45 protein-coding genes and 1 pseudogene (1 of these 46 running past the window's edge) are annotated in these 57671 nt (G+C 62.7%); 34 read left to right on the plus strand and 12 right to left on the minus strand.

Annotation, left to right across the window (positions count from 1 at the left end; translation table 11 throughout):
- From INT12_RS15945 to INT12_RS15965, 5 genes and pseudogenes are all read left to right on the plus strand, one after another.
- Positions 1–191 (plus strand): annotated as a pseudogene (locus INT12_RS15945) (4-hydroxy-2-oxovalerate aldolase); the annotation flags it as partial.
- Positions 192–201: 10 nt separating this feature from the next.
- Positions 202–1206 carry a CDP-6-deoxy-delta-3,4-glucoseen reductase gene (locus INT12_RS15950; protein WP_128191493.1) on the plus strand — a complete coding sequence of 335 codons (1005 nt, stop codon included), beginning with the start codon at positions 202–204 and terminating at the stop codon, positions 1204–1206.
- A gap of 114 nt (positions 1207–1320) precedes the next feature.
- A complete protein-coding gene (locus INT12_RS15955; RefSeq protein ID WP_026139849.1) occupies positions 1321–2955 on the plus strand; it encodes a methyl-accepting chemotaxis protein in 1635 nt (544 codons plus the stop codon).
- 77 nt (positions 2956–3032) lie between these two features.
- Positions 3033–3422: a DUF2946 domain-containing protein gene (locus INT12_RS15960; protein ID WP_017845565.1), complete on the plus strand. Its 390-nt coding sequence runs from the start codon at positions 3033–3035 to the stop codon at positions 3420–3422.
- A gap of 209 nt (positions 3423–3631) precedes the next feature.
- Positions 3632–4213: a putative natural product biosynthesis protein gene (locus INT12_RS15965; RefSeq protein ID WP_026139850.1), complete on the plus strand. Its 582-nt coding sequence runs from the start codon at positions 3632–3634 to the stop codon at positions 4211–4213.
- Positions 4214–5120: 907 nt separating this feature from the next.
- On the opposite strand, the gene dctM is transcribed toward INT12_RS15965, so the two are convergent.
- From dctM to INT12_RS15980, 3 genes are all read right to left on the minus strand, one after another.
- Complete coding sequence (dctM, locus tag INT12_RS15970) at positions 5121–6404, minus strand: C4-dicarboxylate TRAP transporter large permease protein DctM (protein WP_017845567.1); 1284 nt, start codon at positions 6402–6404, stop codon at positions 5121–5123.
- A complete protein-coding gene (locus INT12_RS15975; RefSeq protein ID WP_046486948.1) occupies positions 6401–7033 on the minus strand; it encodes a TRAP transporter small permease in 633 nt (210 codons plus the stop codon). Before INT12_RS15975 ends, dctM begins: the two co-directional genes overlap by 4 nt.
- 65 nt (positions 7034–7098) lie before the next feature.
- Complete coding sequence (locus tag INT12_RS15980) at positions 7099–8094, minus strand: TRAP transporter substrate-binding protein (protein WP_026139851.1); 996 nt, start codon at positions 8092–8094, stop codon at positions 7099–7101.
- Positions 8095–8808: 714 nt separating this feature from the next.
- Here INT12_RS15980 and INT12_RS15985 point away from each other — a divergent pair.
- Together INT12_RS15985 and INT12_RS15990 are read left to right on the plus strand one after the other, a co-directional pair.
- Entirely contained in the window at positions 8809–8964 is a 156-nt protein-coding gene (locus tag INT12_RS15985; RefSeq protein ID WP_226926215.1) for a F0F1 ATP synthase subunit gamma, read from the plus strand.
- A gap of 345 nt (positions 8965–9309) precedes the next feature.
- Positions 9310–10764 (plus strand): TrkH family potassium uptake protein, encoded by a 1455-nt coding sequence (locus tag INT12_RS15990; protein ID WP_017845571.1) that lies wholly within the window; start codon positions 9310–9312, stop codon positions 10762–10764.
- Positions 10765–11078: 314 nt separating this feature from the next.
- On the opposite strand, the gene INT12_RS15995 is transcribed toward INT12_RS15990, so the two are convergent.
- From INT12_RS15995 to INT12_RS16005, 3 genes are read right to left on the minus strand one after another with little or no spacing between them, the layout of a single operon-like run.
- The gene (locus INT12_RS15995) at positions 11079–11465 is read right to left on the minus strand and encodes a DUF1850 domain-containing protein (RefSeq protein WP_017845572.1); all 387 of its coding nucleotides are present in this window, start codon (positions 11463–11465) and stop codon (positions 11079–11081) included.
- Entirely contained in the window at positions 11462–13489 is a 2028-nt protein-coding gene (locus INT12_RS16000; protein ID WP_046486953.1) for a TRAP transporter permease, read from the minus strand. The genes INT12_RS15995 and INT12_RS16000 overlap by 4 nt, the downstream gene beginning before the upstream one ends.
- 60 nt (positions 13490–13549) lie before the next feature.
- A complete protein-coding gene (locus INT12_RS16005; protein ID WP_102617500.1) occupies positions 13550–14503 on the minus strand; it encodes a TAXI family TRAP transporter solute-binding subunit in 954 nt (317 codons plus the stop codon).
- A gap of 241 nt (positions 14504–14744) precedes the next feature.
- On the opposite strand from INT12_RS16005, the gene INT12_RS16010 reads away from it, so the two are divergent.
- Positions 14745–16067, plus strand: coding sequence for a chloride channel protein (locus INT12_RS16010; RefSeq protein ID WP_193040697.1), 1323 nt, complete (start codon positions 14745–14747; stop codon positions 16065–16067).
- A 6-nt stretch (positions 16068–16073) separates the two neighbouring features.
- Here INT12_RS16010 and INT12_RS16015 read toward each other — a convergent pair whose 3' ends face one another.
- The 5 genes from INT12_RS16015 to INT12_RS16035 all read right to left on the minus strand — a co-directional run bounded on the left by INT12_RS16015 (position 16074) and on the right by INT12_RS16035 (position 21879).
- Entirely contained in the window at positions 16074–17351 is a 1278-nt protein-coding gene (locus tag INT12_RS16015; RefSeq protein ID WP_193040698.1) for a DUF2254 domain-containing protein, read from the minus strand.
- A 580-nt stretch (positions 17352–17931) separates the two neighbouring features.
- Positions 17932–18807, minus strand: coding sequence for an ABC transporter permease subunit (locus INT12_RS16020; RefSeq protein WP_017845577.1), 876 nt, complete (start codon positions 18805–18807; stop codon positions 17932–17934).
- On the minus strand, positions 18804–19685 hold the full coding sequence (locus tag INT12_RS16025) for an ABC transporter permease subunit (RefSeq protein ID WP_162231507.1): 882 nt from the start codon (positions 19683–19685) through the stop codon (positions 18804–18806). Before INT12_RS16025 ends, INT12_RS16020 begins: the two co-directional genes overlap by 4 nt.
- Positions 19686–19729: 44 nt before the next feature.
- The gene (locus INT12_RS16030) at positions 19730–20872 is read right to left on the minus strand and encodes an ABC transporter ATP-binding protein (RefSeq protein ID WP_126586841.1); all 1143 of its coding nucleotides are present in this window, start codon (positions 20870–20872) and stop codon (positions 19730–19732) included.
- Between the two features lie 245 nt (positions 20873–21117).
- Positions 21118–21879 carry a gamma-glutamyl-gamma-aminobutyrate hydrolase family protein gene (locus INT12_RS16035; protein WP_169886574.1) on the minus strand — a complete coding sequence of 254 codons (762 nt, stop codon included), beginning with the start codon at positions 21877–21879 and terminating at the stop codon, positions 21118–21120.
- A gap of 265 nt (positions 21880–22144) precedes the next feature.
- Between INT12_RS16035 and INT12_RS16040 the strand changes: the two genes are divergently transcribed.
- The 26 genes from INT12_RS16040 (at position 22145) to hypE (ending at position 47645) form a co-directional block, all read left to right on the plus strand.
- Complete coding sequence (locus tag INT12_RS16040) at positions 22145–23521, plus strand: glutamine synthetase family protein (RefSeq protein WP_017845581.1); 1377 nt, start codon at positions 22145–22147, stop codon at positions 23519–23521.
- 33 nt (positions 23522–23554) lie between these two features.
- On the plus strand, positions 23555–25045 hold the full coding sequence (locus INT12_RS16045; protein WP_193039743.1) for an aldehyde dehydrogenase: 1491 nt from the start codon (positions 23555–23557) through the stop codon (positions 25043–25045).
- A gap of 59 nt (positions 25046–25104) precedes the next feature.
- Positions 25105–26385 (plus strand): NAD(P)/FAD-dependent oxidoreductase, encoded by a 1281-nt coding sequence (locus INT12_RS16050; RefSeq protein ID WP_046486971.1) that lies wholly within the window; start codon positions 25105–25107, stop codon positions 26383–26385.
- Positions 26386–26646: 261 nt separating this feature from the next.
- Entirely contained in the window at positions 26647–27195 is a 549-nt protein-coding gene (locus tag INT12_RS16055; RefSeq protein WP_046486974.1) for a cupin domain-containing protein, read from the plus strand.
- 207 nt (positions 27196–27402) lie between these two features.
- Positions 27403–28827, plus strand: a complete 1425-nt coding sequence (locus tag INT12_RS16060; RefSeq protein WP_226926216.1) for a sigma-54-dependent transcriptional regulator — start codon at positions 27403–27405, stop codon at positions 28825–28827.
- Complete coding sequence (locus INT12_RS16065) at positions 28824–29828, plus strand: HupU protein (RefSeq protein ID WP_046484070.1); 1005 nt, start codon at positions 28824–28826, stop codon at positions 29826–29828. Before INT12_RS16060 ends, INT12_RS16065 begins: the two co-directional genes overlap by 4 nt.
- 8 nt (positions 29829–29836) lie before the next feature.
- Positions 29837–31294, plus strand: a complete 1458-nt coding sequence (locus INT12_RS16070) for a nickel-dependent hydrogenase large subunit (protein ID WP_193039745.1) — start codon at positions 29837–29839, stop codon at positions 31292–31294.
- A 12-nt stretch (positions 31295–31306) separates the two neighbouring features.
- The gene (nikR, locus tag INT12_RS16075) at positions 31307–31762 is read left to right on the plus strand and encodes a nickel-responsive transcriptional regulator NikR (RefSeq protein ID WP_017845587.1); all 456 of its coding nucleotides are present in this window, start codon (positions 31307–31309) and stop codon (positions 31760–31762) included.
- Positions 31763–31767: 5 nt separating this feature from the next.
- Positions 31768–33093 carry an ATP-binding protein gene (locus INT12_RS16080; RefSeq protein ID WP_193039746.1) on the plus strand — a complete coding sequence of 442 codons (1326 nt, stop codon included), beginning with the start codon at positions 31768–31770 and terminating at the stop codon, positions 33091–33093.
- A 190-nt stretch (positions 33094–33283) separates the two neighbouring features.
- Complete coding sequence (locus tag INT12_RS16085) at positions 33284–34339, plus strand: HoxN/HupN/NixA family nickel/cobalt transporter (RefSeq protein WP_017845589.1); 1056 nt, start codon at positions 33284–33286, stop codon at positions 34337–34339.
- A 435-nt stretch (positions 34340–34774) separates the two neighbouring features.
- Positions 34775–35875: a hydrogenase small subunit gene (locus INT12_RS16090; RefSeq protein ID WP_193058915.1), complete on the plus strand. Its 1101-nt coding sequence runs from the start codon at positions 34775–34777 to the stop codon at positions 35873–35875.
- A gap of 6 nt (positions 35876–35881) precedes the next feature.
- On the plus strand, positions 35882–37738 hold the full coding sequence (locus tag INT12_RS16095) for a nickel-dependent hydrogenase large subunit (RefSeq protein WP_017845591.1): 1857 nt from the start codon (positions 35882–35884) through the stop codon (positions 37736–37738).
- A 61-nt stretch (positions 37739–37799) separates the two neighbouring features.
- Entirely contained in the window at positions 37800–38483 is a 684-nt protein-coding gene (cybH, locus tag INT12_RS16100; RefSeq protein ID WP_017845592.1) for a Ni/Fe-hydrogenase, b-type cytochrome subunit, read from the plus strand.
- A 20-nt stretch (positions 38484–38503) separates the two neighbouring features.
- A complete protein-coding gene (locus INT12_RS16105; RefSeq protein ID WP_026139853.1) occupies positions 38504–39139 on the plus strand; it encodes a HyaD/HybD family hydrogenase maturation endopeptidase in 636 nt (211 codons plus the stop codon).
- A gap of 1 nt (position 39140) precedes the next feature.
- A complete protein-coding gene (locus tag INT12_RS16110) occupies positions 39141–39515 on the plus strand; it encodes a HypC/HybG/HupF family hydrogenase formation chaperone (RefSeq protein WP_017845594.1) in 375 nt (124 codons plus the stop codon).
- Positions 39512–39994 carry a hydrogenase gene (locus INT12_RS16115; RefSeq protein ID WP_193039748.1) on the plus strand — a complete coding sequence of 161 codons (483 nt, stop codon included), beginning with the start codon at positions 39512–39514 and terminating at the stop codon, positions 39992–39994. The genes INT12_RS16110 and INT12_RS16115 overlap by 4 nt, the downstream gene beginning before the upstream one ends.
- The gene (locus tag INT12_RS16120; protein WP_017845596.1) at positions 39991–40884 is read left to right on the plus strand and encodes a hydrogenase expression/formation protein; all 894 of its coding nucleotides are present in this window, start codon (positions 39991–39993) and stop codon (positions 40882–40884) included. The genes INT12_RS16115 and INT12_RS16120 overlap by 4 nt, the downstream gene beginning before the upstream one ends.
- 7 nt (positions 40885–40891) lie before the next feature.
- On the plus strand, positions 40892–41122 hold the full coding sequence (locus tag INT12_RS16125; RefSeq protein ID WP_017845597.1) for a rubredoxin: 231 nt from the start codon (positions 40892–40894) through the stop codon (positions 41120–41122).
- Positions 41109–41612 (plus strand): [NiFe]-hydrogenase assembly chaperone HybE, encoded by a 504-nt coding sequence (hybE, locus tag INT12_RS16130; protein ID WP_193039749.1) that lies wholly within the window; start codon positions 41109–41111, stop codon positions 41610–41612. The genes INT12_RS16125 and hybE overlap by 14 nt, the downstream gene beginning before the upstream one ends.
- Positions 41609–42691 (plus strand): HoxV, encoded by a 1083-nt coding sequence (locus INT12_RS16135; protein WP_193058916.1) that lies wholly within the window; start codon positions 41609–41611, stop codon positions 42689–42691. The genes hybE and INT12_RS16135 overlap by 4 nt, the downstream gene beginning before the upstream one ends.
- Positions 42684–43031, plus strand: coding sequence for a hydrogenase maturation nickel metallochaperone HypA (locus tag INT12_RS16140; RefSeq protein WP_017845600.1), 348 nt, complete (start codon positions 42684–42686; stop codon positions 43029–43031). Before INT12_RS16135 ends, INT12_RS16140 begins: the two co-directional genes overlap by 8 nt.
- Before the next feature lie 23 nt (positions 43032–43054).
- A complete protein-coding gene (gene hypB / locus INT12_RS16145; RefSeq protein WP_046484087.1) occupies positions 43055–44068 on the plus strand; it encodes a hydrogenase nickel incorporation protein HypB in 1014 nt (337 codons plus the stop codon).
- Positions 44061–45224, plus strand: a complete 1164-nt coding sequence (locus INT12_RS16150) for a carbamoyltransferase HypF (protein ID WP_193058917.1) — start codon at positions 44061–44063, stop codon at positions 45222–45224. The genes hypB and INT12_RS16150 overlap by 8 nt, the downstream gene beginning before the upstream one ends.
- Entirely contained in the window at positions 45215–45448 is a 234-nt protein-coding gene (locus INT12_RS16155) for a HypC/HybG/HupF family hydrogenase formation chaperone (RefSeq protein ID WP_193058918.1), read from the plus strand. Before INT12_RS16150 ends, INT12_RS16155 begins: the two co-directional genes overlap by 10 nt.
- A complete protein-coding gene (gene hypD, locus INT12_RS16160; protein WP_169883511.1) occupies positions 45445–46581 on the plus strand; it encodes a hydrogenase formation protein HypD in 1137 nt (378 codons plus the stop codon). The genes INT12_RS16155 and hypD overlap by 4 nt, the downstream gene beginning before the upstream one ends.
- Positions 46578–47645, plus strand: coding sequence for a hydrogenase expression/formation protein HypE (hypE, locus tag INT12_RS16165; protein WP_108524028.1), 1068 nt, complete (start codon positions 46578–46580; stop codon positions 47643–47645). Before hypD ends, hypE begins: the two co-directional genes overlap by 4 nt.
- 165 nt (positions 47646–47810) lie before the next feature.
- Here the strand turns inward: hypE and INT12_RS16170 are convergent, their stop codons facing one another.
- Positions 47811–57671, minus strand: partial view of a hypothetical protein gene (locus tag INT12_RS16170; protein ID WP_193058919.1) — the 3' portion only. Its footprint extends 1995 nt past the window's final position; the window shows 9861 of its 11856 coding nt (coding positions 1996–11856); the start codon falls outside the window, past its right edge — the gene reads right to left on this strand; it ends in the stop codon at positions 47811–47813.

Below are 57671 nucleotides of genomic sequence, written 5' to 3' on the forward strand. Positions count from 1 at the left end.
CCCTGGCGCTGGGGTATGCCGGGGTCTATTCGAGCTTCCTGCGCCATGCCGAAATCGCTGCGGCCAAGTACGGTTTGAAGACCGTGGACATCCTCGTCGAGCTGGGCAAACGCCGGATGGTCGGTGGCCAGGAAGACATGATCGTCGACGTCGCGCTGGACCTGTTGGCCGCTGGCAAGCACACACACTGAGGAGGCGCGCATGAGCTATCAACTGCAGATTCTTCCGGTCGGCCTGAGTTGTCCGCTACTGCCTGAACAAACCGTGCTGGACGCGGCGCTGGCCGACGGCCTGATGCTCAAGCACAGCTGCCGCACCGGCACGTGCGGCAGTTGCAAGGGCCAGGTGCTCAGCGGTGAAGTGGAGCACGGCGACAGCCCGCTGGAGGTACTCAGCGCGGCCGAGCGGGCGCAGGGGTTGGCGCTGTTTTGCTGCGCCACGGCGCGCTCCGACCTGGTGATCGAGGCGCCGGAAGTGACGGCGTTACGCGGTATCGGCATCCAGCAGATGGGCGTGCGTGTTGCCAGCCTCGACAAGGTCAGCAGTGACGTTGCAGTGCTGCGGCTGACACTCGCCCCGGGCGCCGGGTTTACTTATTTCCCGGGCCAGTACGTGCAGGTGTTGCTCAAGGATGGCAGCCGGCGCAGCTATTCGATGGCGACCCACACCCCACGGGACAACCAGTTGGAGCTGCACATTCGACACATGCCCGGCGGGGTGTTCAGCGGGCATGTGTTCAACGCCTTGCAACCCAAGGCCATCCTGCGCATGGAAGGCCCGTTCGGCTCGTTCTACCTGCGCGACAGCGAGCGGCCGATGATCTTCCTGGCCAGCGGCACCGGTTTTGCGCCGATCCAGGCCTTGCTCGAACAGCTGCGCGAACAGGGGCACAACCGGCGTCCGGTTTACCTGTACTGGGGCGGCCGGCGCCGTGAGGATCTGTATCGGCATGAACAGTTGCTGGCCTGGGAGGCGCAGTTGCCGTGGCTGCGCTACACCCCGGTGCTGTCCGATCCTACCCCGGCCTGTGATTGGCAGGGCGCGACCGGCTTCGTCCACCGCCAGGTGCTGAGCGACTTCCAGAGCCTCAAGGGGTTTGAAGTGTATGCCTGTGGCGCGCCGATCGTGGTTGATTCGGCGCGGCGCGACTACGTCGAGTTGCGGCAACTGGAGGCGGCCGACTTCTATGCCGACGCCTTCGTCTAGAGCCTGACCGTGCGCGTTTTTTGCGTGCGTGCCCCCAGGCCAGGTGAATCAGGCGGCTCCCCGAGGCCGCCGGTTTGCTTGCCTGCCCAACAACAAGAATCCTGAGAGGCTTGCGTGCTGAATCTTAGAAAATGGCGCATCACGACGCGTATTGGCGCGTTGGTGGTTGGCCTGGGCGTGTTGATCATTTGCCTGGCCATCTGGCTGGGCCTGTTGCTGCAGCGCTCGTTGCTCGAAGAAAAAATGGCGGGCGTCGACACCGCGCTGAACACCGCCAATTCGATCCTTGCGTACTACGCCGGGCAAGTGGAAAACGGCCACATGAGCCTGGCGTTGGCCCAGCGCCAGGCCGCCGAGGTGGTCGGAACCCTGCGCTACCTGGGCGATAACTATTTGCTGATCCTCGACCTGGACTATCGGATGATCATGCACCCGACGGCGCCGGCGTTGGTGGGCAAGGCGCTGGGCGACTTCAAGGACCAGAACGGCAAGCCGTTTTCCCGCCAGTTCGTGCAGGGCGCGCGCGAGCAGGGGCGGGTGTTGGTGGATTACTACTTTCCCCGTGCCAATGGCGCGCCGGCCGAATACAAGCTGTCTGAGGCTCGCCTGTTCAAGCCCTGGGGCTGGGTGGTGGCGAGCGGCATCTACCCCAGCGATGTGCAACGGGTCGTCAACCGCGTGTTGGTGGCGCCGGCATGGATCAGCGCCGTGGTGCTGTTCGGGTTGATGCTGTTTGCCTGGATGATCATCCGCAGCATTACCCGGCCGCTGCGTGAGACGGTCGAGGTGCTGGGGGCCGCGGTCAGCGGGCAAACCGACCTGACGATACGGCTGCCCGCCGTTGGCAATGACGAACTCACGCAACTGTCACGCAGTGTCAACTGCTTGATCCATGCCGCCCACGAAGTCAGTCGAGGCACGGCAGTGGCCAGCGGGCAGGTGTTGCGCCTGAGTGACGACCTCGGCGAGGTCACAGCGGCTACCCAGACCAGCCTCGATCACCAACTGTTGGAAACCGACAGCCTGGTCACCGCCATGAATGAAATGGTCGCCACCGTGCAGGATGTCGCACGCAACGCCGCCGTGGCGGCAGATGCCACGCGGCTGGCCGAAGGGCAGGCCAGCGATGGGCAGCACATCGTTCAGTCGACCATCGACGCTATCCAGCAATTGGTCGAGGCGCTGTTCGGCACCCATGCTCTGGTCAAGCAACTGGAGGCTGACTCCAGCCGAGTCGGCAGTGTGCTGGATGTGATCAGCGCGATTGCCGAGCAGACCAACCTGCTGGCGCTCAATGCGGCAATCGAAGCCGCGCGGGCGGGCGAGTATGGGCGGGGGTTTGCGGTGGTCGCCGATGAGGTGCGGACCTTGGCTCAGCGCACGCAGGCCTCCACGGTGGAGATCAAGCAGATCATCGAGCAGGTGCAGTCAGGTGCCCGTGGGGCGCTGGAGCGCATCGTCGCAAACGTCGAAACGGCACGTGTCCCGGTCGAGATCTCGGCGCGGGCGGGCGACGCCTTGAAGCGGATCACCCAGTCGGCCGCGACCGTCAGCGACATGACCTTGCAGATCGCCAGTGCGGCCGAGCAGCAGGCGGTGACGGCGGATGAAATCAGCCGCACCCTGGCGCGCATCCATACGCTGGTGACGGTCAGCGGCGCGTCCAGCGTCAGCACGCGTGATTCCAGCGACGCGTTGCGGCAGTTGGCACGGGTGCTGGAAGGGCAGGTCGAGCAGCTCAGGCTTTGAAGGCTCGCTGTTTGAACCTGTGAGGCGACATTGGTCGCGCTTCAACCGACTGGCTGTTCGGTGTTAGAGTCGCCGCCATGAAACTGACCCGCTCAGACCGCTCGCTCATTGCCTGGACGCTGTATTTCTGCGTCCTGTTCAATGTGTTCGCCTGCGGTTTGGCTCACGGACAGGTGACGGGCCTGACGCTCAATGGCGTCGGCGGGCAGTTCTGCTCCTCCCAGGGCAGTTCCGCGCCGACCTCGAAAACAGACCTCGCCGATCTGTCCGCCAGTGGCTGGGCCGGGAGTTTTGCTTGTCCGATCTGCTCGTCCGTGACCTTGAGCATCGCCTTGCTGTTCTGTCTGGGCTGGTTGCTGCGGATCGCGCAGGTACGCCGGCCTGACCGCGAACAGCGCTGCAAGGCGCCCCCACGTTATTCCTGGCCCTCGGCCAACCCCAGAGCTTCCCCCGCACTTTGCGCATGACCGCGTTTGTCTAAGCCCCCTTGTGCCTGTCGACCCAGGTTCGTCAGGCGTCGCGGGGGGCTCCACGGTTAAAGGTGACACGGGAAGGAGCACAAAATGGCTCATGTATTTGCACGCCTCCATCGCCGGCTACTGTCAGGATTGGCGGCGACCGTTTACGCAAGAAAACACGCAAAATCCGCAACTGCGCCGATCGGCCGGAGGTCGCCATGCGCGCGCTAGCCGTTCCATCGGGGGCTTCGCGATTGGTCAGCAAAACCTCGCGTCTGCGTAATCAAGCGGACTTCCTGCTGCCGTTTCCGGATTACCCAGGTAATGCGCGCAGTTTCGTACACCTGGATGCCCGACTGCTGCCTTACTGGCACACCTTGTTCGATGTGTGCCCCGGCTTGCTCAAACTCGATCCGCCCGATGGCCTGAATATCTTTCGTGGCTTCATGACCTGGGCCTATCGCAATCATCCGCCGTTGAACTGGACCTATTACCTGAGCATATGCCGCTGGCTACTGGGCTCCAAGTATCAGGCGCGGATCAACGAAGAGCACATCGAGTCGTTTATGTGCGCTGCGGCGGCACGCTGGATCAATAGCGATGACAGCCAGGCTCGGGGGCTGGTGTTGGCCTGGCAGGGCGCGCCGCAAATGGTGTTCGATTGGAAGCAGGCACCTCGTCCGGTGCCCGGGCTTGAAGCTGATCTGGAGGAGTTTCCGCCCGTGCCCTGGGACTTTGCCTGGTGCCCGTTGACCGGCAAGGGCGGTGTGGGATTTCGCCGCTGGCTGCCGATTCCTTGACGCACTGTTGACCCAGGAGGGCGCCAGTGGGCTGCGACAAAACACCACGCCTGATCAGCATTGATCACTCGCGCCGCCAGCACCGCGGATCGTGCCGATCAGCGCACGAGGTGTGGCCGATTGTCGCAGTTGTTGCCCTGAGACTGTGCTCATAAAGTGTGCAGGCTTTGAGCGGAGGCAGACACTTCCACGGTAGCTCGAAGCGCGGCATTTGAACCCGTTCATGTGCCGGTTGCCAGGCCCTCTTCCCAGAGGGCTTTTTTTCGCCTGATAAACCCGGTCCTCACTCGCCCGCGTGCCGGTTTGGCGTTCATGAGCCAGGTTCATGGGGCTCGGCACTGCGGTTGTTGGCGTTGAGCGAGGAGGCCGGTGCGACAGCCCGCCACAGTCAGGAGGGCAGAGCGCCAAGGCGTGGTTCTTGATTGTGCAATGAGGCGCTGTCTGTGGTGGTTTGTCGCAGGTCAGGTGGCGCGCACGGGCATGCTAGATTCTGCGTCGACACGACATTTTCCCTTGGCAGGGTTTGGGTCGCGTTACTGAGCGCCGGGAATCGCAAGGTTCCTGGCGCTCCTTCAATGTGCGTTCGAGCCTCAACCAACGGTTGCGGGCTCTGCAGATTAACGGTTGAAGCACGGAATATGTCCTGTCCACGGGCATTGCTGACGACATAACAATTGCAGGGATTCTTGCATGCTTTCCAACAGGCACCCACCGCACGCTCGGCCCACCCTCGGCCTTCTGGTCTGCCTGTTCGCGTGCCTGTTTCAAGCCCTGGCCTGGGCCAGCATGCCCGTGCCAATCGCCGTTTCAACGGGCGAGCGGGTAGTCTTTTGCACTGCCAACGATTGGCGCCTTAACACTACCGGTTTCACCGGCAGCAACCCTCAAGTGTCCGCAAGCGTGGTCATTAATTCATGCCCAGCCAGTTGGGCAGGGCCAGGGATATCCAAGGTACATAGGTAATCAGTATCAGGAACAGCAGCAAGAGCATCAGCCAGGGCATGGCCGCCTTTATGGTGGCCGGCACCGACATCCCCGTCACGGCGGACGTCACGAACAAGTTCAGGCCGACTGGCGGCGTGATCAAGCCGATCTCCAGATTGACCACCATGATGATGCCAAGGTGAATCGGGTCGATACCCAGTTTCATGGCAATCGGAAAAAGGATCGGCGCCAGGATCAGGATAATGGCCGAGGGCTCCATAAAGGCGCCGGCCACCAACAAGACGATGTTCACTACCAGCAGGAAGGTCACTGGTGTCAGTCCTGCCTCGATCACCCAGGCTGTGATCTGCTGGGGTAATTGCTCGGTGGTCAATACGTGAGCAAAGAGCATGGCGTTGGCAATGATGAACATCAGCATGATGCTCAACTTGGCAGAGTCCAGCAGCACTTTGGGTGTCTCGCGAAACGTCAGATCCTTGTAGACGAACAAGGCGATGAACGCCGAATACACGGCGGCAACGGCAGCGGCTTCTGTCGGTGTGAACATCCCGCTGTAAATGCCACCCAGGATGATCAACATCAGCAGCAAGCCCCAGATGGCTTTGCGCGCGGCGCTCAGAAACTCACGCAGGGTTGCGCGCGGCATGGCCGGTAAGTTTTTCTTAACCGCGACGATGTAGATCGCCACCATCAGCGCTATACCCAGCAACAGGCCAGGTATGACGCCGGCCATGAACAGCTTGCCGACGGACGTCTCGGTGGCGGCGGCATAGACCACCATCACGATCGAGGGCGGTATCAGGATGCCCAGAGTGCCCGCGTTACAGACGATTCCCGCGCCGAATGCCTGCGGATACCCGGAGCGCACCATGCCGGCAATGGCGATCGAGCCTACTGCTGCAACCGTTGCAGGGCTGGAGCCGGACAGGGCTGCAAACAGCATGCAGGCCAATACGGCGGCGATGGCAAGCCCCCCACGAATATGGCCGACGCAGGCGTTGGCAAAATCGATCAGCCGGCGTGCGACGCCGCCGGTGGTCATGAAGGCGCCTGCAAGCAAGAAAAACGGAATCGCTAGCAGGGTGTAGTGCTCTGACGTTTCAAACAGCTTTATCGCCAGGGAACGTACCGAGTCGGGGCTGAAAAATACAATGGTCAGCGAACCCGCCAGGCCCAAGGAAATGGCGATGGGCACGCCAATGAACATCAAGGCGAACAGTGTCGCGAACAGGAAGGCAATGGTCATGACTTGTCGTCCTCGTGTTCGGTCAGTTTCATCACGTCCGCAGCCTCATCGGCCAGGCCAAGGCCGGTTTGGCGGTGCAGCAGGATACGCACGAAAATTTCAGCGAAACGGATGAACACCAATGCAAAACCCACAGGGACAATCAGCCCTATGTGCCACTGCATGATCCCGTAGTGCCCCAGATCCTCGGCGCCTATTCCTGCTGACATCAGGGTATGAATCCACTCGAAGCTGGCCACACTGAATAGCCCGGCATAGAGCAGGCAGCAGAGACAGGCCAACATCCCAATGAGCCGCTGGACGGGTTTACTGACCAGCTTCACCAGCGCATCAACGCCGATATGCCCGGCCGTGCGCACGCCGTAGGACAGGCCGAAGAAGATCAGCCAGCCAAACAGCGCCTTGGTCAGTGAGGTGCTCCAGGTCATGGCTTGAGCCATGCTCATGACGCGATCGCCGAGGGCGAACAATAAGTCGCTGGCGCCTTCCCAGTTGTCGGCAAGTTTGTAGAACAGCGTATAGAGGTTGTTGAGAATGACGTAGACGAACGTTACCAATGTCATGGCGGCCAAAAGGAAGACAATGAAGCCTTCCTCGAAGTGTTCCCAGATGCGCCGAAAGGCCTGCATGAATGGCATCTCCCGTATGGTAATGACTGGCAGGTGCTACCACGTCGGCAACACCTGCCTCCCGGTCATTGAGCCTTGTTGGCGGCTTCGGCTGCGGTGATCAGCTCAGGGCCGATATCTGCTTCGAATTTTTTCCAGACGGGTTTCATCGCGACGCGCCATTGTTCGCGCTGTTCAGGTGTCAGGGTGATGATTTCGGTGGTTTTGGCGGCGATGATGCTTTGCTTGGCATCCTGATTGAGCTGCTCGGCATCTTTGTTAACCTGCGCGGTCACCTGCACAATAATCTTGTCCAGTTCACTGCGAATGTCTGGCGGCAGGCCATTCCAAAACTTGGTGTTGGTGATCAGCATGTAATCGAGCACACCATGATTGGATTCGGTGATGTATTTCTGCACCTCATGCATTTTCTGGCTGTAGATGTTCGAGTAAGGGTTTTCTGCACCGTTGACCACACCGGTTTGCAAGCCCTGATACACCTCGGCAAAGCTCATCTTGCGCGGGTTGGCCCGCAAGGCCTTGAACTGCTCCTCAAGCACGGCAGAGGCTTGCACCCGAAATTTCAGGCCCCGGGCGTCACCAGGAACACGCAGCGGTTTGTTGGCAGACAACTGCTTCATCCCATTGTGCCAATAGGCCAGGCCGGTGATGTTTTTACTCTCCATGGACTTGAGCAGCCCTTGGCCCTGTGGGCTCATCTGGAAGCGGTCAACCGCAGCAATGTCATCAAACAGAAAGGGCAGATCGTACAGCTGGACGGTCTTTGTGTACTGTTCGAACTTGGCCAGTGACGGCGCAATTAACTGCACATCCCCCAGCAAAAGGGCTTCCATCTCTTTGCCATCACCAAACAACGATGAGTTGGAATAGACCTCGACCTTGACCTTGCCGGGCAGGCGTTCCTCTACCAGTTTCTTGAACAGCAGTGCGCCTTGCCCCTTTGGCGTGTGGTCGGCGACGACGTGTGAGAACTTGATGATGATTGGATCAGCTGCCATGACTGCACTCATGCTCCCTAGAGCAAACGTGCAGGCAAGTGCCTTGCAGAAGGATTTGAACATTTCGGGGAATTCCTTTTGTTTTTTTAGTTTTGTACAGTCGATGTTCTGACGTGTATTCGTTATGCGGTCAAGCAGTCAGTCTAGGCAAAAATTTACAACTAGATGTTCGGGCATCACTGCAAAGATCCACTAATAAGTAGTTTCCGAACCTTCTGCTCCTGCACGACACCTACGGAGCTCGATCGGGAGCCTTTCCCACCAGCTCCCGGTATGGAATGGCCCCCTGACAACGGCGCTGTAGTACTACTCAAGGGGCTACTCTATAGCCTGTCAGGCCGCTAACTCGGGGCTGTGCAATTGTGGAGCAGAGCAGACGTTTAGGCGTTGCGCGGCCATTGAATTCACGGGCCTCACACCGTGTTCAGATCGCGCCGAAAAAGAAGGTTACTGAATATGTCGGAGCTACCAGGGCCTCAACAAAATCATGTCCTCGCCGAGCTCCCGGGCGAGGTTCGGCATCGTCTGCGCCCCCAACTCGGGGGGGCATCTCCAGACTCAATCAGCCGGCAGCTGTGCCATTGGTTGTTGCTGTCGCTCGCCCGACGGCCCTGAACAGGCCTGGCTACCACGCTGCTCCGGCACACGCTCATTACCATTTTTAATCAGCGCGACAAGAACGTGTTGTGTGTATTGCGCCATTGGCCAGCGAGCGTCGGCAGTGGCCAAGGCGGTGGCCAACCTGCGTGAGAGAGGGGCGCTGGCCGTCTTGCCGCGATGCAGCGCGCAGACCGCAACATCGGTGAACTGTTGCAAGACCTTGACACCACCTATCACTGTTTGCGCCAAGCCGACATCGACGAGGAACTCTTTGACGTGATTTCAGGTTTTGACGCCCTGTCGCCGAACGCCGATGCCGGTCCCCAAGGCTGAGCAGGGCACCACGCTTGAAGCACAGGCCATCGCAAAAAAACTGTAAACCAAGGTCAAGGGGCTGTTCCACCTGAAGGCCTCGGAAGAGGATGTGATTTAAGAAAGGTACCGCCGCTTTCCATGGATCTGAACAACCTATGAAAGCGCCCCCCGCGTCAATGTGGACGCAATGTCTGCAGGTTTGAAAAAAAGTGCTGGGGCAACCCTCCTTAACCGCGCAGTCTTTGGAATAGGCTAAGGTTGGCGAAACGACTGATCGTCCATAGAAACTTTACGCAAAATTTACGGGCTCAAAAATGTTAGCAGTCCGATACTGCGCGGCGCTAATTTGGCAGGTTTTTTCTTATGTCCCTCGCGGCAATACGGCTCATCGGCTTTGTCTTAGGTCTTTTTCTTATTACGCTGGCTATAAGCATGGCCATCCCCATGATCACGCTGGTGGTCTATGAGCGCAGCGACGACCTGTCCGCCTTTCTTTGGTCCAGTTTGATTACGTTCATCTGCGGTCTGTTGCTGATCATGCGAGGGCGCCCAGAGACGGCTCAACTTCGTCCAAGGGATATGTACCTGCTGACCACCGGCAGTTGGGTGGTGGTGTGTACCTTCGCAGCGTTGCCAATGGTGTTTATCCATCACATCAGTTACACCGATGCTTTTTTTGAAACGATGTCTGGCATCACAACCACGGGCTCAACGGTGTTGAGTGGTTTGGACACCGCCTCTCCTGGGCTGTTGATCTGGCGATCAATGCTTCACTGGCTGGGAGGGATCGGCTTTATCGGCATGGCCGTGGCGATTCTTCCGCTACTGCGAGTAGGGGGCATGCGTCTTTTCCAGACTGAGTCTTCAGACTGGTCGGAAAAAGTGACGCCGCGCTCCCATGTAGCAGCCAAATACATCCTTTTTCTTTATCTGGGACTCACTGGCGCCGGAACGCTCGCGCTCTGGATTGCCGGGATGACGCCGTTTGAAGCCGTCAACCACGCCATGTCGTTGATCTCTACCGGCGGCTTCTCGACGTCGGACGCTTCTCTAGGGCATTGGACACAGCCTGCCATTCACTGGGTTGCAGTCGTCATCATGATTCTGGGTAGCCTGCCTTTTACGTTGTATGTCGCGACATTGCGCGGCCATCGTCGTGCGCTGCTGAAGGATCACCAGGTTCGCGGATTTATTGGGTTCTTGGTCTTCACGTGGCTGGTGGTAGGTACTTGGCTGTGTTTTCACAGCGATTACGGATGGTGGGAAGCATTTCGTATCGTGGCAATAAATGTGACTTCGGTTGTCACCACCACTGGCGTCGCCGTGGGCGATTACACCTTGTGGGGCAGTTTCGCCGTTTTGCTCTTTTTCTATTTGACCTTCGTCGGTGGGTGTTCAGGTTCCACGGCGGGTGGTCTTAAAATCTTCCGTTTTCAAGTGGCGGCCGCGCTATTGGTGAGCAGTTTGAAGCAACTGATCCATCCTCGCGCCGTGATTCAGAAAAAGTACAACGGCCACCCTATTGACGAAGAGATCTTGCGTTCGCTTTTGACTTTCTCATTTTTCTTCTCCATCACGATTGCCGCGATTGCCTTGGGCCTGAGTCTCATTGGGCTGGATTGGACAACTGCGTTGAGCGGTGCGGCTACGGCAGTGTGTAACGTCGGGCCTGGGCTTGGCACGATCATTGGGCCGGCCGGTAACTTCTCATCATTACCGGATGCCGCAAAATGGCTCTTGACCGTAGGAATGCTGCTTGGAAGGCTGGAAATCCTGACGGTGTTAGTGCTCGTCACGCCGGTATTTTGGAGATATTGATTATTCACTGTTCACAGGGCTCGAGCCGAGGTAGACGGTCAATACCCAGGGCCGTCGCGACGTGAAGCGCCCATTGCGTCTCCCGCCTGGCCCTTGCCGCTAATCAGCATTTGCTGTGCGGTATCGACAAGTGCCCGCGCGCCTGTACAGGCGGCCCAAGTGCTATTCGATGATTTCATTGAGCGTGCAGTACCAGCGTGTCCACCAATAGCCTTGCTCTGCGTCCACAAGGACGACCAATGGCCGCCCCCCAGTTTATGTTCGGCGTCGAACAGGCTAACGGGTTGACTGAGATGAGGGGGAATAGTGATGACTTATCCGGCCTTGCACGTCCACATTTGAATAAAAGGCTGGCGAGCGGTTGGCGCGCCAATCCAGTGACTCAGGGCGTGACACTGGCCATCAACGCACAGCTGGTAATCGCCAGCCTCCGGTGTGCGCCCCAGGCGCAAGGGTTGCAAAGGCGGCAATTGGCGCCGGTAATGCCAACTGCCATTTTCCAGCCACGCCCCGTCGGGAACTTCCATTCCTGCACCGTTACCGCGTACACGAGCCTCTTCCAGCACCAGCCCTTGCTCGGTCACGCGGTAGTCTTCCTCCCAGCGGATCTTTTCAATGGTGTGATCCCATGCCAGCGTGAAGTGTGAAACCGACAACTGGGCCCACAGCACGCCGGTCAAGCCCAGGCATACGCCGATCATGGATTGGCTAGCGCGGCCCGGCGGGACCGCCAGACGTGCTGGACTATCACACAGAGTCCCAGCGCGAAGCCCAGTTCATCGGTCAGCGGTAACGCCACCACGAGGAGTGCCCCGGCAGCGACACTCAGCAAACGCTCCCATAGAGGCATCTTGCGCTGCCAAAAGCCAGTGGATGCGATGCCCCATAACCCGACCGCGAATAGGGTCTTGAGCAGCATGTAGACGGACATCCACACACTGTCACCTTGCAGCATCAACGCTGGGTTGTAGACCGCCATGAACGGTATGACAAAGCCCGCCAGCGCTATTCGCACCGCCCATAGGCTGATCTTGAACCCGGTCTCTTTAGCGATCGGTGCCGCTGCAAAGCAGGCGAGGGCGACAGGGGGAGTCAGGTCGGCGAGGATGCCGAAGTAAAACACGAACATGTGCGACACAATCAGCGGTACGCCCAATTCGAGGAGGGCAGGGGCTGCGATCGAACTGGTGATGATGTAGTTGGGAATGGTCGGAATCCCCATGCCCAGCACCAGGCACGTGATCATTGTGAGTATCAGTGACAGCAGCAGGTTGTCTCGGCCAATGCCCAAGATATAACCCGCAAACGTAGAGGCAACGCCGGTCAGTGAAACCACACCAATAATGATGCCCACCAGCGCGCACGCGATCCCCACCGGTACAGCATGACGAGCGCCTTCGACCAACGCGTGCAGGCAGATGGTCAGCGTTTCGTGCCCTCCTTTGATGACCCCACAGACCCCCACCAGCACTGCAATGACGGCAAAGATCACGCCGATACCCAGTTGGAAAAAGCCGGTACAGAGGATGCCGAGCGCAATCCAGAAGGCGCAGCGCAAGCCGAAGCTTTGCACTTTCAGGATGATCGCCGAGCCAAGAATCACGATGGCCGTGAGTGCAAGTCCGACCATTCCGGAAAACAGCGGCGTGCGCCCGGAAAACAGCAAGTAGACCAATACCAGCAGCGGAATGAGCAGGTACCACTTCTCCCTCACGGCGCCCAATGCACTGGGGCATTGATCCTTGGGCAGGCCCTTGAGGTTGGATCGCTTGGCTTCCAGATGGACCATCCAGAAGACCGAACCGAAGTAGAGGATGGCGGGAATCAACGCGGCCTTGGCAATCTCCACGAATGGTACGTTGATGGTTTCAGCCATGATGAAGGCGACTGCGCCCATCACCGGCGGCATCAGTTGACTGCCCATGCTGGCGGTTGCTTCCACGCCTCCGGCAAACGCGGCCCGATAACCAAAGCGCTTCATCAGTGGAATAGTGAATTGCCCCGTAGTCACCACGTTGGCGATGCCCGAACCGGTGATGGTGCCCATCAGTGCCGACGACGCAACGGCAACCTTGGCAGGCCCTCCCTGTTTGTGGCCGAACAGGCCCATGGCAAAGTCGGTGAACAGTTTGATCATGCCGGCCTGTTCGAGGAACGCTCCGAACAGGATAAACAGGAAGATGTAGGTCGCTGAAACATAGGTTGGCGTGCCGTACAGCCCTTCGGTGCCAAAAGACAGTTGGTTGATGATTTGGTCGAAACCATAACCTCGATGGGCCAGATCGCCCGGCAAATACTCGCCAAACAGACCATAAGCCAGGAACAGGCCGCAAATGACCGGCAGGGCAATGCCCATCACTCGTCGAGCGGCTTCGAACACGAGCACCACCAGTAGAATGCCGATCACCATGTCCGCCGTTGTCAGATCCCCGGAACGCTGGATCAGGTCAGCCTCATACCTCCATTGATACAGGGCGGTGGCAATGGCGGCGAGGCTGAGTATCCAGGCCAAGGGTTGCCAAGGGCGTTTATTGCCATAGGCCGGATAGCTGAGGTAGACCACCCACAGCAGGAAACCGACGTGTATCGCGCGCAATACCTGGCTCGAAAAGGGCGAAAACGCTGCCGTGACGATCTGAAAAATCGAAAATAACAACGCTACGTAAAACAGCGTTTTTGGCCAGTCTCGCGGGTTCGCAGAGATGTCGTGATGATCTTCACTCATTAGTTACCTGCCTCACTGCATGGAAAAAGGGCGGGCTGTTGGCGCGGCGATACTGCGCCGCTAGAGCGCACCTTTTTCGGTGTAGTAGCGTTCGGCGCCCGGATGAAGCGCAATCGGCAGGTTCCTGGTGGCGTTTTCCAGTGTGATGTCCTTGGCGGCCGAATGAGCGTTACCCAGGCGCGGCAAGTTTTCGAACAGCAGTTTTGTCATCTGGTACGCCAACTCATCGGGTACATCCGAGCGGGTCACCAGAATGTTGACGATAGCAACCGTTGGCACCGCTTCAGGCTGGCCGTCATACGTATTGGCCGGAATCATCGCGCTGTGATAGGCCGGGTTGTCGATTTTTGCCACGACTTCCGGGGGGATGGCGACATAGTTCAGCGGCATCACCGATGACAAGTCGCGAATGGCCGCCATGCCCAGTCCAGACGACTGTAACGTCGCATCCAATTGCCGGTTCTTGATTAACTCGACAGACTCGGCAAAGGGCAGGTATTGCACCTTGCCCATGTCTGCATAGGTCAGGCCTGCCGCCTTTAAAATCGCTCGCGCGTTCAACTCGGTGCCCGATTTCGGTGCGCCGACCGAGAGGGTTTTGCCTTTAAGGTCCGCGAGCGTCTTGATTCCCGACTCTTTGCTGGCGACGATTTGGATGTAGTTGGGATACGCTCCGGCAATCGCGCGCAATTTGGTCAGCGGTGCGTTGAAGCCAGCTTCCTCGACGCCGTTCTTTGCATCCGCCACAGAGTCGCCCAGCGCCAGTGCCAACTCGCCTCGACCGGACTGCAGCAGGTTCAGGTTCTCCACGGACGCTTTAGTGGCCTGCACCGAGGTCTTCACGTCGGGTATGCCTTCACTGTAGATCTGCGACAGGCCAACCCCAATCGGGTAATACACCCCGCTGGTGCCTCCGGTCAGTATGTTGATGAACACAGGTGCCGCCTGGGCCGTGCAGGTGAGTGCCAGGGTTGTGGCGGCGGCCAGCAAGGTGAAGCGGTTCTTTACGCGCATGGGAATCTCTCCGTTTTGTTTGTTTTTATTCAGAGCGATTCAACTGTAGTTGATTGATCAGCACAGTGGCGAGCGGACAGTCCTACCCTGCATCAGATTGCCAAGGTAACTGCACGTGGAGTGGGTCGCAGGAGAAGATGATGGTTATAATCCTTTAGTCTCTGCTGGCTGGACCTGACCGTTTAACCCGGTAGTCTTGTTTTGTGGGGTTTATTAACCTCGACAACGGGAATCCGCTCGGGTGATCAAACCGATATTACTCATACGTCGTCGCTTTGCCTCGATCCGATGGCGTACTCGTGTGACGCTCTGGGCTGCTGCTACCTTCGCCGGGTTACTGGTTGTGCTATTCGCCCGGCTGGCCGACCTGGCGCTGATGCAGTTCGTTCAACAAACCGCCGACCGGCCTTGGCTGCCGTTTATCTACACGCCTTTGATCGGCATGTTCGTCGTATGGATGACCACCCGTTTTTTTGTCGGGGCACAAGGCAGCGGTATTCCTCAGGTCATTGCGGCTACGCGGTTGGCCCACCAAGGTAAGCCCGTGGATAAGTTGGTGTCCTTGCGCCTTGCTGTTGCCAAGATAGGGCTAGGTACCCTGGCGTTGACCGGTGGTTTTTCAGCAGGGCGTGAAGGCCCGTCAGTTCAAGTCGCCGCCTCGATCATGCATTTCTTCCACCGTTATCTGCCTAACGCTCGAATCATCCGCCCCGAAGATCTTATTCTGGCCGGTGGTGCAGCGGGTATTGCCGCCGCGTTCAACACGCCTTTGGCCGGCGTGGCTTTTGCGGTGGAGGAGTTGGGGCGCAAGTTGGAAACCCGTACCAGCGGGGTTTTGCTCAGTACGATCATCTTGTCGGGGATAGTCGCAATTGCTTTGCAGGGCAACTACAACTACTTCGGGCATTTCGACGTGCAAGAGGTCAATCTCGATATCATTGTCCCGGTGCTGGCGATTGGTATTGGCTGCGGCCTTATGGGAGGGTTATTCAGTCGGATGCTCCTGTGGCCGCAGAGGTATCGCCGATTTTTCGTCTGGGAATGGCGCCGCATGCACCCTGTCTGGTTCGCAGGTGGCTGCGGGATGATCGTGGCTATTCTCGGTTGGCTCAGTGGCGGGATGTCCTTTGGCAGCGGTTACGGGATCACATCCCAGATCATCGTGTCCGATATCGGTCTGCCCTGGCACGCGCCGATCACGCGTTTTCTCGCGACGGTAGTGACTTATTTTTCCGGTATCCCGGGCGGCATTTTTGCCCCGTCTCTGGCGGTAGGGGCTGCGGTAGGAGCCAACGTCGCTGAGTTCTTCACTCTGGCGGCACAGCCCATCATTGCCTTGTGCATGGTTGGCTTTCTGGCGGCTGTCACGCAATCGCCGATCACGTCCGCGATCATCGTGATGGAGATGATCGACAGCCATGGCATGGTGATCAGTCTGATGGCCGTTGCGCTGATTGCCAAAGCAGTCAGTGCCAGGATGGGGCCTGAGCTCTATCAACAGTTGGCGCGTGGCTTTTTGCAGTCGGAGGGCAGTGACGCCGCCACGCAAAAAGCCAAACCATAGGCTGGGTCAGCGCAGCAGTGGTCGCGCCACCGCGCTGAGCTTGTGCCGGTCTTCTTCCAGCACAAGCGCATTGTTCGCGTGCTTGAGCAGCAGGCCCGCGTGCCTGGCACAGGCACTGCTGAACATCGCCGGGTTTATCTGTGCGAGGCACACAAGTGCCTTCATCATGCGCAGGTCGACTTCCACCAAACCCGCGCCATCCCTGGCAATCGGTGCGAAGAAGTCATCGAACAGGTCATCTACTGTCAATGCGCGCAGGTAAACCTGCTGGCAATCGGTGTCGATTTTCGCGGCGGGTGCTTTGGGTTTACCCCAGCATGTCAGGCTTCTGATGCCGCGCCCAATGACGTCAATGGCAGTGCCGGGGTCATTGACGGCCGGCGACAAGGCGCGGGAGGCGATCTCTGACAGCACCGACAAGCCGAACCGGGGATCGTGTTCAAACGTGCGACGTACACCGATAGTCAGGGTAGAGATGATTTTTTCGCTACTCGACTGCTGTTCGCCCTCGCGCGGCTTGCTCAGACTGACGATTCGGGCGAGCGGCATGCCGACATGCACGAAGCTACCTGGCAGGACCTCCAAAAAAATGCGTGTCTCGTCTGCTTTGGCGATGGCGCCTAACGCCTGAACGTCGATGTGCTGGACATACCCTGTGTGGAGACTTGTGATGATCAGCGCAGAGTTCGGGACCATCGAGTCGCAAGGGTAGGCGGCTGCACCCAAATGCGGCCATTGGAGTCGATTGGTTATGGCGTCAATGGTCGCCTGCTCGACACGGTCAATGGTTTCTCCCACCCGGCCAAGCTTGGACAAATGATCGATCCAGCGCAAAAGGGTGTAGACAATCAGCATCACCACGGCGAGGGTCACCGCAAATAGCAAAACCCTTCCTTGTGTACCGTAAGCGCCGGTGCTCAGCGCAATAATTCCAACCAGGCTGAACAGGAATGAGCCGATAAAGGTGGCCAGGGCATTTTGTGTCGTGGTGTCTTCCATCACCAGCGTGGTGGCGCGAGGCGTCACGCCGCTGCTAGCCGCACCGTAGGCAGTCACCATCGTGCTTAACGAAAAGGTGGTCACGGCGAGCATGCTTGAGGCAATGATGCCCAAGATCTTGTCGACGGCGTCGGCGCCTATACGGGCGGGCAATGATTCGGGAATGTAGTCCTTGAAGACAACGGCGAGTAACGCGGTTGCAATGCCGAGCAAGGAAAACAGGCTTGCCCTGAACCACAGCCGTTTGGTCAGTTGATGTAACACCCAGCGCCAGCGTGCGAGCATTTTTTATACCTTGTGTGAGTAATACGCAGGGCCCTGGCCCCAGGGTTCAGGGAAACAAAGGCGGTGAGCTGATTATCCCTAAAGGAGTCTTTTGTATGGCCGAAGGTTCATTCAGCGTCTCTGCTTGCGGCACATGGGATCACTCGCTTGACCCATTTACCGATGGACATGCCCTGGATCAGGACAGAAAAAACCACCACCAGATACGTCAGGGAAACCACCACATCGCGGGCCGCCCCAGATGAGCACGCTCCAAGCACCTTCTGGTAGGCGCAAGCGTTGACCCAATACCGCGATTGGAACCCCTACAGTCAGCAATCGCGATAACAACGTCAGCAATATGCCCATCAGGAGGCTATTAATCGTAGGTAGCACGTTTTTATTCGGGGTCCACGAAGTGCCGCGCACTCTTTCGGGACGCAAAAAAGGCGCCCGAAGGCGCCAAGGGGTTCACCCTGACCGAGGGAGCCGGGTGAAGCCGTTCACAGCAATGGTCGCGGTGGTAAGGCGCGACGGGAACGGAAGCGGGGCGCGCCGAGTGAAGGTGCGCAGGGGTTCATTTGGGGTAACACACGACGGCCTAGGCCGTCGCGGGCGTGCGTTGCGGCTGCCAGGTTTCGCTGGTGGTCTGGTCCATGGCTTCCTGGATCGCCCGCTTGCGGTTGGCTTCGGCCTTGCGGCTGAAATACCAGACCATGAACGTCATCAGCGACACCGCCATCAGGATCAGGCTGGCCACGGCGTTGATCTCCGGCTTGACCCCCAGGCGCACGGCAGAGAACACCTCCATCGGCAGGGTGGTGGAGCCGGGCCCGGAGACGAAACTGGCGAGCACCAAGTCATCCAGGGACAAGGCGAACGACATCATGCCGCCCGCTGCCAACGACGGCGCGATCATCGGGATGGTGATCAGGAAAAACACCTTGAGTGGCCGCGCGCCGAGGTCCATGGCGGCTTCTTCGATGGACAGGTCCAGCTCGCGCAGGCGTGCCGAGACGACCACCGCGACATACGCGGCGCAGAACGTGGTGTGGGCGATCCAGATCGTCACCAGGCCGCGTTCCATGGGCCAGCCGATCATCTGCGCCATCGCCACGAACAGCAGCAGCAGCGACAGCCCGGTGATCACTTCCGGCATCACCAGGGGCGCGGTCACCAGGCCACCGAACAGGGTCCGGCCCTTGAAGCGGGTGACCCGGGTCAGCACGAACGCGGCCAGGGTGCCCAGGGCCACGGCGGCGACGGCGGTGTAGCAGGCAATCTCCAGGGAACGGGCCACCGAACCCATCAGTTGGGTGTTGTCCAACAGCCCCAGGTACCACTTGAGCGACCAGCCGCCCCAGACCGTCACCAGCTTGGAGGCGTTGAACGAATAGATCACCAGAATCAGCATCGGCAGGTAGATGAACAACAAGCCGAGCACCAGCATCAGGGTCGAAAAACTGAAACGCTTCATGCCCGTGCCTCCATTTCTTTGGCCTGGCTGCGGTTGAACAGCACGATGGGAATAATCAGGATCGCCAACATCACCACCGCCAGGGCGGACGCCACCGGCCAGTCGCGGTTGTTGAAGAACTCCTGCCACAGCACGCGGCCGATCATCAGGGTCTCCGGGCCGCCCAGCAGTTCCGGGATCACGAACTCGCCGACCACCGGAATGAACACCAGCATGCAGCCGGCGACGATGCCGTTCTTGGCCAGCGGCACGGTGATTTTCCAGAAGTTGTTGAAGTTGCTCGAACCCAGGTCCGAGGCGGCTTCCAGCAGGCTCTGGTCGTGCTTGACCAGGTTGGCGTAGAGCGGCAGCACCATGAACGGCAGGTAGGCGTAGACCACGCCGATGTAGACCGCCGTGTTGGTGTTGAGGATTTCAATCGGGCTCGATATCAGGCCGCACCCCATCAGGAACGCATTGAGCAGGCCGTTATTGCTGAGGATGCCCATCCAGGCATAGACGCGGATCAGGATCGCGGTCCAGGTCGGCATCATGATCAGCAGCAGTAATACGTTTTGCATTTCCTTGCGGGTCTTGGAAATCCCATAGGCCATGGGAAAACCGATCAGCAGGCACATCAGCGTGCTGAGCAGGGCGATCTTCAGCGAGCCCAGGTAGGCCGAGATGTACAACTCGTCGGCACCCAGCAGGCTGTAGTTACCCAGGTTCAGCAGCACCTGGAGTTTCTGGTCGACGAAGCCGTAGATCTGCGAATACGGCGGAATCGAGACGGTCGCTTCGGAGAAGCTGATCTTCATCACCAGGAAAAACGGCAGCATGAAAAACAGGAACAGCCAGAGGAAGGGAATGCCGATCACCAGCTTGCGACCGCTGGGCAGCACACGGATCAACGCTTGATGGAAAGTGCTCATGGTCGATGTACTCATGCCCGCAGTACCACGCCGCTGTCGTCTTCCCACCACACGTACACGGTGTCGCCCCAGGACGGTCGGGAGCCACGGCGTTCGGCGTTGGCCATGAACGACTGGACGATCTTGCCGCTGGGCAGCTCGACGTAAAACACCGAGTGCCCGCCGAGGTAGGCGATGTCGTGGACTTTGCCGCTGGACCAGTTGTGCGCGCAGGTCGGCATTTGGGTGGTGACCAGCAGCTTTTCCGGGCGGATAGCGTAGGTCACCGACTTGTCTTCCACCGAAGTGGCGATGCCGTAGCCGACGTAGATATTGCGGTCCAGGTCCGCGCACTTGAGCACCGCGTGGCCTTCGGCGTCGTCGACCACCTGGGTGTCGAAGATGTTGACGTTGCCGACGAACTCGCAGACCAGGCGGCTCACCGGCGCTTCGTAAATGTCCACCGGGCTGCCGATCTGGGCGATCCAGCCCAAGTGCATGATGGCGATGCGCTGGGCCATGGTCATGGCTTCTTCCTGGTCGTGGGTCACCATCACGCAGGTCACGCCGACGCGTTCGATGATCTCCACCAGTTCCAGTTGCATCTGCGAGCGCAGCTTTTTATCCAGGGCGCCCATGGGTTCGTCGAGCAACAGCAGTTTCGGGCGTTTGGCCAGGGAGCGGGCGAGGGCCACGCGTTGGCGCTGGCCGCCGGAGAGCTGGTGGGGTTTGCGCCGGGCGTATTGGGTCATGTGGACCAGCTTGAGCATTTCCTCGACCCGCGCCTCGATCTCGCTGGCTGGCAGGCGGTCCTGCTTGAGGCCGAAGGCGATGTTCTGGGCCACGGTCATGTGCGGGAACAGGGCATAGGACTGGAACATCATGTTGATCGGCCGCTCATAGGGCGGCATCTCGGTGATGTCCACGCCATCCAGCAGGATGCGGCCTTCGGTGGGCCGTTCGAAACCGGCGAGCATGCGCAGCAGGGTGGATTTGCCCGAACCCGAACCGCCGAGCAGGGCGAAGATCTCGCCCTGGTGGATCTCCAGGGACACATCGTCCACGGCCACGGTTTCGTCGAACTTCTTGGTCACGCGGTCGATCTTCACCAGCACCTTTTGCGGTTGCTGATGACCTTCCAGTGCCTTGCGATAAATGCTGGAGGCGTTTGCCATGTGAAACTCCCAACAGGTCGTCGGGCCAATGCGGCCTGACGTAATAAGGTTGATTGCAAACCTGCACCCTCAGTGCAATGCAGGTTTATTCGGCACCGCCGTCCTGGCTGCCTGGCCTTGCTTGTTGTTGTTCGGGTATTGCCGTTCACGCCGCACGGCAGGCGCACACAGGTGCGCGCGCCGCGTGGGCAGGGCGTGTCAATCGGTAAAGCGAGTGCTGGCGGCCCGGTGCGGGCCGCCTGGTGTCAAAGGCGCTGACGCTGCGCGGCACGTTGCCGGCAGGCATCGCCAAAGGCCTGGAAAATACTCAGGTAGGCCGGGTTCGACAGGACCTGCCATTCCGGGTGCCACTGCACGCCAAAGGCAAACGCCTGGCTGTGCTCCACGGAAACGGCTTCGATCAGGCCATCCGGGGCCAGGGCCTCGACCCGCAGGCCGTCACCCAGGCGGTCGATGCCCTGACTGTGGATCGAGTTGACCTGGATCTCGCCGGCCAGGCCCATGGCCTCGAACACGCCGCCGGGCTGGATCGCCACCGGGTGCGCCGGGGCGTACTGGACGTCGAGGCGCGGGTCGTCGGCTTCGCGGTGGTCCATAAAGCCCGGCAGTTCATGCACCTTCTGGTGCAGGCTGCCGCCAAAGGCCACGTTTATTTCCTGGAAGCCGCGGCAGATGCCGAGGACTGGCACGCCGGCCGCCACCGCAGCCCGCAACAGGGGCAGGGTGGTGGCGTCGCGTTGCGGGTCATGGGCGGTGCCCGGCGCGCTGGGAGCGCCTTGATAGTGGAAGGGTTCGACATTGGACGGCGAGCCGGTGAACAGCAGGCCGTCGACGTAGTGCAGCAGGTCCTTGATCTCGCAGAGGTCCGCCAGGGCAGGAATGATCACCGGCAGCCCGAGGGCCGCGACGCTGACAGCACGCAAATACTTGTCGCCGCTGACATGGTAGGGGTGCAAGCCAATCTCTTTGACGCACGCTGTAACACCGATCAATGGCTTGAGTGCCATTTTTATCACCTCGAAATTCACGCTGGAACGAGTTTTTCCAGAGCTTATCTCCGTTGATTTTAATTAACAACTTCAATGTAAAAAATTCTAAACGCTTGTGAGTGTGTTTGTGTTGATTGGTTGGATTGGCGCCCAATTTTGGTGCTTTATCTATCAATATAATTAACGTGCAGCGTCCGTTCTCGCTATTGACTTCACTTTGGCTTTCGGATTGACTGCTGTCACGAAACAGCTTTGAACATAATAATTAACACATAGGTGCATCATGTCGGTCCCACTGCGTACCGTTCAGCTCAACGAAGCCAACGCCTTTCTGAAAAAACACCCGGAGGTCCTGTACGTCGATCTGCTGATTGCAGACATGAATGGCGTGGTGCGCGGCAAGCGTATCGAACGCACCGCCTTGCATAAGGTGTATGAAAAAGGCATCAACCTCCCCGCGTCGTTGTTTGCCCTGGACATCAATGGCTCCACCGTGGAAAGCACCGGCCTGGGCCTGGATATCGGCGACTCCGACCGCATCTGCTACCCGATCCCCGACACCCTGAGCATCGAGCCCTGGCAGAAGCGTCCCACCGCGCAGCTGTTGATGACCATGCATGAACTCGAGGGCCAGCCGTTCTTCGCCGACCCACGGGAAGTGCTGCGCCAGGTGGTGAGCAAGTTCGACGAACTGGGCCTGACCATTTGCGCCGCGTTCGAGCTGGAGTTCTACCTGATCGACCAGGACAACGTGAACGGCCGTCCGCAAGCGCCGCGCTCGCCAATCTCCGGCAAGCGCCCGCATTCGACCCAGGTCTACCTGATCGATGACCTCGACGAATACGTCGATTGCCTGCAGGACATCCTCGAAGGCGCGAAAGAGCAGGGCATCCCTGCCGACGCCATCGTCAAGGAAAGCGCCCCGGCGCAGTTCGAGGTCAACCTGCACCATGTCAGCGACCCGATCAAAGCCTGCGACTACGCGGTACTGCTCAAGCGCCTGGTGAAAAACATCGCCTACGACCACGAGATGGACACCACCTTTATGGCCAAGCCCTACCCGGGCCAGGCCGGTAATGGCTTGCATGTACACATCTCGATCCTCGACAAACAGGGCAACAACATCTTCGCCAGCGAAGACCCCGAGACCAACGACGCCCTGCGTCACGCCATCGGCGGTGTGCTGGAAACCCTGCCGGCGCAGATGGCGTTCCTCTGCCCGAATGTCAACTCCTACCGCCGCTTCGGTGCGCAGTTCTATGTGCCGAACTCGCCGAGCTGGGGCATCGACAACCGCACCGTGGCCGTGCGCGTGCCGACCGGCGCGGCGGATGCCGTGCGTATCGAACACCGGGTGGCCGGCGCCGACGCCAACCCTTATCTGCTGATGGCCTCGGTACTGGCCGGTATCCACCACGGCTTGACCAACAAGATCGAGCCGGGTGCGCCGGTCGAAGGCAACTCCTACGAGCAGAACGAGCAGAGCCTGCCCAACAACCTGCGCGACGCCCTGCGCGAGCTGGACGACAGCGAGGTCATGGCCCGGTACATCGACCCGCTGTACATCGACGTGTTTGTCGCGTGCAAGGAAAGCGAACTGGCCGAGTTCGAAAACTCGATCTCCGACCTTGAGTACAACTGGTACCTGCACACGGTCTGACGGCCCTCCCACTTTTTGCGTTGAGCACACCCTATGACCAAGCATCGCAACGACTGGGAGCAGTACTTCCAGTCCCTGAACCTTGAAGGCCGGGCCTTTATCGACGGCGAATACCGTTGGGCCGCCAGCGGCGAAACCTTTGACAGCATCAGCCCGGTGGACGGGCGTTTTCTGGCCGCGGTCGCCAGCACCGATGAGGCCGACGCCGACGCCGCGGTGATCGCTGCACGCCGGGCGTTCGAATCCGGGATCTGGCGCTTGCAGGCCCCGGCGGCGCGCAAGCGCGTGCTGATCCGTTTCGCCGATCTGATCCTCGAACACCAGGAAGAACTGGCGCTCCTGGAAACCCTCGACATGGGCAAGCCGATCGGCGACTCCATGGCCATCGACGTACCGGCCACCGCCAACGCGATCCGCTGGAGTGCCGAGGCCATCGACAAGCTCTACGACGAAGTGGCGCCCACGCCCCACGACCAGTTGGGCCTGATCACCCGCGAACCCTGCGGCGTGGTCGCGGCCATCGTGCCGTGGAACTTCCCGATGATCATGGCCAGTTGGAAGTTCGCGCCGGCCCTGGCAGCGGGTAACTCGTTCATCCTCAAACCTTCGGAAAAGTCGCCGCTGACCGCCATTCGCCTGGCCCAGCTGGCCCTCGAAGCCGGCATTCCCGCAGGCGTGTTCAACGTGCTGCCGGGCTACGGTCACACCGTCGGCAAGGCGCTGGCCTTGCATAGGGATGTGGATGTGCTGGCCTTTACCGGCTCCACCGCGGTGGCCAAGCAACTGCTGGTGTATTCCGGCCAGAGCAATATGAAACGGGTGTGGCTGGAAGCCGGTGGCAAGAGCCCCAATGTGGTGTTCGCCGATGCCCCGGACTTGCGCGCTGCCGCCGCCGCTGCGGCTGCAGCGATTGCCTTCAACCAGGGCGAAGTCTGCGTGGCCGGGTCGCGCCTGCTGGTGCAACGGTCGATCCGCGAGCCCTTCATTGCGCTGCTGGTGGAGGCGTTCCAGGCCTGGAAGCCGGGGCATCCACTGGACCCGGCGACCAAGGTCGGTGCAGTGGTCGATCAGCGGCAACTGGACAACGTGTTGCGCTACATCGAGATCGGCAAGGAGCAGGGCGCCCAACTCTTGGTTGGCGGCCAGCGCGCCCTGCAAGACACCGGTGGCCAGTACGTGGAGCCGACGGTTTTCGACGGCGTGACCAATGCCATGACCATCGCCCGCGAAGAAATCTTCGGCCCGGTGTTGTCGCTGATCAGCTTCGACACCGAAGAAGAAGCGCTGTCGATCGCCAACGACAGCATCTTCGGCCTGGCCGCCGCAGTGTGGACCGCCGACCTCAGCCGCGCCCACCGCTTTGCCCGGGGCCTGCGTGCCGGCAGCGTGTGGGTCAACCAGTACGACGGCGGCGACATGACCGCGCCGTTCGGCGGCTTTAAACAGTCGGGCAATGGCCGCGACAAGTCGCTGCACGCCTTTGACAAGTACACCGAGCTCAAAGCCACCTGGATCAAGCTCTAAGCCCAAATAACAACGGCGATTGCCGGCGCGTGCCGGCCAGTCGCCAGGGAGTCCTAACCATGCAACCCCATGTAAACAGCTATTACGCCGCGACCCGCAACCATACCGGCGACTTCCCTGTGCTTGAAGAGTTGGTCGAGTGTGATGTCTGTGTCATCGGCGCCGGCTACACTGGCCTGTCGTCGGCGCTGTTCCTGGCGGAAGCCGGCTACAGCGTCACCGTGCTCGAAGCGGCCAAGGTCGGCTTTGGCGCCAGCGGGCGCAACGGCGGGCAACTGGTCAACTCCTACAGCCGTGACGTGGATGTCATCGAGCAGCGCTACGGCGAAAAGAGCGCCGAAATCCTCGGCAGCATGATGTTCGAAGGCGCCGAGATCATTCGCCAGCGCATCCAGCACTACGACATCCAGTGCGACTACCGCCCGGGCGGGATCTTCGCCGCGTTGAACAAAAAACAGCTCAAGGGCCTGGTCGAACAGAAAAGCAGTTGGGAGCGCTATGGCAACCGCAACCTGCAACTGCTCGACGCCAAGGACATGGCAGGCGAAGTGGGCTGTGAAAACTACATCGGCGGCCTGCTGGACAAGCAGGGCGGCCACGTCCATCCGCTGAACCTGGCCCTGGGCGAAGCCAGCGCGATTATCGGCCTGGGCGGCAAGATCTTCGAACAATCGGCGGCCGAGGAAATCACCTACGGCGAACCCAACGTGGTACGCACAGCCAAGGGGGTGGTTCGCGCCAAGTACCTGCTGATCGCCGGCAACGCCTACCTGCCGCAGAATCTCGACCCTCGGGTGACGCGCAAAAGCATGCCCTGCGGCTCGCAAATCGTGGTCACCGAGCCGCTGTCGGAGGCAGTGGCACGCAGCCTGATTACCCACAATTACTGCGTCGAAGACTGCAACTACTTGCTCGACTATTACCGTCTGACCGCTGACAACCGTTTGCTGTACGGCGGCGGCGTGGTCTACGGCGCCCGCGAGCCGGACGACATCGAACAACTGATCCGGCCGAAGATCCTCAAGACCTTCCCGCAGTTGAAAAACGTCAAGATCGACTACCGCTGGACCGGCAACTTCCTGCTGACGATGTCGCGCATGCCGCAATTCGGCCGTATCGAAAAGAACGCCTACTACATGCAAGGGTATAGCGGCCACGGCGTCACCTGTTCGCACCTCGCGGGCAAGCTGATCAGCGAAGTGATCCGCGGTGACGCCGAACGCTTCGACGCCTTCGCCTCGCTGCCGCATATGCCGATGTTCGGCGGCCGCACCTTCCAGGCCCCGCTGACGGCCATGGGCGCCGCCTACTACGCCCTGCGCGACCGACTCGGTATTTGACCGGTCAGCCACACGCGCGCCGCGAGCCCCCGGCCCACGCCGCCTTCGGCCGCGGCCGCGGGCTTGCTTTTTTTGCGCATGCAGGCATATTCAGCAGCGCTACAGCTCCACCCGCAAACGTGATTTAATAGCCGCCTTTCAGGTTTCCGGGTCGGGTAATCGGCGAATTTCGCAACATTGCCTGCCCGCGCTCGCCCCAGCTCCTGCAGCGCTATCGCAACCAATAAACATCACGACACTCACCCCTTATATAAGGCAGCTATGGACACGGGCACCCGACTCAAACTCGTTCGCGAAAGCTACAAACTCTCCCAGCGCGAGCTGGCCCGTCGTAGCGGCGTGACCAACGCCACCATTTCCCTGATCGAACAGAATCGCGTCAGTCCCTCCGTCAGTTCCCTGAAAAAGCTGCTGGAAAGCATCCCCATGTCCCTGGCGGACTTTTTCACCTTCGACCAGCCGCCACGCGAACACCAATACGTCTTTCGCGCCAACGAACAGCCCGACCTGGGTCGCGACGGCCTGCGCCTGCTGCTGGTGGGCGCGCCGATCCCCAGCCGCCAGATGCGCTTTCTGCGCGAGCAGTACGCACCCGGCGCCAGTTCCGGCGAAGAGCCGATCGTGCATGTCGAAGGCGAGGAGTGCGGCCTCGTCACCCGTGGCACCGTCGAACTCACTGTCGATGGCCAGGTCAGCGTATTGAACCCAGGGGATGGTTATTACTTCCCCACCACCTTGCCCCACAGGTTCCGCAATATCGGGCAGGATGAGGCGGAAATCATCAGCGCGAATACGCCGGCGAACTTCTAGGCCGGGGGCGGCATAACCCGGCGGAGCAAGACGCTGTTTAAAACACATCCCGTAGCGGCCTCCCCCGAAGGAAAACCCTCGTCTGCTTTTGGCACCGTGCTACCATCGACGCCATGACTTGCAGCAACATAATGTTGCAATGAACTTCAATAATCGGCCTTTCGCTGACTCATGACCTCCCCATTCGACTCGCAATCCGACTTGCCCATGATCCTGGTAGTGGACGATGAGCTGCGTTCGCGCGAATCGTTACGCCGGGTACTCGATCAGGAATTCCAGGTGCTGCTGGCCGAGTCGGCCGGGCAAGCACGCGAACTGCTGGAGCAGCATGTGGTCGCGGTGATCCTCTGCGACCAGCGCATGCCCCATGTCAGCGGTATCGAATTTCTCAAGGAAGTGCGCGAGCGCTGGCCGGGGGTGGTCCGCATCGTGCTGTCGGGCTACACCGATTCGGAAGACATCATCGCGGGCGTCAATCAGGCCGGTATCTATCAGTACCTGCTCAAGCCCTGGCTGCCTGAAAACCTGCTCAACACCGTGCGCAATGCGGTCGAGAGCCAATCGTTGCAAAACCATATGCAGCGACTGGACCTGGAACTGCGCGCCGGTACGCCAGCGCTGCGTCGCCGCAGCCGCGAAACCCTGGAGCGGGTACGCGATACCTTCGATTTCTCGCGCATCGTGCGCAGCCCCGGCGGCCCGCTGGATGCGGTCTGTGAGTTGGCCGCCCGGGTCGCCCGCTATGATTTGTCGGTGCTGCTGCTGGGCGAATCGGGCACGGGTAAAGAGTTGCTGGCCCGCGCCATCCATTACGCCAGCCCGCGTGCGAGTAATGCCTTTGTCATGGAGAACTGCGCGGCGCTGCCCGATACCTTGCTGGAGTCCGAGCTGTTCGGGCACAAGCGCGGCGCCTTCACCGGCGCGCATCAGGATCACATCGGGCTGTTCCAGCGTGCCAATGGCGGCACCTTGCTGCTCGACGAAATCGGCGACACCTCGCCGGCTTTTCAGGTCAAGTTGTTGCGCGTCTTGCAAGAGGGCGAACTGCGCCCGGTCGGCGCCTCAAGCACGGTACGGGTCGATGTGCGGGTGATCGCGGCGACCCATCGCGACCTGGAGCAGGATGTCGCCACCGGACGTTTTCGCAGCGACCTTTATTACCGGCTGTCCACGGTCAGCCTGGGCTTGCCGCCGTTGCGCGAGCGCACCGCCGACCTGATGCCCATCGCCAAAAAGCTGCTCGACGATGCCCGCCTGGAGCTGGACCTGCCAAACCTGCACTTCGCCGACGACGCCCTGGCGAGCCTGATCGGTTACCCATGGCCCGGTAATATTCGCGAGTTGCGCAACGAAATCTACCGCGCCGCTGCGTTGTCGGAAGGCTCGCAAATCGGTGCTCATTCGTTTTCCTGGCGCGTCATGCAGGGCCAGGGACGCAACACCAACGACATACGCCTGTCGCCCCCCACGGGCACGTTGCAAGAACAACTGGACGCTATCGAAGCGACCATACTCAAGGAATCGCTGCTGCGTCACCGCTGGAACAAAACCCATGCGGCCCGTGAACTGGGCTTGTCGCGCGTGGGCCTGCGCCAGAAATTGCGCCGTCTTGGCCTGGAGGAAGCCCGATGAACACCCCATTCCGAGTGCTGTGGCTGCAATCGGGCGGTTGCGGCGGTTGCAACATGTCCTTGCTGTGCGCCGATACCCAGGATTTTTCCGCGATGTGGCGCAGTGCGGGGATTGAGTTGCTCTGGCATCCATCGCTGTCCCTTGAAAGCGGTGATCAGGTGCTGGATATCCTGGAGGACTGCCTGCAAGGTCGCACCCGGCTCGATGCCTTGTGCATCGAAGGCTCATTGCTGCGCGGCCCGCACGGCACCGGGCGCTTTCACATGCTGGCGGGCACCGATGCGCCGATGATCGACTGGGTGCGCAAACTCGCGGCGGTGGCCCAATACACCTTGGGCATCGGCACTTGCGCGGCCTACGGAGGCATCACCGCTGCGGGCAGCAACCCGACCGACGCCTGCGGCCTGCAATTTGACGGTGAGCATCGCGGCGGCCTGCTGGGTGCCGATTATCGGTCGTTGCGCGGCTTGCCGGTGATCAACGTGGCCGGTTGTCCGACGCACCCCGGCTGGGTGACCGACACCTTGATGGCGCTGGCCGCCGGGCTGTTCGCCGAGGCCGATCTGGACGTCATCGGGCGTCCGCGTTTCTACGCCGACCAACTGGTGCATCAGGGCTGCACGCGCAATGAGTTCTACGAATACAAAGCCAGTGCGGAAAAGCCCTCGGACCTGGGCTGCATGATGGAAAACCTCGGCTGCAAAGGCACCCAGGCCCACGGCGACTGCAATACCCGCCTGTGGAACGGCGAGGGCTCGTGTACCCGTGGCGGGTTTGCCTGCATCAACTGCACCGCCCCGGGCTTCGAAGAACCGGGGCACGCCTTTCAGCGCACGCCGAAGCTGGCGGGCATTCCCATCGGCCTGCCCATCGACATGCCCAAGGCCTGGTTCGTCGCCCTGTCGGCGCTGTCCAAGTCAGCCACCCCCAAGCGCGTCAAACAGAATGCGACGTCCGATCACCCGCTGATCGCGCCGTCGGTACGCACCCCCCGCCGTTAGGAGTTTGCATGTCACGTTTGGTGGTCGGCCCATTCAATCGGGTTGAAGGCGATCTGGAAGTACAACTGGACGTGGAAGATGGCCATGTGCGTTCGGCACGGGTCAACGCCACCATGTACCGTGGCTTCGAGCAAATCCTGCTGCAACACGCACCGCTCGATGCGCTGACCTACGCGCCACGCATCTGCGGAATCTGCTCGGTGTCGCAATCGATCGCCGCCGCCCGCGCCCTGGCCGGGCTGGCCGGCGTACAGCCGCCGGACAACGGCCTGTTGGCAATCAACCTGATGGCCGCCACCGAAAACCTCGCCGATCACTTGAGCCATTTCTACCTGTTTTTCATGCCGGATTTCGTGCGCCCGGTGTACGCCGAGCGCCCTTGGTATCCAGGCGCGGTGGCGCGCTTTACCCCGCTTCAGGGCAGCCAGCAGCGCCTGGCCATTTCTGCGCGTAAACGCTGGCTGGATTTGATCGGCACACTGGGCGGCAAGTGGCCGCACACCGGCTCGATCCAACCGGGTGGCTCGACCCGCGCCATCGATGCCGCCGAGCGCCTGCGCCTGCTGACCCGCGTTCGCGAGTTCCGGCAGTTTCTGGAAAGCGAGCTGTTCGCCGCGCCGCTGGAGCGTATCAATGGTTTCACCAGCGAAAGCGAGCTCTGGGCATGGCACGCCGAAGCGCCGGGGCAGGGCGACTTCCGCCAATTTCTGCAAATCGCCCTGGACACCGGGCTTGAGCATCTGGGGCCGGGGCCGGGGCTGTATCTTTCCTACGGGGCGTATCCGCGAGCCGACGGCTCGATGGTGTTCCCGCGCGGCCTGTGGAATGGCGTCACCCAGTGTGCGCAACCGCTGGACCTGGACGATATCCGCGAAGACAGCGCGCATGCCTGGCTCGACGACGCTGGCGGCCCGCGCCACCCGGCCGACGGGCAAACCCAGCCGTTGATGGAAAAACCCGACGCGTATACCTGGAACAAAGCCCCGCGCCTGGCCGGCGCGGTGCTGGAAACCGGCGCCATTGCACGTCAGTTGATTGCCGGCCAAGCGCTGCTGCGCGATGCCGTGGCACGCTGTTCGGCAACGGTTTATACCCGCCTGCTCGCGCGTTTGCTGGAGTTGGCGCAGGTGGTGCCGCTGATGGAAAGCTGGTTGATCGCCCTGCGCCCCGGCGAGCCGTATTACCGCGCCGCAGCATTACCCGACAAAGGCCGCGCGGTCGGCCTGACCGAGGCGGCGCGTGGCGCACTGGGGCATTGGCTGGAGGTGGAGCACGGGAAAATCTCCCGCTACCAGATCATCGCCCCGACCACCTGGAACTTCTCGCCACGCGATGCCCAGGGCCAGCCCGGGGCATTGGAACAAGCCTTGCAGGGTGCTCCCGTGCTACCCGGCGAAAAAAGCCCGGTAGCGGTGCAACATATCGTTCGTTCTTTTGACCCGTGCATGGTTTGCACGGTGCATTGAAAAGGAAATCCCATGGAACGCCTGACCATTTCCCTGGACCGTGGCCTCGCTGAGGAACTGGACGCGCTGATTCGCGACCAGGGTTACCACAACCGTTCCGAGGCCATGCGCGACATTTTGCGGCGGCATATCGAACAGGCGCGCCTGGAGCAAGGCCAGGCGCCGCATTGCGTGGCCAACCTGAGCTTCGTTTACGATCACCATTCGCGCACCCTCACCGAACGGGTGATGGACCTGCAGCACGCGCATCATCACCTGACCATTGCCAGCCAGCATGTGCATCTGGATCACGACAACTGCCTGGAAAGCCTGATGCTCAAGGGCTCGTCCGATGAAGTGCGCGATTTCGCCCATCGCGTGTGCGCCGAACGCGGCGTGCGTCATGGCTCGCTGAACCTGATCCCGGTGGAGCAGGGCGCGAGCCACGAGCAAGTCCACAGCCACCTGCATCTGCACCCTAAAAGCTGACGACCATGGCCCGTAAACCGCCACCCGGCAGCCTCGACGAAGACGCCTGGATCGAAGTCATCGCGAGGATGGACGAGGTCTATTCCAAGCTGGTGCAAGATGAAATCGCCCTGGAAGAGAAGAACGTCGAACTGGAGCAGTCGCAGCAGTTCATCGCCGGGTTGCTGTCGTCGATGTCCGACGTGTTGCTGGCCTGCGACCCGCAAGGGCGCATCGAGGAGAGCAACAGCGCGCTGCGCACGCTGGTCGGCCGTGATGAACAGTCATTGTCCGGCAGCCCGGCCTATGTCTTGTTGGCCGACCCCCACAGTGAAACCCAGTTGCGCCAGACCCTCGCCAGCCTGCGCCATCCCAACGCCAGCGCCTCGCTGGAGGTCAACTTCAAGGATGTCCACGGCGCGCCGGTGCCCGTGGACGTCAGTTGCACCGTGCGCAGCACGGGCAACGGACGCTTTATCGGGCACGTGCTGGTGGGGCGACCGCTGGGCGAACTCCAGCACGCATATCGCCAACTGCACGAGGCTCACGAGGCGCTCAAGCGCACTCAACAGCAACTGTTGCACGCGGAAAAAATGGCCTCGCTGGGGCGCCTGGTGGCTGGTGTCGCCCACGAACTGAACAACCCCATCAGCTTCGTGCTGGCCAACGCGCATGTGCTCGACAGCTATGGCAAACGCCTGCAGCAGTACCTGCAAGCGGTCCACGGCGGCGAGTCGCACGCCAGTCTTCAAGCCTTGCGCCAACAGCTACGGATCGATCCGCTGCTGAGCGATTTGCCGTCGTTGATCGAGGGCAGCATGGAAGGCGCGCAACGCACCGCCGACATCGTCAGCGCCCTGAAGCGCTTCTCGGCGGTGGATCGTGAAGCACTGGGCGAGGTCGACCTCAATGACGTCATCGAGCGCGCCATCCACTGGGTCTGCCGTGGCGTCGCGCCCGATCTGCAGGTGCATTGGCAGGCCGTTGACACACCGCCGGTGCGCGGCAATGCCGGGCAATTGCTGCAAGTGCTGATGAACCTGATGCAGAACGCCTACGATGCCGCGCAAGCGGCCAACCAGGCCTTGCCGACAGTCTGGATCGAGGTGACCCAGGAGCCGGGCTGGGTCACCCTGCGTTTACGCGACAACGGTGCGGGCATCGCAGAGAAACACCTGAGCCAGGTGTTCGACCCGTTCTTCAGCACCAAGTCCGTGGGCAAAGGCACGGGCCTGGGCCTGTCGATCAGCTACGGCATCATCGAACGCTGTGGCGGTCGGATGGTGGCCGCCAATCACCCCGAGGGCGGTGCGCAGTTCAGCGTGACGCTGCCCGAAGCCGGGCCCGCCTGAGCCGATAATCCGGCAGCGGCGCTGGAAGCTCATTGTCCAGTTACCGGCTCGGCTGGACAGTCACTGTCCAGCCGCCATGTTCTGCGAGCGCCTGACCACGCCTGAATGGCACTCGGCACGCAAACTGGCACAGGGTTTGTATGAGGTTTTTTCGTTTCTTCATACTTGAACCCATCTTTCTGGAGTTCGCATGCCCTTGCATCCTGTTTCACCGACTCGTGCGCCTTTGACGTTCAAACATCGCGTCCTGGCCATTTTTGCCGGCCTGGTCGCTGCCAACCTGCTGGCCTGGGCCTGGGCTTTCACGGCCTTCCATGACTATCCGCTGTTGCTCGGCACCGCCTTTCTGGCCTACAGCTTCGGCCTGCGCCATGCCGTGGATGCCGATCACATCGCCGCCATCGACAACGCCACCCGCAAGCTGATCCAGGAAGGCCGGCAGACCGCGAGTGTCGGCCTGTTTTTCTCGCTCGGGCACAGCACCGTGGTGATCCTGGCTTCGCTCGGCATCGCACTGACGGCCACGGCGTTCAAAAGCGAAATCGAAGCCTTTCACGGCCTCGGCGGGCTGATTGGCACCTCGGTGTCTGCCGCCTTCCTGTTGCTGGTGGCGTTGATCAACCTGCTCATCCTGCGCTCGGTGTACCAGGCGTTTGGCCGCGTGCGGCGCGGCGAACGGATCGGCGAGCAAGAAATGAACGCGATACTCACCGGCGGTGGCCCCATCGCCCGACTGTTGCGCCCGCTGTTCCGCCTGATCAGCCGTCCCTGGCACCTGTATCCGCTGGGCCTGCTGTTCGGCCTGGGGTTTGATACCGCCACGGAAATCGGCCTGCTGGGGATCGCTGCGGTGCAAGCCTCGCAGAGCCTGCCGATCTGGTCGATTCTGGTGTTCCCGGCGCTCTTCACGGCCGGCATGGCGCTGGTCGACACCGCCGACAGCGTGATGATGACCGGTGCTTACCACTGGGCACTGGTCAACCCGGCACGCAAGCTCTATTACAACCTGACCATCACGTCCATGTCGGTGTTGGTGGCATTGCTGGTGGGCGGGGTGGAAGTGCTCGGGCTGGTCGCGGCGCGCTGGGATCTGCACGGCGGTGTGTGGGATTTCATCACTGCGCTGACCGACAACTTCGGCATGATCGGCTACCTGATCGTCGGGATATTCATCCTGACCTGGGCCGTTTCCGTGTTGTTCTACCGCTTCAAGGGCTACGACCGCCTGGACGCGACGCCCGCCTGAGCCTTCTCTTCCTTTCAGCGCCTGGCGAGGTTCTCTCGCCAGCCACTTGCCAAGCCGGACATATGGTTTCCAGGCTGCATAAATAGTGGAAACAAACATTCCAGTTGAGGTTTGTTACAAGGTGTCTCAATGTGCTCGGTAAAAAAGTAAAAGTCCTTTAAAAACAGATAGATAAATTAATTAGTAAGCAATTTATCTACACCGCGGCGAAATGGCACAGGTCTTGTACTTACCAGATAACTGAACGTCATGGGTTACCCGCATGTTTCCAGCAGCCGTCGCAATCATGCCCAGGCTGCAGCCTCAACATCCCATAGAACTGATGGCCTTTGTAGCCGACGGCATGGCGCCTGACTCACCTGGTCGGGCACAGATTTCCAACACACCGAGTGCAGCCCCCGTTGAAGCACCTTCTCGGGGAGGAGAAATAAAGTAATGGAAACGTTTTACGAGGTGATGCGCAGACAAGGCATCTCGCGCCGCAGCTTTCTCAAGTTTTGTTCCTTGACCGCAACGTCGCTGGGGCTGGGCCCGGCATTCATGCCCAAAATCGCCTGGGCCATGGAGAACAAGCCACGCACGCCAGTCCTCTGGCTGCACGGCCTGGAATGCACCTGTTGCTCGGAGTCATTCATCCGCTCCGCGCATCCGCTGGCCAAGGACGTGGTGCTGTCGATGATCTCCCTGGATTACGACGACACCTTGATGGCGGCCGCCGGGCATCAGGCCGAGGCGATCCTTGACGAGGTCATGACCAAGTACAAGGGCAACTACATCCTGGCCGTCGAGGGCAACCCGCCACTGAACCAGGACGGTATGAGTTGCATCATTGGCGGCAAGCCTTTCGTCGAGCAGTTGAAGCGCGTTTCACGCGATGCCAAGGCGATCATTTCCTGGGGCTCCTGCGCCAGTTGGGGCTGCGTACAGGCCGCCAAGCCGAACCCGACCCAGGCGGTGCCGATTCACAAGGTCATCACCGACAAACCGATCATCAAAGTGCCGGGCTGCCCGCCGATCGCCGAAGTCATGACCGGGGTGATCACCTACATGCTGACCTTCGACCGCAGTCCTGAGCTGGACCGTCAGGGCCGGCCGAAAATGTTCTACAGCCAGCGCATTCACGACAAGTGCTACCGCCGTCCGAACTTCGACGCCGGTCAGTTCGTCGAGTCCTGGGACGACGACGCGGCGCGCAAGGGCTACTGCCTTTACAAAGTCGGCTGCAAAGGCCCGACCACCTACAACGCCTGCTCGACCGTGCGTTGGAATGGCGGCACCAGCTTCCCGATTCAGTCCGGCCACGGCTGCATCGGTTGTTCGGAGGAGGGGTTCTGGGACAAGGGCTCGTTCTATCAGCACCTGACTGGCATCAACCAGTTTGGCGTTGAAGCGAACGCGGACGAAATCGGCCTGGTTGCCGGCGTCACCGTCGGCGCAGCGATCACTGCCCACGCCGCCGTCACCGCCCTCAAACGCGCCAGCAACGGCAAAGCGCCCACTACCTCGCCCGACGCCCCAGCGACAAGACAGGAATAAGCACCAATGAGCACCTATTCGACTCAGGGTTTCGACCTCAACAACACAGGCCGACGTATCGTTGTCGACCCTGTGACCCGTATCGAAGGCCACATGCGCGTCGAGGTCAACCTCGATGCCAACAACGTTATCCGCAACGCCGTTTCCACCGGCACCATGTGGCGCGGCCTCGAAGTCATCCTCAAGGGCCGCGACCCACGTGACGCCTGGGCATTCGTGGAGCGCATCTGCGGCGTCTGCACCGGTTGCCACGCGCTGGCCTCGGTGCGCTCGGTAGAGGACGCGCTGGGCATTCGCATCCCGCCGAACGCGCACTTGATTCGCGAGATGATGGCCAAGACCCTGCAAGTCCATGACCACGCCGTGCATTTCTATCACCTGCATGCACTGGACTGGGTGGACGTGGTGTCTGCGCTCAAGGCTGACCCCAAGCGCACCTCGGAATTGCAGCAGACCGTTTCGCCGGCTCACCCGTTGTCTTCACCGGGTTATTTCCGCGACGTGCAAAACCGTCTGAAGAAGTTCGTTGAAAGCGGTCAGCTCGGGCCGTTCATGAATGGTTACTGGGGCAACCCGGCTTACCAACTGCCGCCTGAAGCCAACCTGATGGCCGTGACCCATTACCTTGAAGCCCTCGACCTGCAGAAAGAGTGGGTGAAGATCCATACCATCTTCGGTGGCAAGAACCCGCACCCCAACTACCTGGTCGGCGGCGTGCCCTGCGCGATCAATATCGATGGTGACCTGGCCGCCGGTGCGCCGTTGAATATGGAACGCCTGAACTTCGTGCGGGCGCGCATCGACGAAGCGCTGACCTTCTGCCGCAACGTGTATGTGCCGGACGTGCTGGCCATTGGCACTATCTACAAGCAAAAAGGCTGGCTGCACGGCGGTGGTTTGTCGGCGACCAACGTGATGGATTACGGCACCTACGCCAAGGTCAATTACGACGACAGCACCAACCAATTGCCGGGCGGGGCGATCCTCAACGGTAACTGGGACGAAATCCTGCCTGTCGACGCGCGTGATCCCGAGCAAGTGCAAGAGTTCGTGACTCACTCCTGGTACAACTACCCGGACAACGACAAGGGCCTGCACCCGTGGGACGGCATCACCGAGCCGAACTACGAGCTGGGCGCCAAGACCAAGGGCACCCGCACCAACATCGAAGAAGTCGACGAAAGCGCCAAATATTCGTGGGTCAAATCGCCGCGCTGGCGCGGCCACGCCATGGAAGTCGGGCCGTTGGCGCGTTACATCCTGGGCTATGCCCATGCCCTCAAAGGCAACCCGCATTGCCAGCGGGTCAAGGAACAACTGGAAGGTTCGCTGCGAGCCGTCAACCTCGACTTGCCAAAAGCCCTGGGCCTGGCGGAAACCAACCTCAGCGCCAAGCAACTGTTGCCCAGCACGATCGGCCGAACGCTGACCCGCGCCCTGGAAGCCGAGTACTGCGCAGAAATGATGGTCGACGACTGGAACGAGTTGATGACCAACATCCGCAACGGCGACCGTGCCACCGCCAACGTCGAAAAATGGGACCCGTCCACCTGGCCTGCCGAGGCCAAAGGGGTCGGCATCGTTGCCGCGCCACGCGGCGCGCTCGGCCACTGGATTCGGATCAAGAACGGCAAGATCGAGAACTACCAGTGCGTCGTGCCCAGCACCTGGAACGGCAGCCCGCGTGACGCCAAGGGTCAGATCGGTGCTTTCGAGGCCGCGCTGATGAACACGCCGGTGGCCGTCCCCGATCAGCCCGTGGAAATCCTGCGCACGCTGCATTCCTTCGACCCTTGCATGGCCTGCGCCACCCACGTGATGAGCGAGGACGGCGCGGAGCTGAGCACAGTCAAGGTCAGTTGATCGATTGTTCAACGCTGCATTCGGCAGGCGCCACGGCGCCTGCCCATCCAAAGGTGACGCTATGACTCAACCTACTCAAAGCCCCCTCGACGCGTCGGAATACGTGTACGAGGCCCCCGTGCGCCTGTGGCACTGGATCAATGCCGCCTGCATTGTGGTGCTGGCCATCACCGGCTACCTGATCGGTTCGCCGCTGGCGACCCAACCGGGCGAAGCCAGCGACCATTTCGTGATGGGCTACATCCGCTTTGCGCATTTCAGCGCGGCGTACATTTTCACCATCGCCATGATCGGGCGCGCCTATTGGGCGCTGGTGGGCAATCATCACGCCCGCGAACTGTTCTCGGTGCCGCTGACCAGCAAGGTCTACTGGGCCGACATGCTCGCTTGGGTGCGCTACTACCTGTTCATCGGGCCGACGCCAAAACCGATGTTCGGCCACAACCCGCTGTCGCGTTTCGCGATGTTTTTCATCTTCTTGCTGTCCTCGCTGTTCATGATCCTGACCGGCTTCGCGCTGTATGGCGAAGGCGCGCAAATGGGCTCCTGGCAGGAACGCACCTTCGGTTGGGTACTGCCGCTGCTGGGGCAATCCAACAATGTGCATGTCCTGCATCACTTGGGCATGTGGGTGATTGTGCTATTCGTCATGTTCCACATCTATGCCGCCGTGCGCGAAGAAATCAACGGGCGCCTGAGCTTGGTCGGGGCAATGATTTCCGGCTACAAGACCTTTAAAAAATGACCACATTGGTAGAAACCGCCATGAGTCCTCTCCAACCGACACTGCCGCAGATCACTGTGCTGGGTATCGGCAATCTCCTGTGGGCCGACGAAGGCTTCGGCGTTCGTTGCGTCGAAGCCTTGCAACAGCGTTATGAGTTCGCCGACAACGTGGCGCTGATCGATGGCGGCACGCAAGGCCTGTACTTGATCCAGCATGTTCAGCAAGCCGATTACCTGCTGATTTTCGACGCCGTGGATTACAACCTCGCGCCTGGCGAACTGAAGTTCATCGCCGACGACGATGTCCCCAAATTCCTCGGCATCAAAAAGCTCAGCCTGCACCAGACCGGCTTTCAGGAGGTGCTGATGCTCGCGCAACTGACCGGCCATTACCCGACACGCGTGCTGCTGATCGGTTGCCAGCCGGAAAACATGATGGACTACGGTGGCAGCCTGCGCCCCAGCGTCAGGGCCGCCATGGAAGGTGCGCTGGATGAGGCGCTGCGCGTGCTCGAAAGTTGGGGCGCGGCACCGCACAAGCGCGCCTCGCCACTCGCGGGTGAAGAGGCGGTGACCCTGCCGCACCTCGAACTGCAACGCTACGAAAACGAACGCCCGTCCGAACAGCAAGCCTGCCGGATCGGCGACGAACGCATCCTCGCCAGGCGCGCCTGATATGTGCATCGGATTGCCCATGCAAGTGATCGCGGCCGAGTTGGGCTTCGCCCGCTGCCGCGACCGCCACGGCGAAGAACGCCGTATCGACCTGTCACTGGTCGGCCCGTGTGCGGTCGGCGACTGGCTGTTGATCTTTCTCGACGCCGCCCGTGAACGCCTCGACGCCCAACGCGCCAGCGAAATCGACTCCACCCTGCGCCTGCTCGAAGCGGCCCTGTTCGGCACGGCCCCGCAGCCCGACAGCGTGCCGGGTTTCAGCCTGCCCTCGGCCATGAACGCCGAGCAACTGGCGGCCTTGTTGGGCCACGCGTCGCCACCCCTTGCGCCTGCCGCGCTCACCCCACCTCAACCGTCAGTCAAGGACCCCACATGAGCGACTCCGCTGTTTTCATGGCGCCCATTCCCGTGACACTCGCCATCCCGGCCTTGATCAGCCGGCTGGTGGAGCAATTCGACGCGACCTGGATCGACGCCGACAACCTCGATGCCTGGCTTGCCGAAGGGGGCGACTGCCTGTTGCTGCTGTGCGGTGACCCGGTACGCCATCCCGAATGCCTGGACGTGGCCGTGGTGTTGCCGGAACTGCGCGTGGAAATCGCGCGCCGCCACCAATTGAGCCTGCGCCTGGGCGTGGTCGGTCGCGCCGATGAAGAAGCCATCGCCGCGCGCTTTGCCGTGCGCCGCTGGCCGTCGCTGGTGTGGCTGCGCGATGCGGGTTACGTCAGCACCTTCAGCGGCATGCTCGACTGGGACGAATACCTGCGCCTGGCGGAAGCTGCCGTGAGCCAAAGCAACGCGCGCATTCCATTGCTTGCCGGTGCCCCGGTCAGCGCCCCCGGAGGTTGCCAATGAACCACGATGCCAATCACCGCGATGCACAAAGCCACGCCGTGGAGTTCGATCCGCTGAACTACATCCCCGTGGTGGATATCGGCCCCGGCTCGCAACCCGACGATGAGGACGTGCTCGAATACATCAGCATGCCTCAGGGCATGTATACCCATAGCATTCCGGTGCTGCCCGAACCTGAAGAGCTTGCGGCGCTGCCCGGTGCGCGGCACGCATTGCAAGCGTTGCTGCAATGCCTGCGCGACTGCAATAACGGCCTGACCACGCAAAGCGTCGACCTCAGTGGCCTGGAAACAGGCGACCGCAAGCTGCTCGACCAATTGCTGGGCGAAGGCGAGGTCAGCGCGATCATTGCCGCGCAGCCGTCGTTGCGTATCCAGGAATCGATCTTCGCCGGCGTATGGCGCATCTACGGCCAGGGCTACGATCACGTCGAAGTGGGCGCCGCGCCTTCGCAACTGCGCGGCAATGCCCGCGCGGCGGCCCGACCGGCGGATTTCGACTTGTCGTCAACGTTGCCGCTCGGCGTCATGAACGCCCCGGCGATCCTGACCGAGGTACAAGACCGCAGCCAACACTGGCAACCCGGCGATCAGGTGCATGTCATCAACCTGACCTTGCTGCCGTTGTCCGAACAGGACATCGCCTTCCTCGACGCCTACTTGCCCGCCGGCCCGGTGCGCGCCTTGGCCCGTGGCTATGGCAATTGCCTGATCAGCGCGACCCGGATCCAGAACTGCTGGCGCATCACGTACTTCAACTCACAGGATGCGCAAATCCTCGACACCATCGAAATCACCGACCTGCCGGAAGTGATCTGCGCCGCCCCCGAAGACCTGGCCGACTCACTGGAGCGCTTCGAAGACGTTATCCAGTGGTTCGAAGGGCAGTGAGGTCACGATGAACGAAAAAACCGGCTTCGAAGGCAGCTACGGCGGCGACAACGCCCGGATCAGCGACGCCACCCGCCTGGAATGCAAAATCTGCTGGTGGGTGTATGACCCGCGGGACGGCGACCCGGTCTGGCAGATTGAGCCGGGTACGCCGTTCTCCGCATTGCCGGAACATTGGCGTTGCCCGAATTGCGATGGCGATGCCGAGCAGTTCATGGTGATCGATGAACCTGTCTGAGCGCCAAGACGGCCCGGCGCAACAGGCACAGACCCTGTGCGCGCACTTCCAGGGCATCGCCGAGACACGCATGCGCGGGTTGCCGTTTCTCAATCAACAACTGGTGGTCGAGGCGGTGGGTTTCAGCGCGCAAATCGCCGGGGAAAACGCGGCAACCGGGGTGCTGGGTGTTCTGATCACCCCTTGGTTCATGAACCTGATCTGGCTGCCGGAGAACCGCGGCACACTCCTGGCCCAGGGGGCGTCAGGCGAACATCAATTTGGCGGGCAGTGCCTGACCTTCATTGGCGCAGACGGTGAAGGCATCGGTGGCTACGAGAGCTGTTCGCTGTTTTCACCGATGTTTGAATTCGCCGATCAGGACGCGGCCCGGCAAACCGCCGAGCAGGTGCTGGCGCTGTTGCGGGACGCGCCCGAACGCGCACCGGAACGCCCGGCCATCAGCCGCCGTGGCTTGCTGTTCGGACGCGTGTCCGGGGGGGCGCAATGATCGCCATGGCAGGCTTGGCACGGCTCGGCGGCTCATTGCGGGTGCGTCCCGGCCAGCAGCCCGCCATTGTCGGCGGGCGTCCGGCGCTTGCCGCCACCTTGTTGCGCGGCCAGCCGCCACAGACCGCCGCGCCCCACTTGCCGTTGCTCTATAGCCTGTGCGGGCAAGCGCACCGCTTGACCGCAGCGTTGGCCGTCGACACCGCACTGCATGGCGAAACCCCCATCGACCCCAACACCCAGCGCATGCTGGAGGCCGAAACCCGCCGCGAGCATGTGCGGCGTATGCTGCTCGAATGGCCGCGGTTGCTGGGTAACCCGTCGGTGCGCCCCGATCTCAGCCAACTGCATGCCTGGGAACACGCCCCGCAACAGGCGATGTCCGCCTGGTTGGGCGAATCGGTGGCGCAATGGCTTGAACGATGGGACGCCGAGCCGTTCAGCGCGCTCGATGAGTGGAGCCAGCGCAGCGATCATTGGCTGGCGCACGCCCTGGCCGATTGCCGCGAGGATGCCCACGCCCTGCAACTGCCGGTGCATGCCCTGTCGCTGGCCGGCAACACCCAAGCGCTGCAGGTGGTGGCCGCCCAACTGCGAGAGGCCAGCGATTTTGCGTTGCATCCGGTGGCCTTCGGGCTACCCTGTGAGACGGGCAGTTGGACCCGCGCGCGTGAGGCCGACCCACAACGCTACGCCAGCGTCTGGCTGCGTCTGGGCGCGCGCCTCGCCGAACTGGCGCGGCTCTCGCTGCCACAGCCCGCTGGCTTGGCACTCGGCGCATTGGCGCTGGGGCCCGACGAGGCGTTGGCCTGGAGCGAAACGTCGCGCGGCCTGTTGTTGCACCGGGTCTGTCTGGAGCGAATGAATGCCGGTGTGTTGATCCGCGACTATCAGGTCATCGCGCCGACCGAATGGAACCTTCATCCCCACGGCGCGCTGGCCCAGGGTTTGGCGACGATGTCAGCCGGCGATCCGGCCACGCGACGTCGCGCTGAGCTGTTGATCGCGGCTTTCGACCCGTGCATCGGCTTCACCCTCGAGCTAGAAGCAGCATCGAACGAGGACATTATTCATGCATGAAGTGAGTCTGGCGGGCGGCATTCTCAGCGCCGTCGAGGCGGCGGCCAGGCGCGATCCGTTCGTGCGGGTCAGCCGCCTGCGCCTGGAGGCCGGTACGCTGGCCGGCGTTGAAATCGAGGCGCTGCGTTTCGCCCTTGAAGCACTGGCGCCCGGCACCTTGCTGGCCGGTGCGCAAATCGATATTGAACAACCGCCGGGCCAGGCCTGGTGCCTGGATTGCGCCATCAGCGTGCCGCTGATCGAGCGCGGCGCCGGCTGCCCGCAATGCGGCGGCTTTTGGCTGCAACCCACCGGCGGGACTGAATTGCGCATCCTCGACCTGCAGGTCGAGGATCATTAATCGTTTGATTTTGGAGGTACACCATGTGCGTCGTCTGCGGTTGCGGAACCGGGCATTCACACGACAAGACCGAAGCTCCGGCCACCGATAGCGATGTGCAGGTCGACGCTACCGGCGACCTGCATTACGGCGCGGGTCAGGCGCGGGTTTCAGTGCCCGGCATGAGCCAGGCCCGCACCATCCGCCTGGAGCAAGACATCCTCGGCGAAAACGACCGGCACGCCGCGCGTAACCGGGAAAACTTCACCGCCCACGGCGTACTGGCCCTCAATCTGGTGTCCAGCCCCGGTTCCGGCAAGACCACCCTGTTGTGCAGCACCCTCATGGCCCTGCGCCAGCGCCGCGCCGACTTGCCGCTGGCGGTGATCGAGGGCGATCAGCAAACCCGTCACGACGCCGAGCGCATCCGCGAAACCGGCGTACCCGCGATCCAGATCAACACCGGCAAAGGCTGCCACCTCGATGCCCGGATGATCACCGAAGCCTACAGCCGCCTGCCGCTGCACGACGCGCTGCACGCGGCCGGTCACACGCATCAGCCGTTTGTGCATAGCCACGTTGATCAGCAGCCGCACGCCCACGTACAGACTCAACAGCATCAACACAGCCATCACGCCCATGACGGCGGTGAGCCGGCCGGCATGCTGTTCATCGAGAACGTCGGCAATCTGGTCTGCCCCGCGCTCTGGGATCTGGGCGAGGCGGGCAAAGTGGCGATCCTGTCGGTGACCGAGGGCGAAGACAAACCCCTCAAGTACCCGGACATGTTCGCCGCGGCGCGCCTGATGATCCTCAACAAGATCGACCTGTTGCCGCACCTGGATTTCGACGTGCAGCGCTGCCTGGACTATGCGCGACAGGTCAACCCGCAGATCCAGATCATCCAGCTCAGCGCCCGCGACGGCACCGGGCTGGATGCCTGGCTCGACTGGTTGCTGGCCGGCGCCCCCGAGGTTGACCGACGCGCCGCGCGCATCGCCGAACTGGAAGCTGAACTGGCCCGCCTCAAAGCTCAGGTGGAGGCCCCGCATGCGTAGCGAAAAACTGCCTGGCGCGCAGGTCTGGCCGCCGGTGCTGGCCTGTGGCGCGTGGCTGAAGAACACCGCCTGCCTGTTGCAGGGCGATCAGGTGCTGTGGTCGCCACTCCACGGTGACTTGGGCGACCCGCAAAGCTGCCTGGACCTGGCGGCGTCGTTGGACGTTCTGTTGGCGTGCGCTGAAGTCACGCCGCAAGCCATCGCCCATGACTTGCACCCGGATTTCTATAGCTCGCAACTGGCGGTGACGCTGGCGGAAAAACTCAACGTGCCCGCCGTAGCCGTGCAGCATCACCACGCGCACATTGCCGCGCTGATGGCCGAACATGGCCTCGACGGCCCGGTACTCGGCCTGGCGCTGGACGGCGTGGGCCTTGGCAGCGATGGCGCAGCCTGGGGCGGCGAGTTGCTCTGGGTGGCCAGCGATGCCTGGCGCCGACTCGGTTATCTATTGCCACTGCCGCTGCCCGGTGGCGATGTGGCCGCCCGCGAACCCTGGCGCCTGGCCGCCGCGGCGCTGCATCTGCTGGGGCGCGACGATGAAATCCTCAGGCGGCTCGGGCCGCTGGTCGGCGAACAAAGCGCGAACACTGTCGCGCAGATGCTCGCGCGCAATCTCAACTGCCCGCCGAGCAGCGGCGCCGGCCGCTGGTTCGATGCCGCTGCGGGGATTCTCGGCATCAGCGTGCGTCAACAATTCGAGGCCGAGGCGGCCATTGCCCTGGAGCGTCTGGCCGCTGAATACCTGGCAACCCACGCCGAGCCTGCCATCGACGGCCTGTGGCACCTCCGCGCTGACGGCGTGCTCGATCTGCTCCCGCTGCTGACCCGCCTGTTCGAACTCGCCGACAGCGCACGCAGCGCAGAAGGCGCGGCGCTGTTTCACCTGACGCTGGCCGCCGCTCTCGCCGACTGGATCGAGCACCAATCCACCACGCTGCCGGTGCTGCTCGGGGGCGGATGCTTCGCCAATCGCCTGCTCAGTGCCCGGCTCACGCAACGATTGAGCGCCAGGGGCTTGCCGGTTTTCAGCGCGCAGGCTGTGTCTTGCGGCGATGCCGGGCTGGCTCTGGGGCAAGCCTGGGTTGCCGCGCACTGGCGCGACCCGCAGCGCCAACCCGCTTTGCCATTGAAGGAATCCCAAGCATGTGCCTAGCCATTCCCGCACGCGTGCTCGAATTGCGCGCCGGCGATAACGCACTCGTCGACTTGGGCGGTATCCGCAAGGAAATCTCCCTGGCGCTGGTGCCGCAAGCCCAGGTCGACGACTACGTGATCGTCCACGTCGGTTACGCCCTCGGCCTGATCGACCCCGAAGAAGCCCAGCGGACCCTGGCCATGTTCGAAGAGCTGGACCGCCTGCAACCGGAAGCCCTATGAAGTACATCGATGAATACCGCGACGGCGAACTGGCACAACGCATTGCCGAGCGCATCCGCGACGAAGTCCGGCCGGAACGCCAATACCGCTTCATGGAATTCTGTGGCGGCCACACCCATGCGATATCGCGTTACGGCGTGAGCGATTTGCTGCCCGCCAATGTCCGCATGATCCACGGCCCCGGTTGCCCGGTGTGTGTCTTGCCGATTGGGCGTATCGACCTGGCGGTGAAGCTGGCGCTGGAGGACGGAGCGATCCTCTGCAGCTATGGCGACACCCTGCGCGTGCCGGCGTCCGGTGGCCTCTCGCTGCTACGCGCCAAGGCACAAGGCGCGGATATCCGCATGATCTACTCGCCCAGCGATGCGCTGAAAATCGCCGAGGCCAACCCCGAGCGTGAAGTGGTGTTCCTGGCCATTGGCTTCGAAACCACCACGCCGCCGACCGCCCTGGTGATCCGCGACGCCGCCGCTCGCGGCCTGAAAAACTTCAGCGTGCTGTGCTGCCATGTCCTGACCCCGGCGGCCATCGAGCATATCCTTGCCGCCCCCGGGCAAGATCCGGCGGCGGTGGAACTGGACGGCTTCGTCGGCCCGGCGCATGTGAGCATCATCATTGGCTCCGAACCCTACGCCGAGTTCGCCCGCCGATACCGCAAGCCGGTGGTGATTGCCGGTTTCGAACCGCTGGACGTGATACAAGCGATTTTGATGCTGGTGCGCCAGGTCAACGACGGGCGCGCCGAGGTCGAAAACGAATTCGTCCGCGCCGTCGGCCGCAATGGCAACAGCGCCGCCCAGACCTTGATGGACGAGATCTTCGAACTGCGTGAGAGCTTCGAATGGCGCGGGCTTGGCGAGGTGCCGTTCAGCGCCTTGCGCATTCGCGCAGAGTACGCCGCCTTCGATGCAGAAAAACGCTTCGACCTGCATTACCGCGCCGTGGCCGATAACAAAGCCTGCGAATGCGGGCCGATCCTGCGCGGCCAGAAAAAGCCCACCGACTGCCGCCTGTTCGGCAGCGTATGCACCCCGGAAAACCCCATGGGCTCGTGCATGGTCTCCAACGAAGGCGCCTGCGCCGCTCATTACGCCTACGGGCGCTATAAAGACATCGAGGTTGTTGCAGTATGACCGGCCGTTCCCCCGTAAAACGCGGTTATGTACGCCCCCTCAATTTTCGCGACGGCGTGGTCGATATGGGCCACGGTGCTGGCGGGCGCGCTTCGGCGCAGTTGATCGAAGAGCTATTCGTCGCCGCCTTCGACAACCCGTGGTTGCGCCAGGGCAACGATGGCGCCGCCTTCAGCCCGGAACTCAAACCCGGCGAACGCATGGTCATGGCCACCGACGCGCACGTGGTGTCGCCGCTGTTTTTCCCCGGTGGCGACATTGGCAGCTTGTCTGTGCATGGCACCCTCAACGACGTCGCCATGGGCGGCGCGCGGCCGCTTTATCTCTCAGCCAGCTTCATCATCGAGGAAGGCTTTGCCCTCGCTGACCTCAAGCGCATCGTCGAGTCGATGGGCCGCGCCTCCCGCGATGCCGGGGTGCCGATCATCACTGGCGACACCAAAGTCGTGGAACGCGGCAGTGGCGACGGCGTGTTCATCAGCACCACCGGCATCGGCATTATCCCCAACGGGGTCGACACGGGCGGGCATCGCGCACGCCCCGGCGATGCGATTTTGGTGTCCGGCAGCATCGGCGAACACGGTGTGGCGATCATGTCCAAGCGAGAAGGGCTGACGTTCGAGACCGAAATCCTGTCTGACAGTGCGGCGCTGCATGGCTTGGTGGCGCAGATGCTCGCGGTCGCTCCCGGCCTGCGCGTACTGCGCGACCCGACCCGAGGCGGTTTGGCGACCACGCTGAACGAAATTGCCGGGCAGTCCGGAGTCGGCATGCTGTTGGACGAAGCGGCGATTCCCGTGCAGCCGCAGGTTGAGGCCGCTTGCGAACTGTTGGGCCTGGACCCGCTGTACATCGCCAACGAGGGTAAGCTGATCGCAATCTGCGCCGAAGAAGACGCCCAGCCGCTGCTCGACTGTATGCGCCTCAACCCGTTGGGCGAACATGCGGTGCGTATCGGTACGGTCCTTGAAGACGCCCACGGTTTCGTGCAGATGCAGACTCGATTCGGCGGGCGCAGGGTGGTGGACTGGTTGTCGGGCGAACAACTGCCGAGAATCTGCTGAGGCCCTGAAGCCTTGAATCAGCAACCAACGGCGGCATCCTCCAGTTGCCGCCATGCGTTCCACAACCCTGCCAAGTCGGCAGGGGGTAAGGCTGACAAACGGCAGGACGGTGAGAGCCCCCTCGGATGTGCAGCCGTCGCGCCGCACATCATCCTCTGAGCGGCGTCAACGTTGCTCCAGCAGCATCGGCAGATACATATTCCCGATCACCAGCAACGGTCGCCGGTCCTCCACCAGCGACGAATACAGGGTCAACGAAAACACCCATTCCCCGCCATCCCGCTGCGGATTGGCCTGCTCGCGCCAGGTATCCACCGCCGTTTGCAGATTGCCTGCCGTACTGCTGTCGAGCGTCTGGTTGGGATACAGGTACACCGGCGTTTCCCCGACCAATCCATGGTTCGGTTCCAGTGGGTCGGTGGCCAGCTCGTAGGCATAGGCCACCCCGACGGTGATGCGTAGCCCGCCATTTTCCGCAGCGTCGCCGAACAGGCTGTCGAAGGCCGCCTGCAGAGCCGCGCTGATCGTGGTAGGGGCAGTCGCCAGCGGCACGCGCTGGTCCCAGGCATTGAGTGGGGTGGCCACGCTGGCGGCTTCGACCCGATCGGTCTGGAACACGAACGCCGGATTGGTCGAGGGCCCGTCGGCACCCAGCAGTTTCTGGTTGCGCTGGACCAGGATCGAGCCCGTCGCGTTCTGCCAGCGGGCGACGTTGAGCCCAGCGAAGACCAGGCTGAAGGTCGGCCACGACGCCGGGACATGGACACCCGGCGCCACCTCGTAACGGGACTCGCTGGCCGAGACGCTTGTGCGCTCCAATTGCACCATCAAGCCCGCGGCGGTCAATGCCCAGACCTGCGGCCATTGCCCGTCGGGACCGACGCCAGCGCTCAGTGCCGTCAAGCCGAGACTGGCGACTTCGCGACTGGTCTGCGGCCCACCCCGGTCGGTGACCCGCGCCTGGAAGCTGAACTGATCGGTGTCCGGGGCCTGCAGGCGCGCATCCGGGCGGCTGTCGACCAGGCGCACGTTCCAGCTGCCGGCGACCGCACGGGCCAGATCGCGCAGCGTATTGGCTGCATTGCTCTGCACCGGCGTCAGGGCGCCGCTTTGCGGCAGGTCGCCGAGGATGTCCCAGAGGCCATCGGCCACGGCGATATAGCGCGCCAACTCGATGAACAGATCCACCTCGCTGACGGCCAGTCGCATCATCGGGTCGGGGCGCAGGTTGTAGCTCAGGGTCAGGCTGACGTCGTCCTGCTCGGCATGCTCGTGGGAGTAGGTGAAGCGGTGGTCCCACAGCGCCAGGCTGGCGAGGCTGACCTCGCTGTCTGCGCGCAGGGTACTGAGGGCGCGGCCGCTGCGCAGGCGCTGGCGCAGTTCGGCGTTCAGCGCGGTGGCACTGGCGCGTTGCTCGACGATCACCGGCAGCGCCGGGAAATCCCGCAGCGCAATCGGCACCGAGACTTCACCCAGGTTGACGCTCAACGCCGCTGGAAGGTCGCTGCCGCTCAGCGGCGGGACGAAGGTCAGCCATTGCGACGCAGCATAGCCGTCGGGCAGGCCGGCGCTGGTGATATTGCGCTCCAGGTCGGTGATGCCGAAGGCCATGTTGGCGGTGACCGTGCGGTGGCTGGCGGGATCGGACTCGGTCAGCAGCAGGGTGATGAACGGCGAGAAGTCGGTCAGCCAGCACTTGCCTGCGCTCATGCTCCAGGAGCGTTCCTCGCCGCCGCTGGTGACTTCGATGCCGCCGAACATGTCCGCTGGCAGCAATGCACTGTGCGGGTCTTGCCAGGCCGACGCGACCTCGCGGTTCAGTTGCACCAGGGTCGAGGCACTCCAGGCCCGGGACAGGTTGACGCCCAGTTGCTGTTGCAGGGTGGTGGCCGCAGCCGCCTGGCCGGCGACGGCATCCGGGTCGCTGATTGCCAGGACCGGCTCCAGCCCCTCGGGAATAGCCCCGGCCAGTTGGCGCTTGACCGCCACCAGGTCGCTGAGGGTCTGACGGGTATCCGGGGTACGGTACAGCGCGGCGACGTTGCTGGCGCCGAGGATGCGGTCCATGTCCGAGAGGAAACGCCCGGCCCAGGGCTCCACGTCGATGCCCTGGAAGTCGTGCTGGCTGCTGGCTTGCGACAGCGTGCCGTCGGGCAGCAAAACGTTGAGGCCGACGCCCTGGCGACTGACCAGGCTCTTGTACAGCGGGGTCAGGGCAAAGAAGCGTGGCTGCGGACCCGGAGCCCCGGGCACCGTGGTGGCCCCGGCGATGCTCAGGGAGCGGATCCCGGTGTCGCCGAAGTTCACCGCCCACAGATCGCGGCTGTCCTCCAGGGCGCGGCCGGTGGCGATACGCAGGTCGGGCAGGGCCGCACGCATGGCGGCGATAAAGGCATTGAAGGCCAGGCCGCCGCCCTGGTCCTCAGCCGCAGGTACTAGGGGCGCCGGGATCGGGCTGCTGCTGCGCGACACGCCTGCGCTGTTATCGGCGGCGAAGTCCGGGTTGATCAGCGCCGTCGGCCGGCTCAGGGTCAGGCTCACATTGAGCGGGAAGGCCGGCCCCGGATAAGGCCCGCTGGCACCGATCGGCAAGCGGATACGCATCCCGCTCGGCGGTACCAGGGCCGGTGCCGCGGCGGCGAACAACGGTTTGTCGGCGTTCGCCGGGGTTTCGACGATTTCCTGGGCATTGACCTGCACCCCGGCTTCGGCGAAGCGCACGATCAGGCTGTTCAGGCAGTCGTTGGCCTGGGTGACCACGCTGGCCTGGCCTTGCGGGGCATCCAGGCGGATACCGCTGGCGATCAGGTTTGGCGTACCGACGTTGGCCAGGGCGAAGGCTCCGGCGCTGACTCCCAGCAGCCCGGCAATCGCCGATGGTGCGGTGGCGCTGGCGAATTGCGCGGGGGCGCAGATCAGCAGGGCGCCCGGGTTCAGCGCCTGGCTATCGTCTCCCATGCTTGCCAGCAGATCCGCCAGGGTCGCCGCAGGCGCCAGCTGTTGCAGCTGGCTCAGGGTGACGGCCAGGCTTTGCCCGCTGGCGGCGGTGGTCAGGCTGTAGGACTGGCCGCCGACGCGGATGCTCAGGGTCACGCCACCGGCCACGACCACTGGCATCTCCAGGTTGGCCGTGGCCAGGTCCAGGGTGTTCTGGGCGAAACGCGGGGCGATGGTGTCGAGGCTGTCGCCGCCCTGGATCGTGTAGGGCACCCGCACCTGTGCCGCGTCGCTCGGCCAGCTCACCCGGCCTGGCAGGGCGAAGGCGCCGTCCGCCGGCACCGCGAGATCCGGGTTGGCACCCAGCAGCAGTTCCGCCGGGCAGGCGTGGGCATCGGCGAACTGGTGCAGCGTCTGTGCGCCGTCGGCGCTGATCCCCGCACCGGCGTTGAAGTCGCCCAGATACAACAGCGTGCCCATCTCGAACAGATTGACCGAGCGGGTATTCAGCGCCGCCAGGGCTGCCTGGTCCAGACCGCTGCCGTTGTGCCCCAGGCTGTCGTCGTTGCCCGCGACCCAGACCGTGCTGGAAATCAGCTGGTTGGCCTGGAAGATCGCCGGCAGCGCCTGATGGCTCTGGCCCAGGTCGGTGACGCTGATATTCACCCCGAGGGCGGCGAAGGCGGTGCAGACCTGCGCCAGCGAGCGGATCGGCGCCGGTGCATCGGCCTCGGTCACCGTGACCGACACCTGCTCGGCCTCGGACACCGCGACCGAGAAGGTGATGCCCGGGGTGAGGATGGTCAGGCTGGCGTTATCTCCGGCCAGCAACCCCGGCAGGGTGCCGAGGAGATTGGCCAGGGTCGCCAGGTTGGCGCTGCCGTCGGCGGTATTGCGGGTCAGTGCGGGCGACACCTTGAGTACCGCGCCGCTGCGCAGCGGCAGCTCGCCGTTCTCGCGGGCAGCGAGCAACGCCTCGGCAGTGATGCTCGGCCAGCCGCTGGGGCGGGTGATAGCGGCGATGCTCTGCGCCGTGTCGTTTTCGGCGAACAGCGCATAGGCCGGGACCTTCAGCAGGGCACCGACACCGAACAGGGCCTGCATTGGCACTTGCGCGTTGGCCAGGGCCATTTCCGCGTAGCGCAGGCTGTAGTCCTCGGCCAGCGAGGCGAGGGTGGCATTGGCCGGGGCACGGGCGGCACCCAGGCGCGATGCGCTGGCGCTGAAGGCCTGGGACGCGGCGGCGAAGCGCCACAGCGGCTGCTGGTCGATACCGTGGGCGGCGCTGATGTCGAGGCTGGTTTCCACCGCCGCGCTCAGCGGCTGGCCGAGTTGGTAGTAGGCCTTGGCGTAGGCTTCGGCCTGGCGCTCGGCGGTTTGCGCGGCGGCATCGCCGGGCTGGCTTGGCGACGGCATCACCGTGGCCGGGCGCGCCTCCAGGCTGATGCTCAGGGTCACCTGGGCATCGCTGACGCTGACCGCCCAGGCACTGACCTGCGCCGGCCAGTCACCGACGCCCAGCAATGGATCGGTATAGCCGCTGGGCAGGCTGACCTGACCCTGGCCGGCGGAGTTGGCGCCGGTCTGGTTGCCGAAGATGTCCTGCAAGTTCAGCTCGACCAGGGCCGAGGGCAGGCTTGTGGCCCAGCCGAAGCCGCGATACGGGTCGTCGTCCGGGCTCGGCAGGCCGAGCACACGCGGCAGTGGCGACGGTGTGGCGAAGCGGTACAGCGGCAGGATCTGCTCATACAGCCAGTACGCATCGGCCTCTTCGGCCAGGCGCTTGTCGCGCAGCACACCGCGACGGATCAGGCGCTCGCGTTTCCACGCCGGGGGCGCGTCCTTGTCCACCGGGGTGGGCGGTGCCGGCATGCCCGAAGCCGCCATGGCGAAGGGCGAATCCTGGCTGGCCGGAATCTGCGTACCGAGCAGGCTGAAGAGTCTGCGGGCCTGCAACTGGGCGGTGCTCTCGGCCTGTTCCGGCGGCGCGTCCAGGGTCAGGTTGAAGCCGACGCTGCCCGCCGGTACCAGGGCCTGCAGAATGGTGTCTTCTTCGTTATGGTCCTCGGCATAGAGGGTGCCGATGGTTGCATCCAGCCCCGGCGCGACCAGCGCGCAGGTATTGAACGGCAACAGGCTGCGGCCCTGCGGCGCGCTGGCCTGCTGGGTGCCGGCGATCACCAGCAGATCGATAGTGGCGACGCCATTGGCATCCAGGGCACTGGCCGGCAGGCCTTTTTCCAGGCCCAGGGTGTAACCGGAGCCACCGACCACGCTGCCTTCCCAGAGCAGGGTGACGAAGCGCTCCAGCTCATTCAGCGACGCGGCCGGGGCCGGATCGCCGTCACGGGCCAGGCTGTGGACCCGACCGAGGGTGACGTCAGGGGCGCGTGGCACGCTTTCCGTGGACAGGTTGGCCTGGATCAGCCAGGTCTGCTCCGGCGTGCCGTCGAGCACGCTGACCCCGGCGGCATTGCCGGCATTCGGCGCCGGCAGGGCCAGTACCTTGACCACCGTGCCGGCGCTTTCGCCGGCCGCCAGCCAGGCGCGTAAAGCCAGCAAGGTCGGGCGCTCGGCCTCGTCCACGCCTTGCAGGGCGAACAGGGTCAGGGTGTCGTTGATCTGCTTGATCGCCACGGGGATGCGGCAGGCCCAGGTGGCGCTCTCGACGGCGACCGCATCGCGCCCGGCGCTGGCGCCTTCGGCGGTGGTCAGCAGGTCGTAGGCCACGCTGGAACCGCTCAGGGCCTTGGCGCGCAGATCCGCCGGCAGCGGCCAGAGGGTCGGTTGGGCACCCACGGGCGGGGCGTCCATGCCGGGAATCGGCAGGACCACCGGGGTTTGCAGTTCGATACGCTGGGTCAGGCCGTAGGCTTTCGGCGAGCGTCCGGCCAGGGCCATGGCCGCTGGCGCCTTGACCACCGGCAGGCTCAGGCTGGTGGCCGGGCCCATGGCGATGATCTGCGCGTTGCTGTAGCGGTAGTTCAGGCTCTGCACCACTTCGGTGGGCACCGCCATACCGACGGGGATCTCGCTGCGGGCGAGGAAGCGGCTGGCTGGCAGGGTGTTGGCATCGGCGACCGCGCTGTCCACCAGGCTGATCCAACTGCTCTGGGCGGTCAGGGTCATGTCCAGCGCGGGTTCGTCGGCCTTGTCCGGCGAGGTGTCCACCGCCAGGTCGAACTGTTGGCCGGTGAGGTCGTAGAGCGGGGTGGGTTGTTGCGGGTCGGCGACCGCATGCCCCTGGGCGTCGGTCACCGGCTTCGGCGCGCGCAGGCCGGCCATCAGCGAGCGCGAGCCCTGGTTGACGATACGCGGCAGGGCTTCGCCGCCGAGCAATTGGTCGAGCAGTCGGTCGATGCTGATCACCGGCACCTGGGTCACGTTCAGTACGGTGTCGATGGCGTAGAGGCCGGCGAGATTTTCCAGGCGCACGGCGGCATCGGCAATGCTCAGTCCGTAAGTGTTGGCCAGCAGGGTGAAGCTCAGGCTCTGGTCTTCGCCGACCTTGGCCACGGCATTCGGCACCGGTACCAGGGCCAGGGGCGCGAGGAAGGCGGCCGGGCCGGCCCAGGCGAGGATGTTCGCCCAGGCATACTGCCAGGTGCCCAGTGCCGGGTCGTTGCTGGAAGTCCAACTGACGTCCAGCAGCAAGCGCCGGGCCAGATCGTCGAGGCTTTCCCCGGCGACGGCATACAGGTCATGGGTGAGCGGCAGCACATAGGTGTGGTCGCCGAGGTCGCTGACGGCGCCGAGGAAGGCCTGCCAGTCCGGCGCTTCCGGTGGCGACTGCGTGGGATAGACCTGGACCAGGGCCAGGGTCGCGGCGATACGGTCGAGGGTGTCGCCGGGCTGGGTGATGTAGGCGCTGGTCGGCTCCAGCGCATTGAAGCCCTGGGGCACCCGGAGGGTCTGGCCAGGCGGCAGTTCCTGGCTGTTCAGGCTGAGGTCGTTGCGGCTCAGTTGCGCGATCAGTTCGGCATTGCCGTCGAATACCGCCTGGGCGTACCAGTCCGCCGCGAGCAGGGGTGGCCGGCGATAGCGTACATAGGCCGTGGCGGCGGCCAGCAACGCGTCGGCTGGGCCGTTGTTCCAGGTCCGCAGCGGCAGGTCGAAGGGCATCGCTGGGTCCAGCAGTTCGGCGGATTCGCCGAGGCCGCTGCCGTCTGCCTCGAACAGCAGGCTGCTGCTGGCCAGGTTGAACAGGCTGGCGATGGCGTCCAGGGTTTCGCCGCTGGCGGCCTGGTGAATCAGGGTGCCCAGCTCGACGCTGTGCAGTGCGAAGGCTTCATTGGCGTTGTCCTCGGCCAGCACCTCCGGCGCGATGCCGAGGTTCACCGGCAGGCGGCTGCCCACCGGCGCACTGGCCAACTGACGCTCCAGAGCGGGATTGAGGAATAGCAGCTCGGCGCTGCTGGCGCCCAGGGCCTGGGCGACACTTTCTACGGTATCCCCGGCGCGTACCGGGTAGTCGACGGTGGCGCTGGCGAAGCCTGCCGCCAGTTGCGCCAGGGACTGACCCTGGCCGCTGCCGTCGTCGGCGACGCTGAGCGTGGTGCTGGCCAGCAGGTCGCCGGCTTCCTGCACGGCGGCCTTGGCCAGCATCAGGCAGTAGTCGCGGAAGATGAAGGTCGGGAAGGACTCGTAGGTCGCCGGATCGTCCAGGGCCGGACGCGGCCCGCTGGCACCGCCCACCGGCAGGTACTGGCCCATGTACTGCGCCAGTTGCCATTCGTACCAGGGACCGACCGGGTTGACCTCGGCGAAGTTCAGGGTTCCGCCTGGCGTGCCGCTGCGGGTCAGGCCCGGCGGCAGCGGCGCGACCATGCCGCCGACTTCGGTGACCGCGCCCGGATCGGCACCCAGCAGCAGGTGCAGGTTGGTGGCGAACAGGGTCTCCAGATGGCTCCAGGCAAAGGCCACATCGGCGCTTTGCGGGTCGTCGAGGACGGCGGCGAGCAGGGCGAGTTGGCCGGCGGTGAGCGGATCGGTCTCGGTCCGCGGGCCATCGGGAATGGCGTACAGCGCATAGAGCAGCACGGTACGCACCCACAGGTCCGGGGTCAGGCTCGCCGTGTCCTCGGCGCTGGCGGCGAGGGCGTGGTGCAGTGCTGAGCGCCGGGCTTCGGCGCGGGCGGTCGGTGCCTGTGGGTCGACCCCGGAGTTGGCGCAGAGAATGAACGCGGCGCGGTAGTTGGGCGCTGCATCGGCCTGGGCCGGGCCGCTCCAGGACACCGGCAAATCGCCGATGGAAATGCTCGGCAGCAGATAGAGCAGGGCGCTGCGCGGCTGGCCGTCGGGCCACTGGCTGCGGCTCGGGTCCCAGTCCCAGTTGCTGCCCTCGACCAGCGCCAGGGCATTGCTCGCGCGCTTGCGCAGCAGCACTTGGTGCAGATGCTGGGCGCTGAGCACCGCTACCCGCTGCGCGCGATTGCGCCGTGCCCGAGGGCCGTAGCCGCCGGACAGGCTGCCGGCCCGTCCCGGCGCGGCCAGCAGGCGGCTGCTCTGGAAGCCCTTGGGGTCGCCGCCCGGCGCGACGATCCATGGCGTCTGCTGCACCGAGCCGAGGGTGAAAGACAGCTCCAGCGAGACATGGAAACTGAAGGAAATCTTGATGAACAGGATCTTCACCTTGGCCTCGGCGCGCACCGAGACCTTGAGGGTGAATTCGGTGGGTCGGTAGCACTCGAACAGCGCGCTGACCTGGGCATAGGCCTCAAGGCTGAGCGAGACCTTGATCACCTTGAAATCCACGTAGCCGTAGACCTTGCCGTGCAGGGCGGCGATGCCCTGGGCGCGGAAATACTGGGCCGACGGCAGCCCGGCACTGGACGGGTTGAACCAGCCGAGCACGCCCTGGAAGATCACCTGCACTTCGACATAGGCACCGCCGCCGAGGATTCCGGCGCGGATCTCCTTGCCCACCCCCACCGCGAGGCCGATGCCCAGTTCCAATACCGGCGAGAACGTACCGTTGCTGATGCGTGGCACCTGGCTCGAAGTGACCCCGTCGAGCAGGCCGAAATAGACCCCGCCGCGACCGATGAAAATATAGGCCTGGACCGAGAACGAACGGCTGAAGTCCTGGTTGTAGGGGAAGCCCAGGTCCACCTTGAAATTGCCGTTGGTGTAGACCTCGATCACCACGGTGCCCAGGGTCAGCGAGGCGATACCGATCTGGAAGGTACGGAAGGCATCGGGCAGGCGCAGCTCGACGCGGAACATGCCGACGTCATCGGAAATCTTCTTGTACAGGATCTCGAAGCGCAGCCCGGCGAGGCTGCCGGCCTTCTCGCCGTTGAGGCCGACCGACAGGCCGTAGAGGATCGGGTCGTTGAACAGGAAACCGAGGTCTACGGTATTGGCCATCAGGCCGATATCCAGGCCGATCAGCCACTGGCTATCGGCGCAGAAGGCGACCCCGCTGCTGCCGGTGCTCGGCAGGTTGCCGGGATTCTCCACCGGCTGCATGAACTGCTTGAGCAGGGCCAGGTTGCCGGCCACGGTGTCCACCGGGTTCTGCAGGCGGATGCGCTGGCCGATACCCAGGTAGCGCAGCTCTACCAGCGAAGACCCGGTGCCCGGCACGGCGGGCGGCGGTTCGTTGACCACATCCCAGGCCAGCGCATCGTCGCCGGTATAGGACTTGCCCAGCAGCGAACCTTCGAGAATCAGTTCCACCTTGCCGGCCCCGGCGCGGGTATAGCGCACGCCGATCGCCGAGAGGCTGCCGAAGCCCAGGTCGACCTTGGCCTTGTAGACGAACTCGACCACGTTGTTGGTCGGGTCGAGGGTGAAGACGAAGCTGGACAGCTCGATGCGCTTGAGCACGTCCCACGGCGAGTCAAGGGTAAAGCCCAGGGTCGGCGCAGCCAGGTTGACCAGGTACTCGAGCATGTCGCCCAGGGTGGTGCCGCCCAGTTGCACCGAGACCACCTGGTGGCGCGGGTTGGTGGTGCTGTCCTTGTCGCCGCGCCAGGCGGTAATGGCCTGGACCCAGATCGTATCGACGTAGACCTTGAGCAGGTAGGTCGGCTCGTCGACGCCCACGTCCATGCCCACTTCCACGCCGATGCGGTTGATCGAGAA

It is taken from the genome of Pseudomonas sp. K8 (genome assembly GCF_014889455.1).
In the GTDB taxonomy this organism is placed as follows: domain Bacteria; phylum Pseudomonadota; class Gammaproteobacteria; order Pseudomonadales; family Pseudomonadaceae; genus Aquipseudomonas; species Aquipseudomonas veronii.

Coding starts and splice junctions, on each gene's coding strand:
- INT12_RS16110 (WP_017845594.1), top strand. CDS start 39,141: ATGTGCATCGGATTGCCCATGCAAGTGATCGCGGCCGAGTTGGGCTTC.
- INT12_RS16135 (WP_193058916.1), top strand. CDS start 41,609: ATGATCGCCATGGCAGGCTTGGCACGGCTCGGCGGCTCATTGCGGGTG.
- INT12_RS16125 (WP_017845597.1), top strand. CDS start 40,892: ATGAACGAAAAAACCGGCTTCGAAGGCAGCTACGGCGGCGACAACGCC.
- INT12_RS15985 (WP_226926215.1), top strand. CDS start 8,809: ATGCAGCGCGCAGACCGCAACATCGGTGAACTGTTGCAAGACCTTGAC.
- hypE (WP_108524028.1), top strand. CDS start 46,578: ATGACCGGCCGTTCCCCCGTAAAACGCGGTTATGTACGCCCCCTCAAT.
- hybE (WP_193039749.1), top strand. CDS start 41,109: ATGAACCTGTCTGAGCGCCAAGACGGCCCGGCGCAACAGGCACAGACC.
- INT12_RS16120 (WP_017845596.1), top strand. CDS start 39,991: ATGAACCACGATGCCAATCACCGCGATGCACAAAGCCACGCCGTGGAG.
- INT12_RS16060 (WP_226926216.1), top strand. CDS start 27,403: ATGATCCTGGTAGTGGACGATGAGCTGCGTTCGCGCGAATCGTTACGC.
- INT12_RS16030 (WP_126586841.1), bottom strand. CDS start 20,872: ATGGCAAACGCCTCCAGCATTTATCGCAAGGCACTGGAAGGTCATCAG.
- INT12_RS16015 (WP_193040698.1), bottom strand. CDS start 17,351: ATGCTCGCACGCTGGCGCTGGGTGTTACATCAACTGACCAAACGGCTG.
- INT12_RS16080 (WP_193039746.1), top strand. CDS start 31,768: ATGGCCCGTAAACCGCCACCCGGCAGCCTCGACGAAGACGCCTGGATC.
- INT12_RS16050 (WP_046486971.1), top strand. CDS start 25,105: ATGCAACCCCATGTAAACAGCTATTACGCCGCGACCCGCAACCATACC.
- nikR (WP_017845587.1), top strand. CDS start 31,307: ATGGAACGCCTGACCATTTCCCTGGACCGTGGCCTCGCTGAGGAACTG.
- INT12_RS16070 (WP_193039745.1), top strand. CDS start 29,837: ATGTCACGTTTGGTGGTCGGCCCATTCAATCGGGTTGAAGGCGATCTG.
- hypB (WP_046484087.1), top strand. CDS start 43,055: ATGTGCGTCGTCTGCGGTTGCGGAACCGGGCATTCACACGACAAGACC.
- INT12_RS16140 (WP_017845600.1), top strand. CDS start 42,684: ATGCATGAAGTGAGTCTGGCGGGCGGCATTCTCAGCGCCGTCGAGGCG.
- INT12_RS15965 (WP_026139850.1), top strand. CDS start 3,632: ATGCGCGCGCTAGCCGTTCCATCGGGGGCTTCGCGATTGGTCAGCAAA.
- INT12_RS16150 (WP_193058917.1), top strand. CDS start 44,061: ATGCGTAGCGAAAAACTGCCTGGCGCGCAGGTCTGGCCGCCGGTGCTG.
- INT12_RS15975 (WP_046486948.1), bottom strand. CDS start 7,033: ATGCAGGCCTTTCGGCGCATCTGGGAACACTTCGAGGAAGGCTTCATT.
- INT12_RS16000 (WP_046486953.1), bottom strand. CDS start 13,489: ATGAGTGAAGATCATCACGACATCTCTGCGAACCCGCGAGACTGGCCA.
- INT12_RS16095 (WP_017845591.1), top strand. CDS start 35,882: ATGAGCACCTATTCGACTCAGGGTTTCGACCTCAACAACACAGGCCGA.
- INT12_RS16115 (WP_193039748.1), top strand. CDS start 39,512: ATGAGCGACTCCGCTGTTTTCATGGCGCCCATTCCCGTGACACTCGCC.
- INT12_RS15990 (WP_017845571.1), top strand. CDS start 9,310: ATGTCCCTCGCGGCAATACGGCTCATCGGCTTTGTCTTAGGTCTTTTT.
- INT12_RS16055 (WP_046486974.1), top strand. CDS start 26,647: ATGGACACGGGCACCCGACTCAAACTCGTTCGCGAAAGCTACAAACTC.
- INT12_RS15995 (WP_017845572.1), bottom strand. CDS start 11,465: ATGATCGGCGTATGCCTGGGCTTGACCGGCGTGCTGTGGGCCCAGTTG.
- INT12_RS16085 (WP_017845589.1), top strand. CDS start 33,284: ATGCCCTTGCATCCTGTTTCACCGACTCGTGCGCCTTTGACGTTCAAA.
- INT12_RS16065 (WP_046484070.1), top strand. CDS start 28,824: ATGAACACCCCATTCCGAGTGCTGTGGCTGCAATCGGGCGGTTGCGGC.
- INT12_RS15960 (WP_017845565.1), top strand. CDS start 3,033: ATGAAACTGACCCGCTCAGACCGCTCGCTCATTGCCTGGACGCTGTAT.
- INT12_RS16105 (WP_026139853.1), top strand. CDS start 38,504: ATGAGTCCTCTCCAACCGACACTGCCGCAGATCACTGTGCTGGGTATC.
- INT12_RS16035 (WP_169886574.1), bottom strand. CDS start 21,879: ATGGCACTCAAGCCATTGATCGGTGTTACAGCGTGCGTCAAAGAGATT.
- dctM (WP_017845567.1), bottom strand. CDS start 6,404: ATGACCATTGCCTTCCTGTTCGCGACACTGTTCGCCTTGATGTTCATT.
- INT12_RS16045 (WP_193039743.1), top strand. CDS start 23,555: ATGACCAAGCATCGCAACGACTGGGAGCAGTACTTCCAGTCCCTGAAC.
- INT12_RS15950 (WP_128191493.1), top strand. CDS start 202: ATGAGCTATCAACTGCAGATTCTTCCGGTCGGCCTGAGTTGTCCGCTA.
- cybH (WP_017845592.1), top strand. CDS start 37,800: ATGACTCAACCTACTCAAAGCCCCCTCGACGCGTCGGAATACGTGTAC.
- INT12_RS16005 (WP_102617500.1), bottom strand. CDS start 14,503: ATGCGCGTAAAGAACCGCTTCACCTTGCTGGCCGCCGCCACAACCCTG.
- INT12_RS16020 (WP_017845577.1), bottom strand. CDS start 18,807: ATGAAGCGTTTCAGTTTTTCGACCCTGATGCTGGTGCTCGGCTTGTTG.
- INT12_RS16040 (WP_017845581.1), top strand. CDS start 22,145: ATGTCGGTCCCACTGCGTACCGTTCAGCTCAACGAAGCCAACGCCTTT.
- INT12_RS16155 (WP_193058918.1), top strand. CDS start 45,215: ATGTGCCTAGCCATTCCCGCACGCGTGCTCGAATTGCGCGCCGGCGAT.
- INT12_RS15980 (WP_026139851.1), bottom strand. CDS start 8,094: ATGTTCAAATCCTTCTGCAAGGCACTTGCCTGCACGTTTGCTCTAGGG.
- hypD (WP_169883511.1), top strand. CDS start 45,445: ATGAAGTACATCGATGAATACCGCGACGGCGAACTGGCACAACGCATT.
- INT12_RS16090 (WP_193058915.1), top strand. CDS start 34,775: ATGGAAACGTTTTACGAGGTGATGCGCAGACAAGGCATCTCGCGCCGC.